47 protein-coding genes (1 of these 47 only partly in view) are annotated in these 57,671 nt (G+C 62.7%); 29 read left to right on the top strand and 18 right to left on the bottom strand.

Annotated elements, in window-relative coordinates; translation table 11 throughout:
* Window positions 1-126 precede the first annotated feature (126 nt).
* The 3 genes from GRI89_RS15390 to GRI89_RS15385 all read left to right on the top strand — a co-directional run bounded on the left by GRI89_RS15390 (window position 127) and on the right by GRI89_RS15385 (window position 2,000).
* Window positions 127-726, top strand: a complete 600-nt coding sequence (locus GRI89_RS15390) for a thermonuclease family protein (RefSeq protein WP_235913448.1) — start codon at window positions 127-129, stop codon at window positions 724-726.
* A 124-nt stretch (window positions 727-850) separates the two neighbouring features.
* Entirely contained in the window at window positions 851-1,048 is a 198-nt protein-coding gene (locus GRI89_RS17845; RefSeq protein WP_407924986.1) for a DUF6961 family protein, read from the top strand.
* Window positions 1,049-1,364: 316 nt separating this feature from the next.
* Window positions 1,365-2,000 (top strand): S24 family peptidase, encoded by a 636-nt coding sequence (locus GRI89_RS15385; RefSeq protein WP_159797525.1) that lies wholly within the window; start codon window positions 1,365-1,367, stop codon window positions 1,998-2,000.
* A gap of 24 nt (window positions 2,001-2,024) precedes the next feature.
* Here GRI89_RS15385 and GRI89_RS15380 read toward each other — a convergent pair whose 3' ends face one another.
* The 3 genes from GRI89_RS15380 to GRI89_RS15370 are packed head-to-tail and all read right to left on the bottom strand — an operon-like array spanning window position 2,025 to window position 5,556.
* Window positions 2,025-3,689 (bottom strand): VRR-NUC domain-containing protein, encoded by a 1,665-nt coding sequence (locus GRI89_RS15380; protein WP_159797523.1) that lies wholly within the window; start codon window positions 3,687-3,689, stop codon window positions 2,025-2,027.
* On the bottom strand, window positions 3,686-4,732 hold the full coding sequence (locus GRI89_RS15375) for a nucleotidyl transferase AbiEii/AbiGii toxin family protein (protein WP_328598298.1): 1,047 nt from the start codon (window positions 4,730-4,732) through the stop codon (window positions 3,686-3,688). Before GRI89_RS15375 ends, GRI89_RS15380 begins: the two co-directional genes overlap by 4 nt.
* Entirely contained in the window at window positions 4,729-5,556 is an 828-nt protein-coding gene (locus GRI89_RS15370) for a DUF6088 family protein (RefSeq protein ID WP_235913446.1), read from the bottom strand. The genes GRI89_RS15375 and GRI89_RS15370 overlap by 4 nt, the downstream gene beginning before the upstream one ends.
* Window positions 5,557-5,764: 208 nt before the next feature.
* Here GRI89_RS15370 and GRI89_RS15365 point away from each other — a divergent pair, with 208 nt between their 5' ends.
* Window positions 5,765-6,505 (top strand): hypothetical protein, encoded by a 741-nt coding sequence (locus GRI89_RS15365; protein ID WP_159797521.1) that lies wholly within the window; start codon window positions 5,765-5,767, stop codon window positions 6,503-6,505.
* 125 nt (window positions 6,506-6,630) lie between these two features.
* A complete protein-coding gene (locus GRI89_RS15360; protein WP_159797519.1) occupies window positions 6,631-8,055 on the top strand; it encodes a phospholipase effector Tle1 domain-containing protein in 1,425 nt (474 codons plus the stop codon).
* Window positions 8,056-8,145: 90 nt separating this feature from the next.
* Here the strand turns inward: GRI89_RS15360 and GRI89_RS15355 are convergent, their stop codons facing one another.
* Window positions 8,146-9,030 (bottom strand): helix-turn-helix transcriptional regulator, encoded by an 885-nt coding sequence (locus GRI89_RS15355; protein ID WP_159797517.1) that lies wholly within the window; start codon window positions 9,028-9,030, stop codon window positions 8,146-8,148.
* 205 nt (window positions 9,031-9,235) lie between these two features.
* Here GRI89_RS15355 and GRI89_RS15350 point away from each other — a divergent pair, with 205 nt between their 5' ends.
* From GRI89_RS15350 to GRI89_RS15340, 3 genes are read left to right on the top strand one after another with little or no spacing between them, the layout of a single operon-like run.
* On the top strand, window positions 9,236-10,381 hold the full coding sequence (locus GRI89_RS15350) for a ComEC/Rec2 family competence protein (protein ID WP_235913444.1): 1,146 nt from the start codon (window positions 9,236-9,238) through the stop codon (window positions 10,379-10,381).
* Window positions 10,368-12,644, top strand: a complete 2,277-nt coding sequence (locus GRI89_RS15345) for a Mov34/MPN/PAD-1 family protein (RefSeq protein WP_159797513.1) — start codon at window positions 10,368-10,370, stop codon at window positions 12,642-12,644. Before GRI89_RS15350 ends, GRI89_RS15345 begins: the two co-directional genes overlap by 14 nt.
* Window positions 12,644-13,294: a hypothetical protein gene (locus tag GRI89_RS15340; protein ID WP_159797511.1), complete on the top strand. Its 651-nt coding sequence runs from the start codon at window positions 12,644-12,646 to the stop codon at window positions 13,292-13,294. The genes GRI89_RS15345 and GRI89_RS15340 overlap by 1 nt, the downstream gene beginning before the upstream one ends.
* A 144-nt stretch (window positions 13,295-13,438) precedes the next feature.
* Here GRI89_RS15340 and mobF read toward each other — a convergent pair whose 3' ends face one another.
* The 4 genes from mobF to GRI89_RS15320 form a co-directional block, all read right to left on the bottom strand.
* On the bottom strand, window positions 13,439-16,348 hold the full coding sequence (gene mobF / locus GRI89_RS15335; protein ID WP_159797509.1) for a MobF family relaxase: 2,910 nt from the start codon (window positions 16,346-16,348) through the stop codon (window positions 13,439-13,441).
* A gap of 45 nt (window positions 16,349-16,393) precedes the next feature.
* Window positions 16,394-18,715, bottom strand: a complete 2,322-nt coding sequence (locus GRI89_RS15330; protein ID WP_159797507.1) for a type IV secretion system DNA-binding domain-containing protein — start codon at window positions 18,713-18,715, stop codon at window positions 16,394-16,396.
* Window positions 18,705-19,034 (bottom strand): hypothetical protein, encoded by a 330-nt coding sequence (locus tag GRI89_RS15325; protein ID WP_159797505.1) that lies wholly within the window; start codon window positions 19,032-19,034, stop codon window positions 18,705-18,707. The genes GRI89_RS15330 and GRI89_RS15325 overlap by 11 nt, the downstream gene beginning before the upstream one ends.
* A 683-nt stretch (window positions 19,035-19,717) precedes the next feature.
* On the bottom strand, window positions 19,718-19,939 hold the full coding sequence (locus GRI89_RS15320) for a hypothetical protein (RefSeq protein WP_159797503.1): 222 nt from the start codon (window positions 19,937-19,939) through the stop codon (window positions 19,718-19,720).
* Between the two features lie 336 nt (window positions 19,940-20,275).
* Here GRI89_RS15320 and GRI89_RS15315 point away from each other — a divergent pair, with 336 nt between their 5' ends.
* Window positions 20,276-20,542, top strand: coding sequence for a DUF6437 family protein (locus GRI89_RS15315; RefSeq protein WP_159797501.1), 267 nt, complete (start codon window positions 20,276-20,278; stop codon window positions 20,540-20,542).
* Window positions 20,543-20,608: 66 nt separating this feature from the next.
* On the opposite strand, the gene GRI89_RS15310 is transcribed toward GRI89_RS15315, so the two are convergent.
* Together GRI89_RS15310 and GRI89_RS15305 are read right to left on the bottom strand one after the other, a co-directional pair.
* Window positions 20,609-21,007: a single-stranded DNA-binding protein gene (locus GRI89_RS15310; protein WP_159797499.1), complete on the bottom strand. Its 399-nt coding sequence runs from the start codon at window positions 21,005-21,007 to the stop codon at window positions 20,609-20,611.
* A gap of 267 nt (window positions 21,008-21,274) precedes the next feature.
* Window positions 21,275-21,544, bottom strand: a complete 270-nt coding sequence (locus GRI89_RS15305; RefSeq protein WP_159797497.1) for a hypothetical protein — start codon at window positions 21,542-21,544, stop codon at window positions 21,275-21,277.
* A 150-nt stretch (window positions 21,545-21,694) separates the two neighbouring features.
* On the opposite strand from GRI89_RS15305, the gene GRI89_RS15300 reads away from it, so the two are divergent.
* The gene (locus GRI89_RS15300) at window positions 21,695-21,907 is read left to right on the top strand and encodes a DUF3892 domain-containing protein (RefSeq protein ID WP_159797495.1); all 213 of its coding nucleotides are present in this window, start codon (window positions 21,695-21,697) and stop codon (window positions 21,905-21,907) included.
* 6 nt (window positions 21,908-21,913) lie between these two features.
* Here GRI89_RS15300 and GRI89_RS15295 read toward each other — a convergent pair whose 3' ends face one another.
* The 3 genes from GRI89_RS15295 to GRI89_RS15285 all read right to left on the bottom strand — a co-directional run bounded on the left by GRI89_RS15295 (window position 21,914) and on the right by GRI89_RS15285 (window position 24,453).
* Window positions 21,914-22,852 (bottom strand): DUF2493 domain-containing protein, encoded by a 939-nt coding sequence (locus tag GRI89_RS15295; protein ID WP_159797493.1) that lies wholly within the window; start codon window positions 22,850-22,852, stop codon window positions 21,914-21,916.
* A 219-nt stretch (window positions 22,853-23,071) separates the two neighbouring features.
* The gene (locus GRI89_RS15290; RefSeq protein ID WP_159797491.1) at window positions 23,072-23,512 is read right to left on the bottom strand and encodes a hypothetical protein; all 441 of its coding nucleotides are present in this window, start codon (window positions 23,510-23,512) and stop codon (window positions 23,072-23,074) included.
* Between the two features lie 11 nt (window positions 23,513-23,523).
* On the bottom strand, window positions 23,524-24,453 hold the full coding sequence (locus tag GRI89_RS15285) for an ArdC family protein (protein ID WP_159797489.1): 930 nt from the start codon (window positions 24,451-24,453) through the stop codon (window positions 23,524-23,526).
* Window positions 24,454-24,825: 372 nt separating this feature from the next.
* Between GRI89_RS15285 and GRI89_RS15280 the strand changes: the two genes are divergently transcribed.
* Together GRI89_RS15280 and GRI89_RS15275 are read left to right on the top strand one after the other, a co-directional pair.
* Window positions 24,826-27,003 carry a TonB-dependent receptor gene (locus tag GRI89_RS15280; protein ID WP_159797487.1) on the top strand — a complete coding sequence of 726 codons (2,178 nt, stop codon included), beginning with the start codon at window positions 24,826-24,828 and terminating at the stop codon, window positions 27,001-27,003.
* A 9-nt stretch (window positions 27,004-27,012) separates the two neighbouring features.
* Window positions 27,013-28,458, top strand: a complete 1,446-nt coding sequence (locus GRI89_RS15275; protein WP_328598297.1) for a PepSY domain-containing protein — start codon at window positions 27,013-27,015, stop codon at window positions 28,456-28,458.
* Between the two features lie 180 nt (window positions 28,459-28,638).
* Here GRI89_RS15275 and GRI89_RS15270 read toward each other — a convergent pair whose 3' ends face one another.
* From GRI89_RS15270 to GRI89_RS15260, 3 genes are all read right to left on the bottom strand, one after another.
* Window positions 28,639-30,630, bottom strand: coding sequence for a ParB/RepB/Spo0J family partition protein (locus GRI89_RS15270; protein ID WP_159797485.1), 1,992 nt, complete (start codon window positions 30,628-30,630; stop codon window positions 28,639-28,641).
* Between the two features lie 104 nt (window positions 30,631-30,734).
* On the bottom strand, window positions 30,735-34,982 hold the full coding sequence (locus tag GRI89_RS15265; protein WP_159797483.1) for a strawberry notch family protein: 4,248 nt from the start codon (window positions 34,980-34,982) through the stop codon (window positions 30,735-30,737).
* Between the two features lie 75 nt (window positions 34,983-35,057).
* Window positions 35,058-35,690: a DUF7146 domain-containing protein gene (locus GRI89_RS15260; RefSeq protein WP_456236780.1), complete on the bottom strand. Its 633-nt coding sequence runs from the start codon at window positions 35,688-35,690 to the stop codon at window positions 35,058-35,060.
* Window positions 35,691-36,091: 401 nt separating this feature from the next.
* Here GRI89_RS15260 and GRI89_RS15255 point away from each other — a divergent pair, with 401 nt between their 5' ends.
* The gene (locus GRI89_RS15255; protein WP_235913442.1) at window positions 36,092-36,661 is read left to right on the top strand and encodes a lytic transglycosylase domain-containing protein; all 570 of its coding nucleotides are present in this window, start codon (window positions 36,092-36,094) and stop codon (window positions 36,659-36,661) included.
* A gap of 200 nt (window positions 36,662-36,861) precedes the next feature.
* Here GRI89_RS15255 and GRI89_RS15250 read toward each other — a convergent pair whose 3' ends face one another.
* Window positions 36,862-38,031: a tyrosine-type recombinase/integrase gene (locus tag GRI89_RS15250; RefSeq protein WP_159797481.1), complete on the bottom strand. Its 1,170-nt coding sequence runs from the start codon at window positions 38,029-38,031 to the stop codon at window positions 36,862-36,864.
* Between the two features lie 374 nt (window positions 38,032-38,405).
* On the opposite strand from GRI89_RS15250, the gene serS reads away from it, so the two are divergent.
* Genes serS through GRI89_RS15230 form a run of 4 tightly spaced genes read left to right on the top strand, consistent with a single transcriptional unit; the run spans window position 38,406 to window position 42,284 of the window.
* The gene (gene serS, locus GRI89_RS15245; protein WP_159797479.1) at window positions 38,406-39,683 is read left to right on the top strand and encodes a serine--tRNA ligase; all 1,278 of its coding nucleotides are present in this window, start codon (window positions 38,406-38,408) and stop codon (window positions 39,681-39,683) included.
* A complete protein-coding gene (surE, locus tag GRI89_RS15240) occupies window positions 39,683-40,438 on the top strand; it encodes a 5'/3'-nucleotidase SurE (protein WP_159797477.1) in 756 nt (251 codons plus the stop codon). Before serS ends, surE begins: the two co-directional genes overlap by 1 nt.
* Entirely contained in the window at window positions 40,435-41,211 is a 777-nt protein-coding gene (locus tag GRI89_RS15235) for a LysM peptidoglycan-binding domain-containing protein (protein ID WP_159797475.1), read from the top strand. The genes surE and GRI89_RS15235 overlap by 4 nt, the downstream gene beginning before the upstream one ends.
* Window positions 41,211-42,284, top strand: coding sequence for a potassium channel family protein (locus tag GRI89_RS15230; RefSeq protein ID WP_159797472.1), 1,074 nt, complete (start codon window positions 41,211-41,213; stop codon window positions 42,282-42,284). The genes GRI89_RS15235 and GRI89_RS15230 overlap by 1 nt, the downstream gene beginning before the upstream one ends.
* Here the strand turns inward: GRI89_RS15230 and GRI89_RS15225 are convergent.
* The gene (locus GRI89_RS15225; protein ID WP_159797470.1) at window positions 42,281-42,691 is read right to left on the bottom strand and encodes a DUF1761 domain-containing protein; all 411 of its coding nucleotides are present in this window, start codon (window positions 42,689-42,691) and stop codon (window positions 42,281-42,283) included. The genes GRI89_RS15230 and GRI89_RS15225 overlap by 4 nt on opposite strands.
* 73 nt (window positions 42,692-42,764) lie before the next feature.
* Between GRI89_RS15225 and rimO the strand changes: the two genes are divergently transcribed.
* From rimO to GRI89_RS15165, 12 genes are all read left to right on the top strand, one after another.
* On the top strand, window positions 42,765-44,129 hold the full coding sequence (gene rimO, locus GRI89_RS15220) for a 30S ribosomal protein S12 methylthiotransferase RimO (RefSeq protein ID WP_159797468.1): 1,365 nt from the start codon (window positions 42,765-42,767) through the stop codon (window positions 44,127-44,129).
* Between the two features lie 90 nt (window positions 44,130-44,219).
* Window positions 44,220-45,743: a CHAT domain-containing protein gene (locus GRI89_RS15215; protein WP_159797466.1), complete on the top strand. Its 1,524-nt coding sequence runs from the start codon at window positions 44,220-44,222 to the stop codon at window positions 45,741-45,743.
* Between the two features lie 28 nt (window positions 45,744-45,771).
* Entirely contained in the window at window positions 45,772-47,706 is a 1,935-nt protein-coding gene (locus GRI89_RS18305; RefSeq protein ID WP_159797463.1) for a TIR domain-containing protein, read from the top strand.
* Window positions 47,707-47,746: 40 nt separating this feature from the next.
* Window positions 47,747-47,998, top strand: coding sequence for a hypothetical protein (locus tag GRI89_RS15205; protein WP_159797461.1), 252 nt, complete (start codon window positions 47,747-47,749; stop codon window positions 47,996-47,998).
* 85 nt (window positions 47,999-48,083) lie between these two features.
* A complete protein-coding gene (locus tag GRI89_RS15200) occupies window positions 48,084-49,001 on the top strand; it encodes an aldo/keto reductase (RefSeq protein WP_159797459.1) in 918 nt (305 codons plus the stop codon).
* The gene (locus GRI89_RS15195) at window positions 48,991-50,292 is read left to right on the top strand and encodes an NTP/NDP exchange transporter (RefSeq protein WP_159797457.1); all 1,302 of its coding nucleotides are present in this window, start codon (window positions 48,991-48,993) and stop codon (window positions 50,290-50,292) included. Before GRI89_RS15200 ends, GRI89_RS15195 begins: the two co-directional genes overlap by 11 nt.
* 7 nt (window positions 50,293-50,299) lie before the next feature.
* Entirely contained in the window at window positions 50,300-50,716 is a 417-nt protein-coding gene (locus tag GRI89_RS15190; protein WP_159797455.1) for a secondary thiamine-phosphate synthase enzyme YjbQ, read from the top strand.
* Between the two features lie 51 nt (window positions 50,717-50,767).
* Window positions 50,768-51,565 carry a transglutaminase-like domain-containing protein gene (locus GRI89_RS15185; protein ID WP_159797453.1) on the top strand — a complete coding sequence of 266 codons (798 nt, stop codon included), beginning with the start codon at window positions 50,768-50,770 and terminating at the stop codon, window positions 51,563-51,565.
* 106 nt (window positions 51,566-51,671) lie between these two features.
* Window positions 51,672-53,102 carry a glucose-6-phosphate dehydrogenase gene (zwf, locus tag GRI89_RS15180; RefSeq protein ID WP_159797451.1) on the top strand — a complete coding sequence of 477 codons (1,431 nt, stop codon included), beginning with the start codon at window positions 51,672-51,674 and terminating at the stop codon, window positions 53,100-53,102.
* The gene (edd, locus tag GRI89_RS15175) at window positions 53,095-54,900 is read left to right on the top strand and encodes a phosphogluconate dehydratase (RefSeq protein WP_159797449.1); all 1,806 of its coding nucleotides are present in this window, start codon (window positions 53,095-53,097) and stop codon (window positions 54,898-54,900) included. Before zwf ends, edd begins: the two co-directional genes overlap by 8 nt.
* Window positions 54,897-55,877 carry a glucokinase gene (gene glk / locus GRI89_RS15170; protein ID WP_328598296.1) on the top strand — a complete coding sequence of 327 codons (981 nt, stop codon included), beginning with the start codon at window positions 54,897-54,899 and terminating at the stop codon, window positions 55,875-55,877. Before edd ends, glk begins: the two co-directional genes overlap by 4 nt.
* Window positions 55,874-57,671, top strand: the 5' portion of a protein-coding gene (locus tag GRI89_RS15165) for a phosphoenolpyruvate carboxylase (RefSeq protein WP_159797447.1). It continues 971 nt past the right edge of the window; only the first 1,798 of its 2,769 coding nucleotides appear in the window; the start codon lies at window positions 55,874-55,876; its stop codon lies beyond the right edge, outside the window. The genes glk and GRI89_RS15165 overlap by 4 nt, the downstream gene beginning before the upstream one ends.

Raw genomic sequence — 57,671 nt, 5'->3', positions numbered from 1 at the left:
TGCTTGTCTCTTTTCACTCAGGCCACAATCTCACCTCTTCTCTCACCAATTGGAGAGGACCGACCACATTTATAGCCGAAAATCAGTGTGATTGCGAGGCTGCCCGCTTGGCGCGAAGTTGCAGTGATGGCAGAAGGACCGCATGACTTGGCGAATATTCCACCTGGGCTGCTGGTGAGCGAAAACTTCTCCGACCGGGCGCAACCTGGGACATCTGACGGTGCGAAGGTGTTCGATTTCCGTGAGGAACTTCGGCGCCAGAAGCGCAAACGGTTGTCGACCGTGTCCATGCTCGCTGCAGGCGGCATGCTGCTAGGAACGGCAATCGGCATCGTCAGCATTAACTGGTCGTCATTTGCGGCTAGCGCACAGCAAGCTCCGCGCCACACCTTCGCGGTCTGCGGCCTCGTTCGCCGCACCTGCGTCGTCGATGGCGACACAATCTGGCTTGAAGGCGTGAAGATCCGCATCGCCGATATCGACACGCCCGAGATTTCCCAGCCGCAATGCGATGCCGAATACGCGCTGGGTATCCGGGCGCGTGATCGGCTCGTCATCTTGCTCAACGAAGGCGAGTTCTCGCTCGCGGCAATCGGGAGTCGGGACGAAGACCAGTATGGGCGCAAGCTCCGCGTCATAATGCGCGGCGGACGCTCACTGGGCGACCAGCTCGTGTCCGAAGGGCTGGCGCGCACATGGACGGGTCGCAGGGAGCCGTGGTGCTGATGCGTGATAGGGGCACATCCGAGCGTGCTGAGAAAATCAAGGTCGGCTGGCTCTTCAGGCTAGAGGCACTCTTCGTAGGCACCCTCGTGATCTTCGGAATGCTCGCCGCCTTGGGTGGCCCGCTGTGGCCCTGACCAGGGACGAGGAACTCTGGGGAATGGCGCTGTGGGTTGAGAAACATCACGGCGACAGCGGCCAGGAATTTATCGCAGAGCGCATTGCTGACCTGGAGAGCTCGGGCGAGCATGGCGGCGTGCAGTTGTGGCGCCAGGTTGCCGAGCGCTTCTCGCAGCTTGGGGATCGCGGCAACCTGAAACAGTAACGCGGTCATCGCTGTCTGGTCTCCTTTGTGCTTCATGTTCCGAGAGGTAGTCTTCCAGCTTGCGGATAGTCCGCTTGCGCGGCTTCCGCCCTGCCCTGAGATCGAGGACGAAGCGGGGATCGCCCACTGCCGCGCGCCCAAAGGTGGTCGCGGAAATGTCGTTATCTGTCAGATAGATTTCGATCCGTTCCAGTAAGGTCATCGACAACTCGCATCGCTTTCCAAGAATCACTTGTGTTCTTGTTATGTTCTTAGTAGGAATGCATCCTCGGGTCTAGGAAGAATCCTACGATCCAGTACGAAGGACGCGAAAGAAATGGAACATGTCCGCGAGGAGCTCGACCGGCTGCTCCGCAAAGGGAATTACGGCTATGCCGCGATTTCGCGGATGCTCGGTCGTAACCCCAGCTACATCCAGCAGTTCATCAAGCGCGGCTCGCCCCGCACGCTCGATTCCGAAGATCGCCGCATTCTGGCAAGCTTCCTCGGCGTCGATGAGCAGGTCCTGGGCGGCCCGGCAAACACTGAAGTCGATGGCCTCATCGAGATCCCGGTTCTCGAGGTGGAAGCTTCTGCAGGTTTCGGGGCGATCGCCTCCAGCGAGAATGCACAGACGCGCTTTGGCTTTGATGAGCGTTGGCTACGGGGCCTGACCTCAGCCAAGAGCGCCAGCCTGTCGATCGTCCGCGTCGCAGGCGATTCCATGGAACCCACTTTGAGCGATGGCGACGAAGTCCTGGTCGATGCTTCCGACCATGCTTCGCGTCTTCGCGACGGTATCTATGTCCTTCGTGCCGATGACGCGCTGGTGGTCAAGCGGATCGCCATCAAGCCGGGCGGCCGGCAGATCACAATTGCCAGCGACAATCCGGCCTACCCGACATGGAACGACATGGACCGGACCGAAGTGCATATCGTCGGGCGGGTCATCTGGTTTGGGCGGTCGCTTTAGGCCTGTGACGAAGACACCGATTTTTCATGACCTCGGTCTAACTTCGCCTAGTCCAACGTCGAAACCGAGGGGCAGGAGCAATTTCGATATCAGTCGTGCCTGACTTGCATGAAAGCTATCCGAAGGCGCCTTCACTTCGACAAAGCGGACTGATTTGCCCTTCCACAGGGTTAGGTCGGGCCAGCCTGAGCGGAGATCATAGGGCGCGGCAGCAAAGACATTGGCAATCTCTACAAGACGATCGCTCCCCAATGCCTCGAAGAGGCCGAAAACATGCTCTGCACGAACGTTGGGATAGAATGCGGGAGTATTGCCAGCGCTCGCGGAGATAATCTTCCAGTTGTCTTCGATCTGGGACCGCGTCGCTCGGGAAACCGAAGCGAGGAGTTGGTCTTTGGTAAATTTGTCCTGCGCGAAGGCGACGTTCTGGGCATAGAACGCTTCGACAAAGGTATCGGCGTGGCGCGGATCAAGCCTTGGGAATGATGCGGCCTTTATCAACGTGAGGATTAAGCCGCCTTCGGAGGCGGCACCTGACCATCCCTGTTCAAGATAGTGTTCGAGCGCAGCGAATTCGACCAATGACCAGTCGTGGACCGTGTGAAGTCTCCAGTCCTTGCCGGTGCCCTTTTCGAGCATGATCACATCGTGCCCGATACCAAGACGTTCGGCCTGCTTTTCAAACCGACTTTGTCTCCCACTCCCGCGTTTGATCTCCTGCTGCCCCGTTTCCTTGCGAAGCTTTTCTACCCTCCGGGCAACGCCGACCTTTGGATCGAGCCTCAGCGCATCGTCATAGGCCTTGACCGCCTTTTCCAGCTCGCCTTCTGTTTCATGCAATTCGCCCAGAAGCCGAAACGCGCGGGCCTGGCTCCAAATCTCTCCCTCGCGCGCTGCACGCCTCAGTCCAGCTGCGATGTCATGCCGCATTTCGCGGTCTAGGGACGCTTGCGATGACAGGACATCTTTGATCACGCCCAGGTCACCAGCAGCGATACGGCGGCGGCGCCAGCCCTCTCGATCGACCATGGCGCCGGCAAAGTCGTAGATCGCTTGCTCACCGTCCTTCAAGCAAATGATTACCCTGCCGGCATCACAATCCCACTTATAGCCCTCGGCCCAACCGGTCTCGACTTCCCATCGCGCAATTTCCCGACCAGCTTCGAGGTCGAAAAGCATGTATCGACAACTGTCGTCGCTCCCTGGGGCATTGGCTGTCTGGCAGATTGCGTAACGACCGTCGGGAGACAGGCCGTTACTCATGAGATTGGCAGAAAACTGCTGCGCGATGAGCGTTTGACCTTGGGAATCGCAGGCTACAAATCGACCGTGCAAGCCATGTCCGAACATCCAGTCGTGAAGGATGAAGGTGCCATTGTCGGCGACCTTCCCCTCCTGCGGTCGCTCAAGCTTGCCCGAACTCACGATGCGGTCGTCGAGAAGCAGCGACCAGGAGCCGTGCCCGCTCTCGCGGTTCCCGCCGCGCAAACCGTCAGGCGTTCGGTCGGCCCAGATCAGACGGAAGCGGCGATTGGGCGATCTGGCTTGATGGCCAACAAAATCGAGTTGCGGAATGCTGACGAGGCCATGACCGAACTCGTCGATCTCCAGCCTTTCCTGTGACCGCGCGACCTGCTCTTCCTGGTCTGGAGCACGCTTTTCGAACAGACGTTTGAAGAAGCCCGTCATGACTGATCGTTAAGACGGTGCTGCAGGTCGGCCACCGCCTCTATCACTTCATCGAAGGGTGGCGGTTCGCCGAAGATCATGACACTCATTGCGCGATAGTCCTGGCGCAAATCATCGATCATCCCCTTCTCGGGACACAAAGCAAATGACGGGGCATGTGCCGATGCCAGGTCAAAGGGCGGCCTGTTGAAGAACATGCGAGCATGGGCGACGCAGTCTTCGCCCAGCGGCTGGTCTGCCAGCGCTGCCTGGCCAGCGTCGGACTGGAGCAAACGGAACACATCATAGTAATGGCGAGAAACACGTTGTCCGTTGCCGCGCAGTTGTCCCCGAATGTCATACCAGCGCCGCAGTCCATGCAAGATGACGACCTTGTCCCAGAAGGTACGCTCGGCATCGACAACCGTGACGTTCGGCACGGCGATGTCGATATCCGGCACGTCGGCATCGACATAGGGCGTGATGGTTCGCAGCGAATTTGGGTCGAGCGCAGATTTTGCCCCTGACTCGATTTTCACCGCCTTGGCGATATAGGCGTCGGTCGGAGTTGCACTGGGATAAACCAACAATAGTGTCTGTCGGTCATGTGAGTCGGGCTTTACCTGTAGTGCGTCGGCTTCGATCCCCGTGCGCGCGCACGTTTCGTTGCAGATTGCCGCAAGCCCTTCCAGCAATGACCCGTTGATAAAGGCCTCACAGGCTTCGCGGATTTCATCGAGCGCGGCTTGCCGTTTCTTGCCACTGAGCGCTGCGAGTTCCTCGACCGAAGCCGGATGTCCCAGATCATCGCGGAAGACAGTCACATCGATGTCTTCGGAAAAGCGCTCGATCAAACCGAAAGCCTTCGACAGCGAAGTGCCTCCCTTGAACAGCAGCCGCGGCCCCTGTCCAAGCCCGTTGAACAGCGCATCGAGCGTCCAGCAGACCCAGAGATCCTTTTCTACGTTCTGCGGCGTCGTACCGAGCCTCTGCGCGGTCGCTGTGTATAGCCCGCTGCGTGTGTCTGCATCGGCACGCAGGATTTCATCGAATGCAGGGGTCACGAGAACGATGCCTGATCGCGCAGCAGAGGGCGCAGGAGATCCTGCATCCAGGCGGGAAGCGTAGCGAAGCCATCCGTCAGATCGGCTCGCAACTTTTCGCCGTGCAAAGGATCGGCGAGGAGGCTGATCAGGCGATCTTGCCAATCTGCAACATCGTCACCAGGCATCGTATCGCGCAGCCAATGCAGGGCCTGAACGATCCGCATCGCCGGGCGACCGGCCCAATAGAGTTTACTCGCAGCCGTCTGCTTGAAGTCGATGGTGAGATTGCCAAGCTTGATCGACTTAGGCCTTGCCTCGCTGTGGACGACAATTTTCGCTGGCACCGCATTTGTGAGACCGAGGTCGTTTGCGGCCGTCATACCGTCAACCAGAACGCGTATCTGATCGCGGCGCGCAACTGCCTCGACAATGGCACGAGGATCCGGTGCGCTTCTTTCCTTGGTCAGGCTGTTGACGCCCGGCCTGTCGTACAATCCACGGTCAATCCTGCGCAGGTCTCCTGTCTTCACGAGACGTTGTAGTGTCTTGTCGACAGCATCCCGGCTCGCGAGATCGAGGAAATCCGATGGCGTCCAGACAGCATTCTTCGCCCCCCTTCCGATACGCTCGAGGATTTGCGACTTCAGCGGAGAGATTTCGACGCCCATGTCCGAAATATGTAGCATGATTTCGGACAAAGTCGAGCCGGAAACTGTCCGAAAAATGTAGGTGGATTTCGGACAAGGGCCGGAGGTCAAACCTTCCCACGTCTTATCACCTTCAACAACTACCGAAGGCGGAAAATCGGCGTCGGATCGGGCTCGATCGGACGGTCCGATCATGACAAGCGAGGAGGCGACAGAGACATTCGAGAAGTTGTGTGTAGTAACACACTTGCGTCATTCTTCGGCTCACTGAAACGAAAGGCTAGTCTGGCTCTATATGGAAGGCTCTCCAGAGGACCAGTCAGCAAGTGGTCGCTGTGCGTACTGCCGCCGCGACAAGAAACTTGTCTTGTCCCATGCAATCCCAAAAGCGGCATTTCGGCCGTTGCTCGCTGCAGGAAGTGGCAGCGCAATCGGAATACCGGATCGCGAAGGTGTAGTGCATCGCACGACCGACACCGGGGAATTTCCAATGTTGTGCGCGGAGTGTGAATGCGAATTCAATCGTAGATTCGATGGTCCGCTTTCCAACGCACTCAAGCGACTGGAGAAAGCTGTTCTGTCAGGATCTACCGCCCCGATTCTCGCATTCTCCGCAAATCAGCTGGCGCATGCAATTGTTGCTGTTGCCTGGCGAATCTCCCGTTCACCGGCGAACATGTATCTGAAGGTGAATTTGGCAGCAGGCCACCTAAGTGAGCTTGAAGCGGTCCTGCGCCTTCCAACAGACCAGGTCTTGCGATCTTGCACCGTTCGCGTTGCCCGTTTGACAGATCCGTTCGAACGGACCGGAGGAGGATTCGATCAGTCCGTGATGGGGCAACTCATAAAAACACCAGAGGCTTTTACGATAAAGAGCAAGAAGGGACTACCTTGCGGATTTGCAATGGATTGGACAATGTTTGGCTTTCTGATCCATCTCATCGTCCCACGCCTGCCCTTTGCTACTAACAGGAAATTCGGCGGTTTGAAGCGTGGAGCGATGAAGGTGAGGGCCGCACCGGTCAACGTCCTCGACTATGCGCCATTGCGCGATGCCCTGGTGGCTGGCGTTGCAGCACATGAAGAAGGCCGAATGACAGCTTCTATAAAAGACCGAGCATTGCGTAAGCGACGCTCAAGTTAGTAACACATTGAAAAACAGCCAAGGGTCGGCAGCGGAATGGCAGCTTTCCGGATGTAGTTCGATAAAGCTGACTGATAAATTTATGATAGGATTATTGGCCACAGACTACGCGGTGGAGGGGCATTTTGGCGAAGAACATACTTATATTTGCAGACGGCACCGGACAGATTGGCGGCCTGCGTCCTGACCAGCGACTATCTAACGTTTACAAAATGTATCGCGCAATGCGGCCCGGTCCATCTTCGCCGATCTCCTACCACGATCAGGTCGCCTATTACGACCCGGGCCTCGGAGCTGGTGAAATCGATGGAGTGACCGCTTCGAAGATCAAGAGCGGTCTTGAGGCAGCTGTGGGCGCTGGCATCGAGGACAATATGATCGATTGTTATGCCAAGATCATTTCCTACTATCAGCCAGGCGACCGCATCATCCTGATCGGCTTTTCCCGTGGCGCATACACGGTCCGCGCGCTTGCCAATATGATGAATCTATGTGGGGTGCCGACCCGGCTTCCCGACGGGTCGCCAATCCCACGATACGGTTCGGCGCTTCGCGCGGTTGCAACCGAAGCGGTAAAATCGGTGTACAGCCACGGTACGGGGAAACCACGCGACCAACAGCCCTATTTTACACAACGGGAGGAAAAGGGGCGGCGGTTCCGCGTAGCTTATGGATGCACAGCCTGCGACGGTTCCGATAATCTGCGTGGCAATGTCGAGCCTGATTTCATTGGCGTCTTCGATACGGTCGCTGCACTTCAGAATGTGGCGGTAGCCTGGCTGGTACGTGGCGCGGTTGCAATTGCTGCGCTGCTACTCACAGTCAGCATTTTGTCCGGCTGGCACTGGGGCTGGAGCTTGGTTTTTGGCCTGCTGACCGGAGCAGCACTGACCGGCTACATCCGAACTGTCACAAAACAGATACGCTATTTTGAAGAATCTCCGGATTCACCGCTAAGCCTCTGGAATCCGCTTAATTGGCTGAAGATCTATCGCAACACGCACCGCGCCTATTGGAGGAAGGAGAATTACGACCGTTGGCTTTCCCCCAAGGTTGGTTTTGCGCGCCACGCCCTATCCATCGATGAAAATCGAGCTGACTTTCCACGCGTGGAATGGGGAACGCAGGCCGGTGTCCAGGAGAACGATGGCAAAAATCCTATATGGCTCGACCAGATATGGTTCGCCGGCTGCCACAGCGATGTTGGCGGCAGCTATCCCGAGGACGAATCCCGATTGAGCGATATCGCGCTCGAGTGGATGGTTGGGGAACTGAAAGCCTGCATTCCCTCTATCCTCGTCAGGGAAGAGCTTCTCGCTACCACGCCGGACCCTCTTGGACTTCAGCACGATGAAGTGTGGATGTCGGATCGATGGTATTTCAAGAAAAGGTGGAAACGCGGCCCTCGCGTTGTCGAAGCCCAGTTTCGTCTGCATCCAACCGTTGTCGAGCGACTTGAAGCGCCTGCAGTACCTCACCCGGAATGCTCGCAATGCTATCGTCCGCCGCAGCTCGCTGGGCACCCCCAAGCAAGCGAGTTCTTCACTTAGTTGCCCCTGTCTCTGTGATCGAGTTCGCAGGCAGGCAGTTGGAAGACTTGCGAATCAATTCAGGAAGGCCGACGCGCCTTCTGTAGTCCGTTAAAGCGCAAGTCGCCGCTTGGTCTCAGCACGGGCTTTCTCAATTTGCTCTTTCACCTCGGAAAGATTTTCCAGAGAGACTTGAGCGCGTTGAGGCGGAAGATCCGCAAGATCGAGGTTCATGCGCATAATAAAGTAATAGGCGAGCGAAAGGCGCACCTCTATGGAGCGGCAGTTCCCCTTCATGCCGTAGTCGCGCCGGATCGCGGCAGCCTGTTCGTCACTGAGGCCGGGGTGGGGACAGAGACGTAACGTGGTGATAGTGTTCCACTCGATATCATCAGCAACATCATAGCTCGCCGCTTCCGACTTCCCGATTTTCTGCACCCGACTTATTACGAAGTCTCGAAAATCTCCTCGGTCGCAGGCCCAAGCGCGCATGTGCCAACGATAACCGTCGAATGCTAATGCGTGGGGCGCGACCATCCGCCATCGGGTATTCGTCAGTGATTGATAGAGGACGTTGATAGCCTCTTTACGCTGGATTGCGCGCAAGATCGCCCTCAGCATTTTCGGTTCGACATGCCGGACAATGTCCGGCGCGATTGCGACAGGTGGAAGTGTCTTGAACCATAAGTCTTCACGTGGAAGGGCCCCGGTCATCCATGCACGAAGTTGTAGCAGAAGCCGATCAGCTGAAGCCTTGAGAAACCTTGGCTTTAGGTCTGGTGCTGGGACAAAGGACTTTACCGTCGCGTCGTATGTTATGTTCTCACCCGCCTCCTCCCGATAATTCCGCAGGTCGACCGAAGCCTGTGGCGTGGAGATATCAAACTGGTCTTCAAGGTCGCTGCGGTTGAGCAAACCTTCCCAGAAGAGTTTCCATTCGATGAATTCAAAGCGCCGGATCTGGGTCCACGATCGGCGGTTCTCGTCGTCTGCCATTTTAACCCCTTGCGAAACTTGACGGGTAAAGTCACGATACCCATATAGTCCCGCGACTCATCGGTCCACACCCTTGCTACGCTGGAGCGTGCTCGATTGACAGGCGGAAAGCGATCCTTCTGCCGCGAATGGACCATCGCTGGGCGCAACGGAAGGTTAGAAGATGACTGCTTCAATCGTGTTTTTCCCCGTCGGCAACGGCGACATGACCTTGGTGACGCTGGATAACGATCAAAAGCTCTTGATCGACCTTCACGTGCGCAAGGCCGCTGACAACGATGGCGACGACACACCGGACGTCATGGCCGATCTGCGCGAGCGGCTGAACCGGGACACCGAGGGCCGACTATATGTGGACGGGTTCTTGCTCAGCCACCCTGACAAGGACCACATTACTGGGCTCGAGACTCACTTCCACCTTGGTCCACCCGAGGACTGGAGCAAGGATGATGACAAGATCCTCATCCACGAGATGTGGTCGTCCCCCGTGATTTTTCGCAGAGCAAGTAAGAGCCACACGCTCTGCCCAGACGCGAAAGCGTGGGCGAAGGAGGCACGACGCCGCGTCGCGCTGTTCCGCGAGAACGGCACTACAGCGGACGAAGGCGACCGCATTCAGATCATGGGGGAGGACGAGGACGGCAAGACCGATGATATCCTCGAGATCGTCGTGAAGACAAACGAGACGGTCACCAAGCTCAACGAAAATAGCTCCAGCGCGTTTGAGGGCCGACTGCTTGCCCCGCTCCCCAAAGGGGACGACGAAGACACCGAGGAATTGCTCACCAAGAACTGCTCGTCGGTCATTATCCGGTTCTCGATCCGTGGCGGCGGAATCCTTGACAAGTGCCGCTTCCTCTCCGGTGGCGATGCCGAGGTGGCGATCTGGGAGCGGCTTTGGGACGATCTGAGCGACAACAATGCCGACTGGCTCAACTACGATATCCTGCAGGCTCCCCATCATTGCTCTTGGCACAGCCTCAGCTACGACAGCTGGTCCGAAATGGGCGAGGACGCGAAGGTCTGCGAGGCGGCACGCAACGCGCTCGGACAAATCCGCAAGGGCGCTATCGTGGTAGCGAGTTCGAAGAAGATCGATCCCAACGACTCGGACCCGCCCTGCGATCGCGCCAAGCGCGAATACATCGCCATCGTTGACGGCAAAAATGATCGGTTCATCTGCGTCGCCGATGTCTGGGAAGATGAGGAACGCTCGCTCGAGTACGAGATCACTGCCAGCGGAATCACAAAGACAGTGAAGAGCGCCGCCAAGGCCGCCGCGGCAGCGATGGGCATAGGTGCCACCGCGAGCCAGGCTCGCGCTCACGGACGCGCCGATGGCAGCCGATGATGAGGCCAGCGCTGCCGATCATGTTCTGCGGGTAGCGCTTCAGCACTCGCAGTGCGTGGGCGGCGAAGTTCTCGAAGAAGAACACGGGCTCGAACGTGTCCGCATCGATATGAACGTAGAAATGCCACTCGACATGAAGGCGGATGGCGTAAGTTCGAGTGGCGTTCGCACTTGCGAGCCAGTGGTACTCAAACTGCCGGCTAGTTGGCCGTGGCAGTCGCCACGCTTTTATTTGCGTGAAGACTTCCCCCGCCACTTCCCGCATCTGATGCCATTCTCGACGCCACCGCGCCCGTGCCTCATCGACGGCAATCAGGATGAGTTTTTCCTACAGTTCGGGCTCGTCGATTACGGCGTGTTTCACCTTGTCGACCAGCTAGCAGTTTGGCTCCGCAAAGCGGCAATCAACGGTCTGATCGATCCCGACCAAGGGTGGGAGCCCATGTTGCGGCGCGGCTATCGTGACATAGTCGAGCTAGATGCCGAGAATGCGCGATCTCTCGTCGATCGGAAAGGCGGGTGGGCCGTCTGGAAGAGCAAGTACTACCGCAGAGGCGATGCTAGCGGGCGGCTCGGCGTCGACGCAGAGGCGTGGATGTCGAGCGATGGCGAACGAACGCCGCTCAAAACGAGCGAGGGGGATGACACATTCACCGCGAGCCCTATGCGTGGCGGCATCCGCATGGGAAGTACGGTTGTCGCGATCATCTGGCCGGACAAGAATCCTGACGGCAGCGCATTCGTTCATTCGACCTACATGCCGGAGGACTTGGAAACACTAGGCAAGCTTCGCGCCCGAGCCGAGGAGATCGGATGCGCCAGGGGGCTGAATGCCTTCCTGAGCAATCTCGAACGCAGCTTTGACGGTTTTGTGCTTCCCGCCCCAATTCCGGTTGCCATAGTTCTCTGCGCCCGCCGACCGGTCCACCTTATCGGTACTGAATCAAACATCGAGCTTTTGCCCTACGTTGTGGATATTCGTGCAGAACCCGAACGGAGATCGCTCTTCGCCCAAGGGGACGACGAACCAGTTTCGCCTGCCGCGCATTACCAATCGATCAGTGCGCCACTTTTGCGCTCGCTCTCTGGTTCACCGGATCAATCACCCCTCGTTATGCTCGGTTGCGGAAGCGTCGGTTCTAAACTTGCACTCCACGCCGCCCGTAGCGGACAGAACATCTTGTGCGTCAGCGATCAATCGAGCCTCCGCCCACATAATATGGCCCGGCACGCGCTTGGTCCCTCGCACGTCACCGAAAACAAGGCCGATGCACTTGCCAAGGAGCTTGAGGGGTTCAATTTGCGGCCTGAGGTGCACAAGGGCGATCTGGGTAGTGACTTGCGTGATCCAAAGATAGCCGAGGCGCTCTTACCGAAACATGCTGGCGCGATCATCAACTCGACCGCATCGCTGTCGGTGCGCGAGGCGCTAGTCGATGCCGCAACGCCACGCTACCGGCCGCGGCTCTTCGAAGCCGCGTTGTTTGGCAGCGGGCGTGGAGCTTTCCTTTTGGCCGACGGACCGAAGCACAATCCGAACCACGCCGATCTCATGGCCGAAATGTACGCAACGATCGGTGGCACGCGAGCAGGCAAATTACTATTCGATAAGGACGAAGGACTTGAAGAGATCCGGATCGGACAGGGCTGCGGATCACTGACAATGAAGATGAGCGATGCGCGGCTTTCGGCAATGACCGCTAGCCTTGCAGTGGAGATCGATGCACTGCTGGCGGCGCCTGCAACAGACGGTACAATCGTGATGGGCACAATGGGCGATGACACTCCCGCCACCAGGTGGGTCCGGTACCAGGTTCCCGCATTTGAGACCGTCACTATCGCCGGAACCGATGGCTGGGAGCTTAGAATATCGAAGCGCGTGGCTGACCGCATTCGTGCGGAAGCAGCATCCTACTCGGCAGTCGAAACGGGAGGGGTAATGATCGGTTGCACAAGCGCGCGCCTGAAGTCAGTTACCGTCGTAGATTTACTGGACGCTCCGCCAGACAGTACGCGGAGCGCTACACTGTTTATGCTGGGCACTCAGGGACTCCATGCAGCCATTGAGGCACGACACGAAGCGAGTGGAAGGACGCTATTCGACGTGGGGACCTGGCACAGTCACCTTCAGGATACCGGTCCATCCGGGACTGACTGGAATACCGCGGCTGAGTTGGCGGCAGAGCGTACGCCTCCGTCTATCTTACTCATCGCCACGCCTAAGCGATTTCATGCTCTCATGCACACTAAGGGACAGGATTGATGGCTGAAGGCAGATCGTTGAAGGAGCAGAATGCCTGGCTGATCAGAGCCGCGATGGTCGGTCACTTTCTCGCCTTCGTCTGGGTAACGACAGAGCCAATAGGGCTCCTGTCCGCAGACCGAGCCACATTAACGAACCAGTTGGAGGCGTTTGCCGCGCCGGGTACGGCCGCTCTCGGGCTCATCGTGATTGCTTCGCTACTACTGCTGGGCTTCATTCCGCCCATATGGCGCGACCGAATTATGCATTGGCGTTGGAAAGACCCGTTGCCTGGATCGCGCGCATTTTCAAAGATCGGTCCCGCCGCCGCTAACGTCGATATGCGTAAACTGCGAACAGAGCACGGAGCATTTCCTCGAGCGGGCGATAAGCAGAATGCACTCTTCTACAGCATCTATCGTAGCCACCGAGAAGACGTTGGGGTGCTCGATGCGCACGGTCGCTATTTGGCCGCGCGAGACATCGGAACAATCACGGCGCTGTTGTCGGTAACCCTTCCTTGGCTGGCTTGGTGGGCGACTGAGGAATTGGTCAAGAGTGCTATATACGGTGCAAGCTTGTTAGTGATCTATGCGCTCTGCGTTGTTGCATCGAAAAATTACAGCCTGCGAATGGTGCAGAACGTTCTCGCAGCAGCAAGCTCAGCCTGAGGTTCGATCAAGAGTTCTCGCTAACGCTGCCGAAATGTGAATTGGTGGATAGGCTATCTGAATGGGAGGATATAGGATCGCCTCGCGAGGGGCCGAATGACCGAACTGAAGGAAGTCGGCGATTTGATGGTTATGCAAAACACTCTACAAACCCAGGTCCAGCGACCGGCTACGTTCCTTGACCAGTTCCTGCTCGACCCGCCTTTCCGGCTTGTTCGGCATTGTTTTGCCCGAACCAACCTCCGCCGCTGACCGAAGTCGTTCGGTCACTTCGATCGCCGAGGCCTTCTCTCCCTTGTTGCGCGACACCGCTCCACCAAGGCGTGTGGCATTGTCGACCACCAAGGTCAGATGATCGCGTAATCGCGTCACGGTTACTAGAAACGTTTTCTGGTTCGCCAGATTGCGCTCACGGCTGTCCATCACCGCAATTCCGCGATCCGAGGTTAGGCCCTGCGCCATATTGGCGTTAAGCGCGTATGCGAGATCAATCCGCTTGAGCATGGGATTGTCCTTGCGCAGCTCGACCTGCTGCCCCTTCGAGGTTTCTACGGTGACACGGCCACCTTCGATCGCCAAAACCTTTGCCCGATCCGCGTTGTACAACTCTCGCTGGTGGTCGTTGCGCGTCCAGCGAATGCGGTCGCCCTCATGCACCTCCAGCTTGCGGGGTTCGAGCAAGGCGAGATTGTCGCGATCCTCGGTCACCTTGATCCGCGAGGGATCGAGCCTTGCCTGCTTGCCGTCCTTGTCTTCAAGCAGGACCTGGCGCCCCTTCCGTTCCCATCCCCTGATGCGATAGAGGCCGGGCCTCAGATTGAGCGCCTTTTCTCTTCGGAGGACCTCAAGCACCCTGCCGGTGCGATAGGCAGACATATGCCGGAGCTCTTCCCGCGTGACATTGACCCGGTCGAGAACCTCGAGCTGCAATTTGCCCGGACCAATCTCGCCATTGGCGAGGAGACCTGCCTGAACGGCCTCATTGACCGCAGAACGGATCTTGCGGCCAGAAGCATAGATCGCGGTCTTTTCGCGATCCTCGGGACCGAGCGATAGCCAGCGTTCGGCCGCTACGATGGCGCCATCGCCCTTCGCTTCGACTGTGTGCTCCTGCAGGCGCTCAAGGGCCTTGCGAACGTGCCCTGCCTGGGCGGCCGCCTGCGCATCCCTGACGACCGGATCGCGTGCGCGCAGGTTCGTTGTCATGTCGGCCCGGGCAATACCGGCCTTCTGAAGCAAGGCAAAGGGCTTGCCAGCATCTACCGCGCCCAATTGCTTGCGATCCCCAATCAAGACAAGGCGATGCACCTCGGCAAGATTGGCGAGACGGACGAGCTTTTCTTTATCGTCGTTGGAGACCATCGAAGCTTCGTCGAGGACAAGGACCTGACCGCGAAGGTCTGCTCTGGCGTCAGCCAGCAATGCTGCTTGTGATGGATTGTCGAGCAGTTCCCGATAGCGGCCAAGGAACCGCGCGAGGGTCTGAGACTGTATGCCGGTATCGCGTTCGAGCATCTGCACCAGCGTGTTCTGGATCGCGAGCCCGGTGACCTCTCGCCCTTCCTCGCGAAGCACCTCGGCAACGGGTTTGAGGACGCTGCTCTTGCCTGCCCCGGCAACACCCTGGACCGCAACAATGCGGTCACGCGCGGTGAGGATCAGCCGCGCGGCCCCGACCTGGCCACCATTCAGTCGGAAGCCGTGACCAATCTCGGCCGACGCCTGCACGCGTGTCTCTGCTTCCTTCTCGGACAGATCGGGTTCGATAGTCTCCTTGCCGCTGGCAACTTCGCCCAGGATGCGTTGCTCAATCTCAACCGCCTCGCGTGATGCCAGCCATTCCTTGTGTTCGCCCTTGCCCTTGATGAGGTGGCCCGCAACCACCAGGGCAGCAGTGCGCTTCTCGATTGCGGCGATGTTGGTCGGTAAACCGAAGTCGAGTGCAGCCTTGTAGAGCGCAGTGCGCTCGAACGCCGCTTCGCGCTGCGAAAGATGCCGCACGGCAGACGCCACCGCCTTGGCCGCAGCGATTGTCTCGCGATCCTGCTTGAGTACACTTTTCGGGACCAGTGGATCGGCGGGATCGGCCCGCAGATAGACCGCGAACTTATCCAGTAACGCCTTCCCCCGCTCGATCAGCGAGGTCGGCGACGAACCTTCGCGTTCACGCTTGTCAGCGACCTGCCGCGCCGTCGTAACCATGGGCGCCAGGTCAAGCCCGACCGACTGAGCCGTTTCCGACCAGAGCTTTCCGAGCACGCCCCGGTCCTCGACGCTGTCCTTGGGTGCGCGGGTCGCCAGCGCGGCAATCCAGCCTGCCTCAAGCCCCTCGCCCCGGCGTGCTTCGAGCACTTCCTTGCGGCGCGATGAGAAGGCCATGACCTCGCCGCGCGAGATCTCTTTCGCCTCAAAATTGCCGTGCTTGAGCACAGGGCCGGTCTCGTATCCGAGCTTCTCCACGCTCGTGCGAAAGCGCGCCATGGCGATCGAGTTGAGGAGCGTCTGGAACTGCCAGAGCTTGTCATTCTTGAGCGTGCGCCACTTGCCATCCTCGCCTTGCGTTACATTGGCGACGACCGCGTGAAAGTGCAGGTTTGGTTCCTGGTTCCGGTTGGTGTCGTGCTGAAAGAGCCCGATCGCAAGATTGCCGGTCGCGACGGTTTTCACCTTGCCGCCTTCGACGAGACGGGTTTCAGCTGCATTCTTTTCGGCCCATTGCAGCGCCTCGATCACTGCCTCGCGATAGGCGGCAATGATCCGTTCGTCTTTCCCGATCAGGGCCAACAACGACCAGCTCTTGGGGAGCGAGAAGGTAAGGTCGGTGCCCGGTCGATGCGCCTGACCGGGATTGCCGACCTGGACACCATCGGGCAGTTCGCCGCGCAACAGAGCGTCAAACTGCTTGGCGTCAACGCGCCCAACAAGGCCAAGGCGCTCCGCTCCCTCGCCGATCCATTGGCCAGAGCGGTCAGCATCGGCGCGGGCGTAGTAATTATCGGAAGCAAAGTAGCTGGCAGCCGCAGAGGGGGAACGGACATTGGCCATCGAGAGCATTGTCTATTTCCTGTTCCTTCTCCCCCTCTGCTGACGTTCAACTGGTCACATTTCGAAGTCGCCGAGATCGTGATCGGACTGGTCGCGCGCTGCACCGCCAAGGAGCCCGCGCTGCTGCTCCTCCTGCAAGCGTCGGTCGCCCTGGTTGTGGTCCCTATCGGATCGTTGCTGTGCCTCGGGATCGGGCGCATCGCTGCGCTTGGGTCCCTGGTCAGCAGGCATGGACTGATCCTTGTCGCTCGCGTGATCGGGGAGCGTAAGGCTACCTTGGGCTGGACGGTCCGAGGAACCGGTCTTGTCCGGGTCTCCTTGCGTATTCGCCTTCGCGGGGTCTGTCACTCTGGCAGGGTTCTTGTCGCGCTGGCTCCGTCTGTCCGACCGCCGCGTCCCTTTCCCTGGCGATTTCTGCGCCTTGCGATCATCGAGTGAGGTCGAGGCAGGGCGTGCCTTGACGCCCCGCTCCCTGCCACCGGCTTCACCGGCCTCGGATGCGCCATCGCGTCCTCCGGACCCGCCGTTGCCGTCAGGTTCATCCGGCTCGTCGGTATCGGCTGGAGGTGGTTTGCGCGAAGCGTCACGAGCAACAAATCCCTCGGCGATGCGCGGCCAGTTGCGCGGCGTCAGCGCAACCGGCGCGGCCGCAAATCCGTCGGGAAACTTGATGTAACCTTCGAGGCTCGGCAGTCCCATGAACTCGTCGGGCAGGAGCAGCGGCACGACCTGTCGCCGGGGCGTCAGGCTGACCGCATCGCGGGCATTGTTGTAGCCGTAGCTATAGCCCTCCTCCATCTCGCGAACCTCTCGGTGGCCGACGATGTCGGAGCACCAGGTAGCGGTCTCGCGGTCAGCGGTGGCGAGTATCAGCTTGGTCCGGGCGAGCGATGACAGGGTCATCGCCAAGTTTTCGCCGTAGACCTCCTTGAGCTTGGCATAGGCATGCACACCGGTGACGATCGCGCCCCCGAAATTGCGCGCCGTTTGTAGGCCTTTCTCGAGCGAGGGGAGGCGGTGAAGCGCACCCAGTTCGTCAATCAGGAACCACAGCTTGAGGTCGCGCGTACGCCGACCGGTCATCAGCGTGTTGATCGCCGTATCAAGCCAGAGCGTGAGCATCTGCGAGAGCACGCTCATGTCGACATAGCGCGAGGAGAGGAACAGCAAGGAGCCTTCCTTGCACTCGCCCTTGATCCATTTGCGGATCGAGAACGGATCGCCTTCGGACGGCAGCATCTGCATCGCCTTGGCGTTCACGTTGAACACCGCACGCACCGATTCTGCCATCTTGGCGGCGCTTGGCGTGGTGATGGGGCCAGCCATCGTGTCCTCCAGCAGCTTATGCAGATCGGAGAGATCGGCGTTCATCAGGTCGCTAGCGAGCGCTTCGTTGGTTCCGCGACCTTCCTCAACCAGCTTGAGGCAAGTCTCGACGAACATGGTGCGCGCGGCGAGCACCCAGAACTGCTCGGCGCCGCCGCCATCCTGCGGCACGAGCGATTCTGCCGCGGCATGGAATTCTGCCCGCGAGGAACAGTCATTGAAGACGCTCCAGGCCGGACAGCGTGCGTCGAGCGGGTTCAGGATCACATCGCGCTCGGGCTCGTAGAAGGTTTCGATGAAGGCCCCGGTGAGATCGAAAATCACCGCGCGCTCTTTCCTCTCGCGGATCTCCTTGACCAGCTCTGTCAGCGCCACGGTCTTGCCGGTGCCGGTGGTGCCGACAAGCATGGTGTGGCTCTGCTCACGCCGCCACGGCCAGCTGACACCGGCGAGATGCGCCGGCGAATAGAGCCCTGCATCCTGCAACGCGGATGACCCGGCGAGCCGCCACTTCCAGCCCAGCTCGCGGCCATACTCGCGGGCGCGTTCGCGCTTGTTGTGGTGCGCAAGATCGGCCTCGAGTTCACCCAACGTGACAAGGGAAGCACCGCGCACATGGCGCTTGCGCTTGGAGCGTTCGCCGAAGTGTTCGGCGACCCACCAGAAGGCCGTAAACAGCGGCGCGAGAATGAGAGCGGAGAGCAGCAGCGCATGCTTCACCGCCCCGGCAAACAGGGCCCATGCTTCGCGCATCGGGGGGAAGTCGGTGACGACAGCCACGGGAAAGCCGATCACGCTGCCGTCGGGCAGTCGCAGGTTCACCAGCTTGGCCGGATCGAACTCCATGAAGGCGTAGCCGGAAGCATAGATATGCATCCACAAGAGGTAGGTCTGGTAGTCGTCGAGGGCGGAACTGACCTCCCACCAGGTGAGGCCAAGAACGACCAGTAGGCCAATGATCAGCGGCCCCTTGAGACCTGCTGCAAACATGAAGCCAAAGTGGCCAAGCAGCTGACTGCCGCGGGTGAAGTTGACGAGATTAGTCTTCATGATCGCCTCCCACCGGACGGGGTGCAACAAGCCCGAGACGCTCGAGCTTGCGATGGTAGGCTGCGACCGTTCGCTCGCGCAAAGTGGGATCGGGATGGTGCGTGAGCAGTGCATCAAGCGCGACGGTGATGAAGACGTTCTGGCGTACCGGATCGGTCGCCGGGTGACGCAGTTGCGCATCCATGTGGCGCTGCCAGAAATCAAACAAGCAGTCGCTGATGACGATGCTGCAGCTGACCCGGCGATCCTGCGCCTCAGCCCTGATCCAGTCCGCGACAGGCGCGGTAACATATGTCTGAAATCGATAATTTCTTTGCATTTTTCCAAGCTCCTTAACTTCAAGAAGCCTGGTTCGACCTGCGGAAGGCGAGCATCACTCTAAGTCGGTGGCACGCTTGTAGGAAAGCGATAAGTTCGCACCCGATTTCAAAAAGTTAGCAGTGTCTGAGCCAAATCAACTCGGTTCCGAAGGACACCACGGCGGTACTGGCTCAGAAATTCCAATCCGCGGAAATCACACGCATCCGCCTGAATAACATCGGGAAATTTGCAGCACCCGCTGCGTCCGGTGTGCTTCTCGTACCCAATTGCGCGGGTGGCGACCAGTGACCCTGGCCGTTCTGTCTCAAAGGTGATTGACCACCCTTGCCAGGGGAGCGTGAGCAACCCATCGAGCCGGCCCACATTCACGAACGATGTGTCCCAGTCTCCATTCCCAACAAGAGGTCGCACCTGCGCGAGAGGGACCGGCCAAGGACCACGTGTGGAGCGGCAGGAACGGGGCGAAGTCGGTCCTGCCGCGCGCGCTGGTCCGACCCGGTTCCGGTGCGCAAGTGCGTGCGGGGCCCAGAAACAAATCAGGTCGCGCCCTCAGGAGCGCATCGCAAGATGCGCGGGACAGAGCGCGTCCACAGCCCCGCTCAATATCTCGCACCGTCTCCAACGCAGGCGAGCATGAAGAAAAGGGCGGGAACCGTTATCAGCCCCGCCCTCTTCGGCGCTTTAATATTCGTCAAGCAGTCCCCCGTGGACCGTGTGCACCACCCGGCGTGCCAGGTGTGCCGGCAGCGCGTTGTAGTCACCCTCGTCGAGTGCGAAGTAACCCAGATCATCGTCCTCGATAACGTGCTGGTCGAAGAAGCTGTGCAGTGCCCGCCGTTCGGCGGTGGCAAGTGCCTCGAAGTAGCTGTTCGAATTGGTCTGAACCGTTGCAAGTGTAGCCATGATATCCTCCTGATTTTGTCGGGAAGCCGACAGGAGGTTGGCGGACGGGGATGCGGCCGCCGGGTCACAGGATCGCCCGCATGGGCGACCGCGCCAGCGGCGGTGGGGGTAACGGTTTTGTCGGACCGTAGCGCCAGCGAAGGGGAGGCAAAATCGTGGGGCCCCGCCGTCCTTGACGCGGTGGTTGCATTCCCGTCAGCATGGGAGTTCCGTGAGCCAGGACCCTCTCACCTTTCCGCTTGGCGCGAGGTCAGATTTCGTTTTCCTACATGCCTGGATCCGGGGCAGGGTGCGTGCGGGCTGCCGCCACAAGGGGAAACATGAAAGGACCCCCATATGCCATCGCAACGAAGCGCGATTGCCGCATTGAAGAAACTGGAAGCCGACCGGGAAGCACTCGACCAGCGTCAGCGCGAACTGGAAGAGAAGGCTGCAATTGAACTGGGCCAGATGCTGCTCGGCACAGGTATCGAGACCTTCTCGAAGAAGGGCATCAGGAAGACCGGTGAACTGCTCGGCAAGCTCGGCGAAGAAGAGTGCCTGCGGCGGCTGGAAGCAGCCCGCCCTGCTCCCGCTCGCGAACCACAGGTATCGTCCGGTTAGAACAGTAGGAGGGGCGCTGTCCGTTCTGGACAGCGCCCCTCTGGGCCGGATCGATGATGGTGGATATCAGTCGATCTCGGGAGCGTCGGTGTTGTCGTTCTCGTCACCCGAGCCGTTGCCGCGGGCGAGGAAGTCGACCTTGTCCGCGAGGATCTCGGTGCCGTAGCGCGTGACCCCGTCCTTGTCCTCCCACTGGGTGTAGTGGATGCGGCCCTGCACGCTGACCAGCTGGCCCTTGGAGCAGTACTGGCCGACGGTCTTGGCGAGGCCGTTGAAGCAGGTCACCCGGTGGAACTCGCTTTCCTTGGCAGTGTAGCCGTTCTCGTCCTTGTAGGTCTTGCCGTCCTTGTCGCGGGCGGGGCGATCGGTGACGACGGTGATCCCGGTGACGTTGGTGCCGCCCTTGGTCTCGCGGGTATCGGGATCGCGAGCGATGCGGCCGGTGAGGATTGCGATATTGGTCATGATGAAAGTTCCTTCAGTTCCTCAAACCGGAGACCATCTCCGGCTTGCGAACATCCAGAAGAAGCAGGGCATGGGAGGACTGCACCGCAGGAGCAAAGCTCCAAGGGAAACCTGTTCATGACGGGCGGTGCGGGCAGGCAGCGCAGCTGCCAACACGGCCGGAAAGGAACGGGTTGACGTCCTCAGCTGACCTGATTCAGGACTGTTCGCGAAGAAAGCCGGATGGGTATCGGGTGCGGGCCTGAAGGTGCCAAGACCTTGCTGCAATCAGCCTGCCCCATCACCCTCCGATACTGCCAGGATATCCATGAAGTTGCGGGCCGCGTCCCGGTCTTCCTCGTTCTCGAACGCCACATCGAGATCGGGGGCGGACCCGAACATGTGCAGAAACGACCACAGTGCAAAGCGCTTGCCCCGGTCCTCCTCGAGGCCGAGATCGACCCGGCAGTGCTCGATGCCGGCTGACAACGTATCGGGGGCAACCCCGGAGAGGTCGGTGGTGGCAAAGTAGCGCTGCAGCAGATCGTCAAGTTGCATTCCCACAAGATAGTACGGCGACGTGCAAATGCACATGTGCTTGAGGAGCAACACACAATCTCTTCAACAATTCAGGGAATTGATCCTTTTCCAACGAGACCCATCTTGAAGAATACACCCTCAAGGGTGGGCCGCTGAAGGAAGATTGGGATGACAAAAATCAAGGGAAAGAACGACGGTCCGGGAGGCCGGAACGAGCACTATGATGTCGGTTCGCGTAAGAATGTGCCACGCCGAAATATCGTCGCCGAAATCAAGCGTGGCGAGCACCCCGGCGCTCATGTCGTAAAGGTCAACGGCAGGGAATATGCCCGCGACAATCCCGACCCGTCCAAGAGCGACAACGTCAATCGCGGCAAGTAAGGAGCGTTAGCCGCCCCTTGGTGAGCTCCCCAAGGGGCCGCGACGATCGACCACGGTGATCCGACGCGCCTTGGCATCGATCACAAGCCGTTCAGTTACGCCATTGCCCGGGAAGGCGACAACGTATCGCGGATTGAGCGAGAGCATTTGCTCGTTGCGCTTGAACCCGGCGCGGGCACCAAGACGACGATCGAGAGAATAAGTCAGCTGCTGCACTTCGCGGCGCTCGGCCCAACTCGCTGCCAGACGATCGGCACCCTTGCCGTCGCCGCCATGGGCCAAGAAGAGATCGGGAACCGCATCGCGAACCTTGTCCAGCGTCGCCCAGATATTGTCTGCGTAACGCTTCGCATCCTCGGCGCTCTCGAAGCTCTGGCGCCCACCTGCAAAGACGACCGGAGTTCCTTCCGGGATCAGGGCGTGACGCCGGTTCTCGGCGCGTGCGCGGAGGAAGTCGCGGGCATCGATCACAGCCGAGGTAAGGTGGCGCGAATGGCTCGTGCGCGAGCCGGAAACGGGCTTCCACGAGGAACCGGTCTCGTCGCGGTACAGTGCTGCCGCCGCCTCACGCATCTGCTCGAAGGCCAGCATGCTGGCTTCGGCACCCTGCGCGCGTTCGACCTGCTCTTCGAGATTGCTCGAATGCACTTCGGAGCCATCGGCTGATGCGAGGAGGGCCCGGATCTCGTCGCTGGCCCTATCAAGTTGAGCCGACTTGCGGCTAGCTGCGCGGTGGAACAGATTGACCATGCCCCAGGCAATATCCTCGGCATCGGCTTCCAGGGCCGTGTCGGAAAACATCGCGAAGAGGTCGGACCATACGGCGCCAAGCGTCTGTTCGATCGCATCCTCGCAGGGAAAATCTGTTTCGTTGAAGGGAGCTGGCCTGATGCTGAGGCCTGAGAGGTCGAGGCCGCTCAACTGGTCGATGAAGCTGTCGTACATGGGGTGTCTCCTGATCGCGAGGACAAGGAGAGGAGGCACCATTGCCTCGGCCCTGTCCGCCGGAGCCCGATCAGGGCCGGGGAAAGGGGCGTGACGCACCGCGTAGCGGGAAACCTGCGGCCCTAGGCTGGCGCGGGCAACACGGGCCGACGGGCCGCAGGTTGCGGGTCGACCTGACCGGCCCAAAGGCCTCTCCCGGCGGACTGGGATGAGGCAGGATCAGGATCCGGTGGCACAAGCGGATCGGGAGCGCTCGAAGATCGCTTCGCCGTTCGAGAACCGCCCGACCAGGCGCAGCTCACCGAACAGGTCGATGAACCGTCCCGACACCTGGCCGAGCCAGTGCCGCGCCCTCGCCGTTCGTGGGTTGTAGAAGTCGGCCTCCCAGTACCGCGCATCGTCGCGTTCGGCGAGCCAGATCGCGGCAAGGCCGCAGTAGGTCGATATGCCGCAATCGGCGAAGGCGTTGCGCAGGAGGATACGATCTTCGCGGCCGCGCCATCCTTCGAAGCGCTCGAAGGAAGGAAAGGCCGCCTTCGCAGTAACGATGACCTCGTCGACGAGGCATTCGTAGGCCCAGTCGACATCGTCGTCTTCGCCGTTATCAAGCAGGCGAAAGGCTACTACGGAGCCGATCGGATAACTGACAGGACGTCCCATCTCACTGCTCCTCAAGCTGCATCAGCGAGATCGATGTCGGGCTCGCTTTCGCAGGATTGGTGACCCCCAAGTTCGAGCAACAGGCTGGCCGCTTTCTCGGCCTTGGCCGCAGCGGTCAGGATCGCGCGCTCGTCCGATTTGAGGATCTTGAGCCAGGACGCGATGTAGCTGGCGTGATGGTCGAGGTGGGTGACCGGAAGACCCAGTTCTGCCCCAAGAATGGCTGAGGACAGTTCGGCGATCAGTTCTTCGGCGGCATAAGCGTCGCTTCCGAAGCGGTTCTTGAGATCGCGGTCGAGCCGCGAAGAATGCCCGGTCCAGTGCGACAGCTCGTGTGCGAGTGTCGCGTAATAGTGGTCATAGGCTTCGAAGAGTTCAGCTGGCGGCATGGTGACCCGGTCTCGCAGCGGCTCGTAATAGGCCTGCGCGCCATGGTGGCGAAGGTCTGCGCCAATATGGGCAAAGAAGGCATCGAGCCGGTCTTCGCGTCCTTCGGGCTCAAGTGCGGCAACCAGCGGCTTGGGATGGTAAAATTCAGGGAGGCCATCGCACTGGTCAGCGTTGAACACGGCATAGGCCTTGAGCACGCGCCGGTTCTCGGTGTCAGCTTCGCCTTGGGCGTTCTCGACCTCCTTGGTGTAGCTCTTGTAGAAGATCGCGATGGTCGATTTTTCGCCTTTGCGGACCTGCCCCCCGAACGCCTGACACTGACGATAGGTCATCCAGTAAGGAGAGGCGTAGCCACAGCCATCGGCCACCATCCAAAGCCAGAAGGTGTTCATGCCGCGATAGGGCGTTCCGCAGGAGCGCAGGGGCCGTGAAACCGGCACACCGCGCCACGGCTTGACCCAGGGCTTGGTGCCTTGCTCGAGCTTTTCGATGATGGCAGCGGTGATGCGCTGGGCAGGCGAAGTTGAAGCAGTGCGGCGGGATCTGGTCATGGGAGTTCTCCTGATCGCCGGGACGGACATGCCCCGGCTCAGGAAGAGCAAAGCTCCCTCCTCTCTCGTGTAATGATAGCGGCGACGCGCCTCTATTGCGGTCGCTCACGTCAGCTAGGCTTAACGTCTTTAACTGGGAGGAAAGCAGACGTTTGCAGATGTCCCAATTACGTTAGTCCTCGTGAAGCAGCTGAGGCACCCGGTCGTCATCATAACCCGCCGGGAGAGGAGTCATGAAAGCGATGTAACGGCCTGTTACAGACCGGTTACGGTAATTTACCTTACAATGGCGTGCGCGGTCCGTATTGAGCGCCGGCAATGTTGGGCCGGACAAATCGGCCTGTTTGCTCAAAGGCTGGCCTACCGATGTATATGAAACGCGTATCCTTGTGTTCAACCTCTCTGATTGTTCTGGCGATGGCACTGCCATCCGTGGCTTTTGCGCAGGAGAGTGATGAAGAAAACCGGATTATCGTTACCGGCGAGCGCGAGCAGGCGCTGACCCAGGAAAGCCCAACTGGCAGCAGGCTGGACATGTCAATTCTCGAAACTCCAGCCACCGTCAACGTGGTTACTGGTGACGACATTCGCGCGCGAGGCGATTTGGCGATTGTCGATGCCGTGTCTCGCGCTCCAGGTGTGACCAATTCGGGCAACCCTGGCAATGCCGGGCTAACGTTCGCTGTGCGCGGATTCAGCGGCCAGGGTTCGGTCCTGCAGCTCTATGATGGCGTACGCCTCTTCCCCAATAATGGCTCGATCTCCTTTCCCTCCGACCCCTGGAATGTCGAACGGATCGAAGTCTTGAGCGGACCAGCATCGGTACTCTTTGGTCAGGGCGCGCTTGGCGGTGTCGTGAACGTCATTCCCAGGGGCCCGAATTCCGAAGCATTCGAACTGGATGCTGAGGTCGGCTACGGATCGCAAAACACCTGGCATGCAGCTGCGGGTGTTGGCGGACCATTGAGCGACATGTTCGCTTTCCGCGCCGATGTTTCCTATCGCGAATCCGACGGTTTTGTTGATCGTGGGGAAAGCGAAAATCTCGCGATATCGGGTGCCCTGGAGTTTGCCCCGACTGACGACTTCACCCTCACGCTGCGCAATGATTTTGGCAACAACAAGCCGACCAGATATTTCGGAACACCGCTGATCGATGGCGAACTCGACAAATCAATCCGCCACGAGAATTACAACGTCGGCGATTCCACCATGCGCTATCGCGACAACAGAACTGCCCTCACTATGGATTGGCAGGTGAGCGACAAGGTCAGCCTTGCCAACACCGCCTACTACCTCACCTCCAACCGTATCTGGCGCAATCTGGAAACCTATTGCTGGATCGCCGATGACGGCAATTGCCCCAATGGTGTTGGTTTTGGCACGCCGGGCAACATCTATCGTGCCGACAATTACGGCATCATTCACGACGTCGATCAGTATGGCAGCCAGGGCTACGTCACAATCGCGAGCGACCTGGCAGACATCGCCAGCAATGACTTGCTCATCGGCTACGACGTCAACTACTTCAAACTGAACTATTCCCACCAGTTCGCATCGGACTATCAGGAAGACGAGGTGGCGATCACCGGGTTTGATCCGGGCCAGTTCCTCGACACCGTCGGCCTGATCCCGCGCTATCATACCGATACCAGGACCTGGGCAATCTACGCCGAGGATCGCATTGCGATTACCGAACAGATTTCGTTCGTCGCAGGCATCCGGCATGAAGAAAACAAGGTCGGACGCTGGAACTGGGTCTACGATGCAACCGGAACCACCATCGTCGGCGATACGCCTGCACTTAACGGCGGGACGGCAGCCTACAAGAAGCTCTCCAGCACGACATGGCGCGTAGGCGCGGTCTACCAGCCTTCCGAGAACCTCTCGCTCTATGCGCAATATTCGACCGCGGTCGATCCACTCGGCACATTGACCACCTTTTCGGGTTCGTCCAGCCAGTTCCAACTCACCTATGCCGATGGCTACCAGTATGAGGCGGGCGTGAAGGGTCTGTTCCTTGACGGCAATGGCAGCTTCACCCTCGCAGCTTACAGGCTGGTGAAGCAGAACCTCTTTACCCAGACCGTGCCGGGTGGTGCGATCGACCAGGTCGGGCAACGGTCTTCACAAGGAATTGAAGCGAGCGTCGATGTGCAATTGCCTGCGGGCTTTGGCATTTCGGCCAATGGCACAATCCTCGATGCGAACTTTGACGAGTTTGCCGGGTTCGAAGGCAACACTCCCGCTGGCGTGCCTGAAGCATCCGCGAACCTCGAACTGCGCTGGGCGAGCGGGGATCGTCTCTCGACGCACGCAAACCTTCGCTATGTCGGGCGTCGCTTCACTGACAACGGCAACAATTTCCGTGTCCCCGCCTTCACAGTCGTAGATTTGGGCGCATCCTATGCGCTGACGCCCAGTCTGGCGCTCAGTGTAAACCTGCAAAACGTGCTCAATAAGGATTACGCATTCACCACCTATGGCAACGAGCAATGGATTCTGGGCCGACCACGTTCAGTGGACGTCGCTTTGCGTGCCAGCTTCTGATCGCCAAACGTGAACTGGCGGACAATCAAGTACTGGCTCTATTTCGTCCATCGCTGGATAGGGATCGCGACCTGTCTGTTGTTCGTGCTGTGGTTCGTATCCGGGTTGGTCATGCTTTACGTGCCGTTTCCTTCGCTCGATGCGGAGGAGCAGCTCGAAGGGCTGCCACCAATTGGATTGGAGCAAGTCGAGTACGGTCCCTATTCCTCAGAAGGCGCAACTTCCGATCTGCGTGAGATCAAACTGGAAATGCGTGGCGATCGGCCCATCTGGAGGCTCTCGCCATGGGATGGCGTGCCCTCTTCCATTTGGGCAGATACCGGTGAGATTGCCGCGGGTGCGGGTAAGGAAGAGGCGCGCGAGATCGCTGAAGGATTTGGCCAAGCCAATGTCTCCGACATTCGCCTCATCCATAACGACCAATGGAGCGTCCCGGGCGGATATGATGCCCACCGTCCGCTCTGGAAGGCGGAACTGGCGGGCGACGCAGGTCAGGTGCTCTACATATCGTCCACCGATGGATCGGTCGTGCTCGACACCGATGCACGTGAGCGTTTCTGGAACTGGCTCGGATCGATCCCGCACTGGCTCTACCCCAGAGCCCTGCGCGAAGACCAGCCGCTCTGGCGACAGGTCGTCATGTGGGTGTCCGGCCCCTGCATCATAGTAGCCTTTACGGGCATCTGGATCGGCCTGACGCGTGTACGGATGGGCAGGAGACGTTTCAGCGGCGGCAAGATGACGCCCTATCGCGGATGGATGAAATGGCACCACGTGTCCGGCCTGTTAGGCAGCGCTTTCCTACTGCTTTGGATATTCTCGGGATGGCTGTCGGTGGACCCATGGCGGCTGTTTGCCAGCGAAGGCGTGTCTCCCGAAGCGGTCCGTGCCTATAGCGGGGCTGAGCAACTGCCCAATCCTGACTTGGCTGCTCTGAAACCACTTGCGGGCAGCGCTCGCAGGGTGATTGTCACCTCGGCTGCGGGGCAAGCGCTGCTTCGCATCCAGCAGCCAGGAATAAGCGATCTTGTTTTGGATGCGTCCTCATTCAAGCCACTAGATTTGAATTATCAGCAGCTACACCAGGCTGCGTCAAAGTTGGTGCCGGGATCGCAGATTCTATCCGCAGAGACTCTGATTGAGCCCGACGCATACTGGTATGCGGTGGATGGCAATGTGCAGTTACCTGTTCTGCGGTTCCGCTTCGACGATCCAGACGAGAACTGGGTGCATATTGCGCACGAAACCGGCGAACTGCTCTCGCAATCCGATTCTCGCCGTCGGACCTATCGTTGGCTTTTTGACCTCTTCCACCGTTGGGATTTGAACCTCTTGCTAAGCACATCGCCCGCGCGAGAGCTTCTTATCTGGCTGATGTCCCTCTTCGGGCTGATCAGCTCTGTGACCGCAGTCTACATCGGCTGGAAACGCCTAAGGCGACCGAGCGGAGCTTGAGCACGGAAGTAAAGTGACTCCTTTATCGCCCTGATCCAACGTCCGCTTTTGGGTCTCAGGCGGACATTCGCAATTGAGGATTGGAAGGTCCGTTTACGAACCAAGACTTGAAATAGAAAAGGCGGCCCGTCCCGATTGGGACGGACCGCCCGCCGAGTGACCTGGACCTGTCAGGAGGGGTCAGGCAGCCTGCTCGGCAATCTCATCGGTCACCTCGTCGCTGACCGTTTCGTCGGCTTCGTCATCAATCGACGCAGCTTCCTCGAGATCGGCTGGAACGCCCTCATCAGTGAACCGCATGATCGAAGGAACCCATGCCTGCGCCCGTTCCTTGACCTCGGCCTCGCCGATGAAGTTGCCCGAGAAAATGCGCTCGGCAGCGCTCGCCAGTTCGGCCTTCTTCGAGGCAGCATAGCGACTGACCAATTCCGGACCGCCGGCGGCATCGAGTGCTTCGAGCGTGCGGGCCTTGGCCACGCGGTCGAAGTAGTTGGCTGCCGTGGGACGCCACCAATGCGCGGTCTCGATTTCGAGCAGTGAGCCTAGCGCCTCGTGCAGCGGCACCGAGCGCTCGCCTTCGCAGGCAAGACTGGCAATTAAAGTGCGCGAAACGACATGGCCAAGCCAGGCTGAACGTGCCTCGTCGGAAAGCGCCCGGAACCTTGCGAACCGCTCGACATCGCTCTCGCCCAAGCGCCAGCTTTCATCGAGCGATCCTGCGAACTCGGCCAGGGCAGCACTTGCCGGAGCATCCTTGGCCTCAAATCCGGCAACCGGGCCGGATGCGATCGAGCCGACAAGTGTCGATGCTTTCTTGGCGCGCCAGTCGTGTCCATCGGCATCGGCGAGTGTGAAGACCATGAAGTCGAGCGCCAAAGCCGGATCGTTGGCGAGATGGATCGCCAGGATATCGCGGCGCTGCATCGCGAGTTCGTCGAGGAGGCGCTGGGAGAGCGAGCTCCCCTTTGCCTTCGTCGCTCCGCTCTCTTCAATGGCCTCGACCACGCCTTCATCAGCGATGACTTCGGTCTCGATATAGAACTGCGGGACCAAGGTCGGTTCGCCATTGCGCGAAAGGACGAGGAAGGCACCGGCCTCGGCTTTCAGCTCGTCGGCAAGCACGGGGGGACGATCATTGAGCGCGCGCATGGCGCGGTCGATCACCACCAGTTCCTTCTCGGCCTTGGCGACCTCATCTTCGTCGCTGTCTTCATCTTCGAGCACAGCGGCGACGCGGTCATAGTCGGCCTCGAGCTCGCCGAGTTCCTGCACTTCCTGTTCGGTCATTGGCGCAGGCTCGCAGGGCAAGCGACCGAGACCTTCAACAAGGTCATGGCTGACGTAGTTGCCAAGGGTCGGACGAACCCAGGCAAGGCCATATTCAAGCGCGGTCTTTTCTGCTGCCTCTTCCATGGCCTTGTGCGCGAGGTCCTCAAGCAGCGCGACATCGATCCAGCTCTCGCTGGCATCATCGTCGAACAGTTCGCGCTCGATCCGGCCACCTGCGGCGAGGTAGGCGTCGCGTCCGACGAGGACAGCTCGCGGATCGGAACCGCGCACCGTGGCGTCGAGCACCATGCGGCGGATCGTGTCGGGCGTGATCTGGTACCAGGCGTCTTGCAACTCTGCATAGACATGCGCCTGGCGCTCCACGTCGGAAATCGCGCCGTAGGCCTTGGCCATGTCGAGCGTGATCGTGCCTTCGGCGAGCGCTTCGAAGACGCAGGGTGCGAGACTTGCCAAACGCAAACGCCCTTCGACGAACCGGACGGTGAGGCCGAAGCGACGCGCCACGTCTTCAGGGGTAACTCCCGCCTCGATGATGGAAGCGAAGGCCTGCGCCTCGTCGGCCGGATTCATTGCGAGACGCTGGAAGTTCTCGGCAAGGCTGGCTTCGCGCACTTCGCTTTCCTCGCCTTCAATGACGAGACAGGTGACCTCGTGGTTTGCGGGCAAGGTGCTTTCTTCTGCCAGTGCCTGCAGCGCGGCGAGCCGGCGACCGCCGGCCTCGACTTCGAACTTGCCGCGCTTTCCTTTGCGCACGACAAGGTTCTGCAGCAGGCCGCGCGCAGCAATGTCTGCCCGCAGCTGGAGGTCGGCCAGCACGTCGCTCGACTTGCGAACGTTGCGCGGGCTCGGGACGAGCTTCTTCAAGGGAATCGACTGGATCATGGGTGTTCTCCTGATGGAATGAAGGCGCAGGTGAGGATCACGAGGCCCACAAGCCCAAAGGGCTCCCTCCACTCTCATTCTGAGATTGGGGTCAGTCTGAGAGATCAGGCGGCAAGCGCGGGGAGGACCGACGAGGCTCTCGACACCGGGACGAACAGGCGCGTGCGATAGCGGATGATCTCGGTGAAGCAGCCCTTGTTCTTGTACCAGTCGAGCCGATCAGGCGAGAACCCGGTCAGTTCAAGGCGCTGTTCGCCGCCGACCAGCGAGCGCTTCACGGTGAGTGGATCGTGGCTAGCGAGGCCCAGCGGCTTGCCACTGACTAGGACGAGGTCGCCGATCTGCTCCGGTGATGGTCCGGTAACTCCGGAGAGGCCAAAGGTATCGGCGATTGCAGCGAGATCGATATCGAGCACCTCGCGGCCGATGATCGACTGGCCGTCATCGGCAACGAGCCGGGTGACGCGGACATGATCGCCGGGCAGGCGCTTCCAGACCGGAAGCAGCAGCCCGGTGGCGAGATGGACGCGCTCAGTTACCGGTGACTTGGCCGCCTCTTCTTCCTCGGTCCGCCATGCGCTGGTGAACGCAGCAACGCCAATTTCTTCCCAGTGGCTTTCACCGAGTGCCTCAAGCGTCCAGTTCGCGGACTTGAGCGGTCGCAGCAGGCGGCGGCGTTCGATCACGGCCCCGTCGTCGGCGATGAGGCGCCGGGCAGGAACCGACAGCGCAACCTTGCCCGAGCGCGCATTGCGCATCGGTATCGCGTGCGGGCTGCCAATCTCGTGCATCCGCACCAGGCGTTGCAAGCTTAGAGGCCGAAGGTGCCTCGACACTTCGAGCGAGACTAGCCGGGTCTCCGCTCCGGTTACGGGGTCGGTGCGCAGGAGTTCATCTGCAAGGACCGTGAAGTGATCGACCTTGACGGTCTCCAGTCCCTGGTCGAGCGTTCCGGCTTCACGCGCAGCTTCGATCCGCGCTTCGACGAGGTCGAGATATTCATCGAAGATTGCGTTCTGGAGCGCGATCGGCAGCGCAAGAATGCGGTTCAGCCAGCGCTGGATGGTGGGGAGATTGTCGGTCAGCCCGCCATCAGGATTTTCAAGCCGGAGGCCGGTGCGCTCGACAAAATTACCGAAGGTCGTGGCTTCGAGCTTGCCGTCATAGAGCAGCTGGAACCAGCGGCTGAGCGCGTCGCGCGCATAGTCGCTTTCGAGATTGTCGGCCGGGTCGAACAGGTTCTGTCCGCCGGTCTGGCGCTGGCCGCGCGTCAGCGCGCCCAAAGCGTCGAGCCTTCGCGCAATAGTCGAGATGAACCGGCGCTCGCCCTTCACGTCGGTGGTTACCGGCCGGAAGAGCGGGGCCGAGGCCTGATTGGTGCGGTTCGTGCGACCAAGACCCTGGATGGCGTTGTCGGCGCGCCATCCCGGTTCAAGCAGGAAGTGAACCCGGCGCTGCTGGTTCCTGGCGCCCGAGTCGGCATGATAGGAACGCCCCGTCCCGCCCGCATCCGAGAAGACGAGGATGCGTTTGCTCCCTTCCATGAAGCTTTGCGCTTCGGCGACATTGGCGCTCGGGGTTCGCCGTTCGAGGCGTTGCTGACCATCGCGGCCCGATACCAGCCTGCGGGTCCGGCCAGTGACCTCGGCCACGGACTCGGTTCCGAAGTGCTCGATGATCGCGTCAAGCGCAGTGGCGATGGGCGGCAGTGCGCAGAGCTGCTCGATCAACGCGTCACGCGCGGCAATGGCGCGCGGGCAGAAAACCGGATTGCCCTCCTCGTCGCTCATCGCCTCGGAGCGAAGATTGCCATCCTCGTCTGCGAAGACCTGCATCAATCGCACCGGAAAGCTCTTGGCGAGGTAGTCGATGACGTATTCACGCGGGGACAGATCGATATCGAGCGCTTCGCGTTCCTCATCGGATAGGTCGGCAAGGCGCCGGTCGAGCATGGCCTCGGCGGTCGAAACCAGCTGCACGACAACCGAATGGTTTTCGCCAAGAGCTGCTTCCATCGCGGGGATCAGGCTCGGCAATTTTATCGAAAGCAGGAGCTGGGCAAAGAAGCGCTGCTTGGTGCCTTCGAAGATCGACAGCGCCGCAGCCTTGGCGTTGCGGTTGAGCGTGTCGCCGCTGTCCTCGTCGACCACGCGGGTTGCTTCGAGCGCAGCTTCGAGGTTGCGGTGAATGATCGCCCAGGCATCGGCATAGGCATCGTAAATCCGAACCTGCGCTTCAGTCAGGCAGTGCTCGAGGATCTCGTATTCGACCCCGGCGAAGGACAGGGCACGGGCAAGGTAGAGTCCCTGGGCCTTGAGGTCGCGGGCGACGAGCTCCATCGCCGCGACGCCGCCAGCGCGGATCTCGGTCATGAACGCCTCGTGGGTCGGAAAGGCGGTCTCGGGTCCCCATAGGCCAAGCCGGGAAGTATAGCCGAGATTGGCGATGTCTGAGGCACCTGTGGCGGACGCGTAGAGTACGCGGGCGCGCGGGAGATGGTTCTGCAACCTGAGGCCCGCCATCCCTTGTTCGGAGCCCTTGACCTTGCCGCGGGTTGAAGAGCCCCCGAGCGCATTGGCCATTGCGTGGGCTTCGTCGAAAGCGATCACGCCATCGAAATCCTCGCCCGCCCAGGCAAGGATCTGGTCGAGCCGCGTATCCTCAGCGCGCCCCGAGCGCAGCGTTGGGTAGGTGACGAAGAGGATGCCTTCGGACATCGTTACAGGGTGGCCGAGTTTCCAGCGGGATAGTGGCTGGAGATCGAGCGGCAGCCCGCCAAGCGCCTCCCAGTCGCGGCGCGCATCTTCAAGCAGCGCCTCGTTCTTGGTGATCCACACATGGCGGCGCTCGCCTGCGAGCCAGCGGTCCATGATGACCGCCGCGATCTGCCGTCCCTTGCCCGCTCCGGTTCCGTCGCCAAGAAAAAAGCCTTGGCGGAATGCGTGCCCGTCTTCGGACAGTTCGAGCGAGGTGCCTTCCTGGCTGATCTTGAACTGACCCGGAAGATCGCGCGCAAATGCCTGGGCGGCGTAGACCAGTGTCTCGCATTGTGCTTCGGACAGCAGGCCATCGGCTTGCCAGCCTGCAGGGAGAAGCGGCCGCACTTCGGGCTGCGGTGCCGTGACCGAACCCATGGCAACCGATTCCACGAGCGGGGTGGGATGGACCGGCGCATCTTCGAAGGCGATGCGGCTGGGCCGGTAAGGCAGGTAGATGCCGGTCTGTTCGGGTACCGGCGCGGGGTCGGCGAGGACCGAATAGGCAAGGTCGATCGCATTCGCCCTAGCTGCTGGTGTCGCAGCGAATGGTGCTACCGGCCGGACTGGCGCGCGATGCGTTGAGGTCTTGCCCACAAGGCGCACAGGTTTGCCGACTGGAAGACGATGAATGTTGCCCGATGTCTGCGCACGGGGCTGAAGCGCAGTGATAAGCTCGTGGAGTCCGATCAGGTCGGCGGTATCTCCGGTGATCGCTGACTCAGGCGCTGTCGGCGTCTTGTCGAACACGACCAAGCGAACGGCGATCCCCGTCCCCGTCCTGCGAAACATCTGCTGCAGCCGGACATCGAGGAGCAGCGACGCTTCGTCCTGTGCCTTGGCGAACGTGGAAGCATTGAATCCTTCGGGCATGATGGCGACAATCCTCGCCACAGCGGCTGATGCCCGGTTTGCACTGCGCAGATGGCGCTGCGCCGTCTCGCCGTCGTTGCCGCGCTCCTGACTGCGGGCGAATGGCGGGTTCATCAACACGACCGACGGAACAGGGTCACGATGCAGGTCGGCGATCAGTTCCCCGTCATGCGCGGTGATCGCGGCCGAAGGGAAGATGTGGCTTAGGCCGTCTCGTCTTGCCGGATCGATCTCGTTGAGCAGCAGCGAAGCGTTCTGGACGCTGCCCCAAAGCGCAAGTGCGCCATTGCCTGCGGACGGTTCGAGTAGCGTGTCGTGCGAAGCGATAGCTGCGGCCTTTGCCATAAGCCAGGCCAGCATCGGCGGGGTCGAGAACTGCTGGAGCTGGATCTGCGCCTCGCTGCGCACGTGCCGGGTCGGCAAGGCTGCTTCGAGCCAGTCGAACCGCGCGTCGGCTTCGTGCACGCTTGTCGCCAAATCGATGCGTGAGGACTTCCGAAGCCAGAGTAGCGCGCCGATCTCGACCGCGTTGTTGTAGTCATCGATTGTCCAGGCGCTTCCCCAGTCCAGCACGCCGGTCTCATCGGCGAACAGCCCGGAAATGTCGGCACGGGAAAGATGACGTCCCGAAGCAAGAAGCGCGGCAATCCTGGCGCCGACAGCGTAAGCCAATGGCACTGACGACATTTGCTCGCCGGCGGGAAACAGGTCTGATTGAAACATGGCAATTCGTCCTCCTGATGAGGGCATCGGGACACGCCCTCTGCCGGATCAGGAATCCGAGAAGCCCTCTCTCCTTTACCGCGCCGCTTTGCGGCGCAGCCATGCCGTGAGTTCGTCGTTCCAATCGGTATCGCGGGAGGATGGCTTGCGGACCTGGATCGTCCGCCCATCGCGTGCATAAGCCGCCAGGCCACGCGACGCAGCCAGCTCGCCGCCAGCATCGTGATCGACGAAGAGATGAAGCTCGGTCACACTCTCGGGCACGCTGACGAGGCCGAAGCGTTCATTGCCCAAGGTCGCCCAGACGGGAATGCCGGTGAGAGCATAGGCCGACATCGCGCTCTCGATGCCCTCGGCGAGGCCGAGCGTGCCGGAAACCGGAGCGAAGAGACGAACAGCGGCTTCACCGAGCGCACCGAGCGCGCGCTTCGGCTTGTCGAAGCCAGCCTTGGCAATGTCCGAAAGGAACGTGCGATGGATGGCGATCGGCCCCTCGTCGAGGCTAACCGCCGCAATCATGGCTGGCAAGAAGCGGGTTCGTCCCTTCGGTCCAAGCGGCGTTCGTGGATGAAAGCGCAGCGCCGGAGATGCGGCGAGGATGCCACGGCCTTCAAGATATACCTTTGCCGGACTGGCACGCAGTGGCTGTGCATCGCGCCAGATGCGCAAGGCAGCGGCCGAAGGCTTCGCTACAGCACCAGTGTCCATCGTGGGCTCGATTGCACCTCCCGAGAACAAGGCGGACACCGGTACGCCTTCACGCGCTAGCGCTGCGAGCACGGACTCCTGATTGCATCCGGCAAAGCAATGAAGGAGGATCGCTCCTCGCCCAATCGATACACTGAGTGATGGCGTCCGGTCGTCATGTGCGGGGCAACGAGCCATGCCCTTCGTGCCCGACCATTTGCCGCCACGGCTTTCACAGATGCGTCTCGCCTTCTCGGCTAGCGGATGTCTGGTCGTAGAAACGGGCATAAGGGCTCCTTCGCAGGCTCGAGTCCCCCATGACCGCTATCCTCCCCTCTCACTGCTGGGTCGGACGATCTGTTTTCCTACATGTTCTATTTATGTTCTATTTCGATTCGCGACAAGCGACAGGAGTATGAAGGATGAGATTTGCATTGATGATCGGGGCGATTGTGAGCGTCGTCGGTCCCTTGACACCTTGCGCACAAGCGCAGGAGTTCGCACTGCTGGAACATCGCTACGAGCAGCCTGCACCCGCTGGTGATCATGGTCTCTGGACCAGTGACCAAGCGCCATCAAGGGTGCTGCTCCACGCATCCTATCGCGAAACACTTTACGAGCCGCTGATAAGGGAAGCAGAGGTTCGGTATCGCCTTCCGCCTGGACTGATGCAGGCACTGGTTTGGGCCGAGTCCCGTTTCAATCCGATGGCAATTAGCCCGGCTGGCGCCGCAGGACTTGCCCAGCTGATGCCGACAACGGCTCGTGAGCTTGGCGTCAGCAACCGGCATGATCCCGCTCAGAACATCGACGGTGGAGCACGCTATCTGCGCCAGATGCTGGACCGCTTCGGCCAGATTCATCTGGCACTCGCGGCTTACAATGCCGGTCCCGGTGCGGTCACCCGTGCGGGAGGCATCCCGAGAAATCGGGAAACACCCGGATATGTCAGGAGCGTTTTGCAGCGATGGATGACATACAGACCCTCATGAATACGAATCGGAAACGTGTCAGCGGACGGCTTGAACATCTGCCCAGAGGCTTTGTTCGTCACCGACGCCGGCGACCATTAGGTGCTGGAGGACATCGAGCCCGCGAACAACCATTTCGGCAACGAGGTGACAGTGGAAGGCGAGGGTATCATTCTCGATCGCTTGCGCGTCGATTGGCTAGGCGAGATCTCGAAACTAGCTCACAGCGCTAATTGAGCCAATGCATGCTCTGCATCGTTCCTCACCAAGTGACCATAGTGCTTTTCGATCATAGCGACACTCGTATCCGACAATTGCGCAACGGTAAGAATCGGCAGTCCGGCGCGCACCAAATCAGTTATTACGCTGTGGCGAAGAGTGTAAGCAGAAGTACCCTGCGGAAGACGGACAACCTTCACCGCGTCCTTGATCGGACCTTTCCATTTGTCCTTGGACCAAGGCACCCCATCAGCGCGCACGAACATCGACGCAGAGGGTAACTTGCTCTTGCACTGCTCTGCCAAAAATCCGGCGATGGTTTCAGGAACACTGATTTGTCGGGGAATGCCATTCTTGTCGGCACCAATCGTCAGCGTCCTAGTCCTCTTGTCAAAGTTGCTCACCTTCAGTGCTGCAAGAGCTCCGGGTCTCAGTGGCAATAGGCAAAGGCCGCGGACAAAGGGCTCGATATCCTCAGGAAGCGCGGCAAGAAGTTTCTTTCGCTCTGGTCGGTCCAGATAGACATCGCGCCGTCGGTCCGCTCCCTTTATCGGCTTCAAAGCTTCTTGCCATGCAGCGTCAGTATTCGGCGTGCCCGGAGAGAGGACACGCCAAAGCGCCGCGCGAAGTGGGACCATGTCACGATTAACTGTGGAGGCCGCTCTGGTCTTGAAGCGAGGCTCCCCATCCTTGCTTCGAGTGATGAGCGCAGGCGCATTTTCTAGCCGCTTTCTCCAGGCACGCAGATGATGCTTTCGGAGTTTGTCTAACTTAACCTTGGCAATTGCGTCATCGTATACATGACGGCGAAACACGCCTTCAGCGATTGGCCCAGGTTTGTCGCTGAGATAGGCCCGACAGGCATCTTCAACCGTATCCAGCTTCTCTGTTCGCAGCCCTCCCGCTTCTACCAACTCGGCGAATGCCTCCGCATCCCTCTTAGCTGTGGCGAACACATCATGTCCGGACAACGTCCCATAAGGTCCTAGGTTCTTGCGGCGGTACTTGCGCGCGTCTTCATCATAGGCGCGAGCGAACCATGACCCCTTTCCGCCCCTGCGGGACGGTCGATATCCAACATACCAACCAGCCTGGAGGCGCTGCCAATGAGGTTCCTTGTCGCTTCGCGGCTTCAGATTTTCGCGCTTACCAATCTTGCTTAGGTCCGGCATCTAGGCATCGCCTTTGTATGAAACGTATGAAACGAGTATGAAAAACTTGGGTGAACTGTCTGAGACGAGTTTAGACAAATGTATCTGTTTTTCAAGGCTTTTTATCGTCCCGGAAAATCCCAGACTGTCCGTAACCCCATCCTTCACACGGGTGGGGTCGCAGGTTCAATCCCTGCCGCGCCCACCAGTTTTCCGTGACTCAAGGGAGGCCGGGGGACTGTCTTGGCCGGAAAACTCCGAAGCGCCAGCGCGGGAGGAGACAAGCGCGGACAGCTTTGAGTCGAAACTCCCGAGCGAATGCGATGGGCGGGAAGCAGCACGCTCTCTCCACAGCCACTGGACAACCTCCCCGCCCTGCGTGATAGGCCGCGCCCATGCACGACCTGCGCTCCATTCGCGAAAACCCCGAAGGCTTCGACGCCGGCCTTGCCGCGCGCGGGGCCGAACCGGTCGCCGGCCGCATCCTCGAGATCGACGAGAAGCGCCGGGCCGTCACCACCCGCGGACAGGAGGCACAGGCGCGGCGCAACGATGCTTCGAAGGCCATCGGCGCAGCAATGGGCCGGGGCGAGATCGAGCTGGCCGAAGAGCTGAAGGCCGAAGTCGCCGAGATCAAGCACACCCTTCCCGCGCTGGAAGAGGAAGGCAAGGCGTTGGGCGAAGAGCTCGACGCGCTGCTCGCCGCGCTGCCCAACCTTCCCGCGTCCGATGTGCCCAAGGGCGCCGACGAGGCCGGGAACGTCGAAACGGCGCGCTGGGGCCAACAGCGCAACTTCGAGTTCGATCCCAAGGAGCACGCCGACCTCGGCCCGCCGCTCGGCCTCGAATTCGAAACCGCCGCGGAAATGTCCGGCGCACGCTTCGCCTTCCTGCGCGGCCAGATGGCGCGGCTCGAACGCGCGCTCGGCCAGTTCATGCTCGACCTGCAGACGGGCCAGCGTGGCTACACCGAATGCATCGTGCCGTTGCTGGTTCGCGAGGAAGCCCTTTACGGCACGGGCCAGTTGCCCAAGTTCGCCGAGGACAATTTCCGGACCACCGACGATCGCTGGCTCATCCCCACCGCCGAAGTGAGCCTGACCAACTCGGTTCGCGAGCAGATCCTCGACGATCTCTCCAACCCGATCCGCCTCACCGCCCTCACCCCATGCTTTCGCTCCGAAGCCGGTGCGGCGGGCAAGGACACGCGAGGCTACATTCGCCAGCACCAGTTCTACAAGGTCGAGCTGGTGGCGATCTGCCGCGACGAGGACCACGAAACGGAACACGAACACATGGTTCGGTCCGCGGAACAGGTGCTTGAAGCGCTTGATCTGCCCTATCGCCGCATGCTGCTGTGCACCGGCGACATGGGCTTCGGCGCACGCAAGACCTTCGACCTCGAGGTCTGGCTGCCGGGCCAGGGCGCCTACCGCGAGATCAGCTCGGTCTCGTGGTGCGGCGAGTTCCAGGCGCGGCGGATGAACGCCCGCTACCGCGGCGAAAACGGCAAACCCGCCTTCGTCCATACGCTCAACGGCTCGGGCCTCGCTGTCGGGCGCACACTGGTGGCGGTTCTCGAGAACTATCAACAGGCGGACGGATCGGTCCTCGTTCCCGAGGCGCTGAAGCCGTATATGGGCGGTATCGAAAGGCTGACACCGCAAGGCTGATGCGCATTCTGCTGACCAACGACGACGGCATCCACGCGCCGGGGCTGGCGCTGCTGGAGCGGATCGCCGCCGAGCTGTCCGACGACGTCTGGGTCTGCGCCCCGGCCGAAGAGCAATCGGGCGCCGGGCACTCGCTCACGCTGCACATGCCGGTGCGGCTCCAGCAGCATGGCGAGCGGCGCTTCGCGGTCACCGGCACGCCGACCGACGCAGTCAACCTCGCGCTGCGCAAGCTGTTCACCGACCGTCGCCCCGACCTGATCATCTCAGGGATAAACAACGGCGAGAACCTGGCCGACGACGTCACGTATTCGGGCACCATCTCGGCGGCTATGGAAGGTGCGCTGGCGGGCATGAAGGCCGTGGCGCTGAGCCAGGCGACGCGCGATGGCGGGCATGGCTTTGCAGCCGCCGAGGTATGGGCGGAGCGCGTGCTGCGCCCGCTGCTCGACCTGCCGCTAGCCCGCCGCACGCTCGTCAACGTCAACTTCCCGGCGGTCGCGGCCGACACCGTGCGCGGAATCCGCGTGGCACGGCAGGGCTTCCACGACTACGCCCGGGGTTCGCTGGTCGAAGGCACCGACCCGCGCGGGCGGCCCTATTTCTGGTTCGGCCTCGACGACGTCGAGCACACGCTCGACCACGGCACCGACCTTGAAGCGGTCGACGATGGCTTCATCGCCGTGACCCCGCTCCAGCTCGACCTGACGCACCACGCCTCGATCGGGCAACTGGCCGAGAGCTACGCGGCGTGATCCGAACGGCCGTCCTCCCTCTGGCGGCCCTCCTGCTTGTCGCGGCCAGCGACCCGGCGACCGAGACCGAGCACGTGGTCGAGGAAGGCGAGACGCTGAAGGGCATCGCCAACCGCGCCGGGGTGCCCGACAGCGTCATCGCCGAAGCCAACGGCATCGCCGCACCCTACGTCGTCAAGCTCGGCCAGAAGCTGGTCATCCCGCGCCAGCGCTCGCACGCGGTCAAGTCGGGAGAGACGCTCGGCGGGATCGCCCAAAGGTATTCCGTCCCGGCGAGCGACATAGCGCTGGCCAACGGGCTCGACTCCAAGGGAACGGTCAAGGTCGGGCAGAAACTGATAATCCCGGCGGTGCTGCCCGCGCGCGACCCGGTCGAGACCCCGGCCGAACCATATTTCAACCGCCCGCACGACGGGAAAGTCATCCTCGGCTGGAAGCGCCGGCCCGACGGCGGCGGCCATGCCGGGCTAGACGTTGCGGTGGGCACGGGCGACATGATCCGCGCTTCGGCGAGCGGCATCGTCATTTCCGTCGGCGACGACAAGGACCACTGGGGCAAGCTGGTGGTGATCGACCACGGTAACGGCTGGCAGAGCCTCTACGGCGAACTGGCGAGGGCCACGGTGGCGGTAGGCGATGCGGTCAAGACCGGCGAACGCGTCGGCATCGGCGGACGGGACGGCGAGGCGGCCGCGTCCGAATTCCACTTCGAGATCCGCCGGGGCGGGCAGCCGGTCGATCCGACCCCTCTGCTGCGCCTCGACAAACGCTGATGGCCGGGGAAACGGGCAGCGGAGACAGCGGCAGGCGCGCCCGCCTGACCCGGCAGTTCACGCCGCTTCGCCGCAAACTCAAGGTCCCGGTCTGGGCCGACATCGGCTTGCGCGTGGCGGCGGCATTCGCGCTGGTCATGTTCGTCGCGCTGATCCACTGGTTCGATCGCGAAGGGCTGGTCGACAACCACGACGGGCAGGTCAGCTTCCTCGACGTATTCTATTTCACGATGATCTCGATCACCACGACCGGATTCGGCGACATCGCCCCGGTTTCCGACCGCGCGCGCTTCATCGAGGCGGTCATCGTCACCCCGATCCGTTTCGCGGTGATCTTCATTTTCGTTGGCGCAGCCTACAACTTCGTCATCAAGCACAGTTGGGAGAAATGGCGCATGGCACGCATCCAGGCCAAGCTGGCCGACCATTACGTGGTCCTCGGCTACGGCATCTCGGGGTCCGAGGCGGTGGCCGAACTCATCGCCCGCGGCACCGCCCCCTCGAGGATCGTGGTGATGGACCCCGACAAGGAACGGCTCGAACAGGCCGAAGCGATCGGCTGCAACGTGATCGAGGGCGACGCGACCCGTGACGAGAGCCTAATTTCGGTCCGCATCGCCGAAGCGCGCGCGGTGCTCGTTTCCGCGGGACGCGACGACGCCTCGATCCTCATCGTCCTCACCGTGCGCCACCTCGCGCCCAACGTGCCGATCAGCGTCGTGGTGCGCGCGGCGGACAACGAACTGCTGGCCAAGCAGGCAGGGGCCGACAACGTCATCAACCCGGTGCGCTTCACTGGGCTGCTGCTCGCCGGGAGTGCGCAGGGTGCACACGTTGCCGACTATCTCACCGATCTCGCCTCGATCTCGGGCCGCGTGCACCTCGTCGAGCGACCGGTGCTGCCCGAGGAGATCGGCAAGTCGCTCGACCAGCTCGACACCGGCGGGCGCGGCCTAAGGGTCTATCGCAACGGCGGCATCACCGGCTTCTGGGAAGACGAGGCCGGCGCCTTGCAGGAAGGCGACGTAATCGTCGAAATCCGCCCGACGAGGCCGAGCGACATTGCCGCTTAGCTGAAGAGTACGAAGACTCCGCCCATCGCCGCCATGCCGACGATGAAGTAGCCGGCGTCGATCGCGAACAGCTTCCCGGGGCGCTGCTGGAACATGTAGTTGATGCCCAGCGCCGGGGCCATGATCGTCGCCCCGAAGCCGACTGCCATCATCATGATAACGTGCGGGCTCGTGGTCGTCCGGGCGATGAGGTGAGCCAGCATCACCGCGATCAGCAGCTCGAACAAGAAGGCCACGCCCATCACCACCGGCACCGGGTTGTTCGATACCGGGTGCGGCATCTTCTCGCCGTCGTAGCCGACGAGGTCCTTCCACGCCTTGCCGAACAGCGGCCCGTACCACAGCGCACCGATGACGAAGAACGCCACCGCACCGAGGAATACCGCCAGGATGTTTATCTCGCCCATTCCCTGTCTCCCTCAAGAGCCCTGCACTCCTATCTAGCCCAATTGCCGCGCCGGGTGTAGGGGCGCGCCCATCATGGCAACCCGAATCCCCGAACAGCGCCGTATCGGCATGGTCAGCCTCGGCTGTCCGAAGGCGCTGGTCGATTCCGAACGTATCCTCACCAAGCTGCGCGCCGACGGCTACGCGATGAGCCCCGATTACGAGGGCGCCGACGTTGTCGTCGTCAACACCTGCGGCTTTCTCGACTCCGCCAAGGAGGAGAGCCTCGAGGCGATCGGCGAGGCCATCGCCGAGAACGGCCGGGTCATCGTCACCGGCTGCATGGGCGAGGAGGCCGAGACCATCCGCGCCCGCTTCCCGCAAGTCCTCGCGGTGACCGGCGCGCACCAGTACGAGCAGGTCGTCGAGGCGGTCCACGAAGCCGCTCCGCCGACGCAGGGCCCGTTCGTCGACCTCGTCCCCCAGCCCGACGTCAAGCTCACTCCAAGGCACTACAGCTACCTGAAGATCAGCGAGGGCTGTAACCACTCCTGCGCCTTCTGCATCATCCCGCACCTGCGCGGGAAGCTTGCCAGCCGCCGCATCGACGCGGTGCTGCGCGAGGCCGAAAAGCTCGTCGCCGCCGGGACGAAAGAGCTGCTGGTCATCAGCCAGGACACCTCCGCCTACGGCGTCGATATCCGGCACGAGCCCCGGCAATGGCACGGCCACGAAGTCCGCGCCCACATGACCGACCTCGCCCGCGAACTCGGCCAGCTCCGCACGCCAGAGGGCGAAGTGCCGTGGACCCGGCTGCACTACGTCTACCCCTACCCGCACGTCGACGCGGTGATCCCGCTGATGGCGGAGGGCCTGCTGACCCCCTACCTCGACATCCCGTTCCAGCACGCCAGCCCCAAAGTGCTCAAGGCAATGAAGCGCCCGGCCAACGAGGCCAAGGTGCTCGAACGGCTGCGCTCATGGCGCGAGATCGTCCCCGACATAACCGTGCGCTCCAGCTTCGTGGTCGGCTTCCCCGGCGAGACCGAGGATGACTTCCGCCACCTCCTCGACTGGCTCGAAGAGGCCCGGATCGACCGCGTCGGCGCCTTCCGCTTCGAGCCGGTCGAAGGCGCCGCGGCCAATGCCCTGCCCGACCCCGTGCCCGAGGAACTCAAGGAAGAGCGCTACGCCCGCCTGATGGAACTGACCGCCGGGATCAGCGCCGACAAGCTCGCCGCCAAGGTCGGCCGCACCCTCCCCGTCATCATCGACGAGGTCGGCGAACCCGACGAGGATGGCGACATCGGCGCCACCGCCCGCAGCCAGGCCGACGCCCCCGAGATCGACGGCAACGTCTTCCTGCGCAATGTGCCCGCCACCCTCAAGCCCGGCGACTTCGCCCAGGCCGTGATCGAGGAATCGGACGAACACGACCTGTTCGGCGTAATCGCCTGAACAACCCAGGGTCCGCCGTCACCGGACTGTTTTGCCGAAGTGCGCGAACAGGTTATGCTGTCCGCCTCGGTCAGGCAATACGAGGACGGCATGAGAGCGCTTATCTCAGCATCGGCGATCGTCAGTCTGCTGGCCGCATGCGACCAAGCGGCTTCAGACGACGGCACAAAGTCCGCTCCGCAGGCCCTGCTCGGCGAACCATCGCCGCAGGCAGTGTTACCGCCCGTCGACCCGCTTTTGGCGCCGCTGCGGAACGATCTCGAACCGGGTGACGAGGAAGTCCTGCTCGAGGCCATTGCTGGCCAGCAGCTGTTCTCGCGGCAGATGCGGCGCAAGGACGAAACTGGAGAAGTCGTCGCGCTGGGTCGCGAGCGAGATGTCGCCCGAGCCCGGGCGACGCTGGCGGCGATCCCCGAGAAGCTGCGCAGCCTCTCAGCCGGGGGCGTTCCGACCTATGCGTTGTTGCACTGGATCGACGAGGACAACTTGGTCCACGCTTGGTTGTTCGGTCCGGAAGGCGGGCCCGCGTATTCGGTTTCGGTCGATCCATACGAGGGGCTCGGCGCGATGGCGGAGGGGCTCGGGGTCACCACACTGGCGGCCTCGCGCGGGCCGCGCCCGGAAGGCGCGCCGGAGATGTCCGAGGACGAGGTTAGGGCGCTGCAGGCCCGCGACCAGTCGCCAGCGTCAGTGGCGCAGCGCAAGAAGACGATCGAACACACTGCCGAGACGCTAATCCCGGGCGCCATTCACGCCGCGCTCGCCGAGCGCCACGGACGCCTGCTGGTGGTACCAGTGAAGGATACCGGATCAGCCCCGTACGGAGCCTTTCCGCTGGGCAAGGGCGTCGCCGCCGCCAGCTGGTCGTTCGTCGTTGTCAAGGACATCGAGGCGTTGGCCGACCCGAGGGAGGTGCTCGACTACCGCTCGCTCGACCTTGACCGTGCGGTGATTGTCGGCAACCCCGACCTGAGCGAGGATCCGTACTACGACTGGAAGGACCTCGCCGGTGCGGAGAAGGAGGCGCACCAGGTCCACGCCATGCTGGCACGACCGGACAATCCGCTACTCATCGGCAAGGCTGCGACGCGCGGCGCTGTAACCAAGGCGATCGACGCCGATCCCAAAGCCGGTCTGATTTACATGGCGACACACGCCATCGCCGACCCCAAGAACCCACGGACTCGTGGCTTCGTCGCGCTCGCCGGGCGCGACGGTCGTTTCTATGGCAGCTGGATTAGCGAATCGAAATTCAAGGGGTGGAACGACCGCCACCAGCCGCTGGTGGTGATGAGCGCGTGCCAGACCGCGCTCGGCCGCGTCCTCGACGGAGGCACCTTCGGCATCGCCCGCAGCTGGGAGGCGGCTGGGGCCGGACAGGTCGTTGCCAGCCTGTGGAACGTTAGCGATAGCGCCACCCAACGGCTCATGAAGGCGTTCATCTCCCGGCTGAAAGCAGGTGACGCGCCGGAAATTGCAATGCAGAAAGCGCAAATCGCGACGATGAATTACGCCGACGACAAAGGACGGCAGCCCTATAGGGACGATCCAAAGATGTGGGCGGGCTTCATGGTCTATGGGAAACCGGCCATGATCTCGCGCCCACAGGGCTAAAGGGGCGGGGACCTGTGCCGGAGTGAGCGTGCGGAATCAAACCGACGAAGCGAAGCGCACCGTTTTCGTCAGCTATTCGCGTGACGACCGGGAGCGGGTGCTGCCGGTCATCCACGCGCTCGAGGCCAGCGGTGTCGGCGTGTGGTGGGACGGGCTGCTGGTCGGCGGCGACCGCTTCGCCAAGACCACCGAGACGGCGCTCGAAACCGCCGATGCGGTGGTCGTGGTGTGGAGCCGGCGTTCGGTGGAATCGCACTGGGTCCGCGACGAGGCCACTCGGGGGCGCGACCGGGGGTGCATGATCTCTCTGGCGCTCGACGGGGTCGAACCGCCGCTCGGCTTCCGCCAGATCCAATACATCGACATGGGCAAGTGGCACGGCAAGGCCGATTCAGCGCCGTTCCGCGAGCTGCTGGCGGCGATCGAGAACGCGAGTTGTTCGCCCGACAGCGGACTGAACTATGCCGGCGCGCGGACGAAGGCGAAGGGCGTCAGCCGCCGCTCCGCCCTGCTGCTCGGCGGAGCGGGCGTGGTGCTGGCCGGGGGCGCGCTGGTGGCCTGGCGCAGCGGCATGTTCGGTGGTGGGGCGGCGTCCAATTCGATTGCCGTGCTTGCCTTCAAGAACCTCAGCGGCGACGCCTCGCAGGACTATTTCTCCGACGGCCTGTCGGAAGAACTGCGCGCCACGCTGAGCATGAATCCCGCGCTGACGGTCGCCGCGCAGGCCTCCTCGGCGCTCGCCCGCGCCGACGATGCCTCGATGGAGGATATCGCCCGGCGGCTCGACGTCGCCTTTATCCTCGACGGCAGCGTTCGGCGGGCGGGCGACCAGTTGCGCGTTATCGCCCGACTGATCGACGGCAAGACCGGGTACGAGCGCTGGTCGGAAACCTTCGACCGGACGATGGCCGATGTCCTTGCGGTGCAGGAGGATATCTCCACCAACGTGGTCGATGCCCTGCTGGCGAACTTCGCACTCCAGGACGGCAAGGGCATCCACCGCCTCGGCGGGACGAGCAACGACAAGGCGCTCGACGCCTACCTGCGCGGGCGCTCGCGCTACGACCACGCCGCCAACGAAGAGAGCGACCGCGCCGCGCTGGCCGCCTTCAACGAGGCGATCCGGCTCGATCCCGGTTACGCCGCCGCCCATGCCGCCGCCTCGCGCGCGGCGACCGCGGTCGGCAGCAGCTATGCCAGCGGCGGCGAGGTGGCGGCCTTCTACGAAACCGCGATGGCCGAGGCGCGCCGGGCGGTGGAGCTGGCCCCGGACCTCGCCGAAGGGCACTCCGCCCTCGGCTTCGTGCTGATGAACGGCAAGCTCGACCTCGCCGCCGCGCGCGAGCCCTACGAGCGCAGTTTCGAGCTCGGCTACGGCAACGCGCCGATCCTGACTATGTACGCCGGCTACGCCAACAACGTGAAGCAGGCCGACAAGGCGCGCGAGGCGATCGCCCGGGCGATCCGGCTCGATCCGCTCAACCCGCTGGTCTTCCGCATGTCGGCGGTGATCGAGTTCACCGCCGGCGACGACGACGCCGCGGCCAAGGCCGCGCGCACCGCCCTTACGCTCGATCCCGAGGCCAGTATCGTCCACCGCATCCTCGGCGACATCGCGCTGAAGGGGGGCGACCTGCAAGCCGCGCGCGCCGAGTACATGGAGGAGCCGAGCGAGATGTCGCGGCTGGTCTCGCTTGCCGTGGTCGATTCCCGCCTTTCGGGCGAGGCGGCCGGGCAGGCGCACTTCGACGAACTGCTTTCGCGCTTCGGCAACAACGGGCTCTACCAGCAGGCCGAGGTGCTCGCGCAGTGGGGCCGCAAGGACGCCGCGCTCGATGCGCTGGAGCAGGGACTCGCGGCGGGGGATTCGGGCCTGGTGCTCGCCCCGACCGACCCGCTGCTAGACCCGATTCGACACGAACCGCGATTTGCGGCAATTCTTGAGCGGCTCGATTACGAATGATGCTGAGTCGACTGATGGGCCACCTGACGGGAGATATCGTATGAAGAAGCTTGGACCGATTGCCCTGCTCGGAATCGCTGCGCTGGGCCTTTCCGCCTGCCAGGAACAGGCAGCAGAAGAAGCCGCAACCACCGACGCGGCGCCCGTAGCCGAAGAAACCGCCGCGCCAGTGGATACGATGTCCGAAGCGGACATGGATGCAATGTCCGGCGCGGCGAGCGACGCGACTTCGGGTGCGACCTCGGCAGCGACCGACGAAGTTGATGATCGCGGCAATCCGATCAACCACTAGGCCGATCAACCACTAGGCGGATTGCCGACGCCTGATCCATAACGGGCAGTCGTGGTCGCCGGCTGCCCCGCCAAGGGCAGACAGAATGCCAATCGACCGCCGCGGCCTGATCGCCGCACTCGCCATTGCGCCCATCGCAGCGTCGCTGCCCGGTTGCCTGCGGGCGGCCGAAGCGGGGCCGCTGGTGACCCGCCCGCTCGGCGCCATGGGCGAAGTCCCGCTGGTCGGCATCGGCACGGCGCGCAATTACGCCAATCCGCAGACCGACGCCGAATGGGGCGAGCTGCGCGCCACGCTGGCGCGCTTCGCCGAACTCGGCGGGAAGGTCATCGACACCGCGCCGAGCTATGGCCGGGCCGAGGAAGTGATAGGCCGGCTGGTCGAGGAACTCGGCGTGCGCGACAAGCTGTTCCTCGCCACCAAGGTCGGGGCCGACAGCCTCGATCAGGGCAAGGCGCAGATCGAGGATTCCTTCGCCAAGCTGCGCACCGGCTACATCGACCTGATCGCGGTCCACAACCTGCGCGACGTCGCCAACGAGCTCGCTTACCTGCGCGACCTCAAGGCCGCGGACCGCATTGGCGCGATCGGCGTGACGACCAGCTTCGACCCGCAGTACGAGGACTTCGAAAAGGTGCTGGCGAGCGAGGCGATGGACGTGATCCAGGTCGACTACGCGCTCGACAACCGCAACGCCGGTGAGCGCATCCTGCCGCTGGCGGCGGATCGCGGCATCCCGGCGCTGATCAACCTGCCGTTCGGCCGCGGGCGGCTGTTCAGCGCGACGCAGGGCATGGAGCTGCCCGGCTGGGCGGCGGAGATCGGCGCGGCGAGCTGGGCGCAGGTGTTCCTCAAGTACATCGTCGGCCACCCGGCGCGCCCGATCGCGATCCCCGGCACCGACAAGGTCAAGTACGTCGACGACAACCTCGGCGCTTCGCACCCGCCCCTGCCCGACGAGGCGATGCGGCGGCGGATGGAAACGTTCATCGATGGCCTCTGACGCAGGCGCGCCGCGGCGCGGCGTCCTCGCCCGGATCTTCGCCGCGCAGCCGCACGAAATGCCCGCGGTGGGAGGCGGTTTCGCGCTCTTCTTCCTGCTCTTCACCAGCTACTTCATGCTGCGCCCGGTGCGAGAGACGTTCGGCATCGCCGGCGGGGTCGACAACCTGCAGTGGCTGTTCACCGGGACCTTCGTCGGCATGCTGGTGGTCGTACCGCTTTACGGCTGGCTCAGCCGCAAGCTGCCGCGGCGCCTGCTGCTCTACGCCACCTACGGCTTTTCCGCCGCGGTCATGACCGGGTTCGCCTTCAGCCTCTGGGCCGATCCCGACAACGTCTGGGTGGCGCGGGCGTTCTATATCTGGCTGTCGGTGTTCAACCAGTTCGTCATCTCGATCGCGTGGAGCTTCCTGGCCGACGTGTTCGACCCGGCGCAGGCGAAGCGGCTGTTCGGACAGGTCGCCGCCGGGGCGAGCCTCGGCGGGCTGACCGGCCCGCTCCTCTCGGCAGCGCTGGTCGCACCGCTCGGCCATGCCGGGCTGCTGCTGCTGTCGACCGCGCTGCTGCTCGCGACGCTCGGCTGCGTCGCCTACCTGCAGCGCTGGGCCGGGGCGCGTTACGGCGAGACCGGCGAGGCGGCGCAGCCGATCGGCGGCTCGATCTTCGCCGGGCTGACGCTGATCGCGCGCACCCCCTACCTGCAGCTGGTTTCGGTCTTCGTCCTGCTGCTGACGATGGTCACGACCTTCCTCTACATGGAGCAGGCGCGGATCGTTGAGGCGACTTTCCCCGATCCGGTGCGCCAGACGCAAGTCTTCGGCACGATCGACGCCGTGGTGCAGGCGCTGACCATCGGGTTGCAACTCCTCGCCACCGGGCGACTGGCGAAGAAGCTGGGGGTCACCGTCCTGCTCGTCTCGGTGCCGCTGATGATGGTTGCGGGTTTCGGCGTGCTGACCTTCGCCGCGACCTTCCCTGTCTTCGTCGCGGTGATGATCGTGCGGCGCGTGGGGGAATATGCCTTCGCCCGTCCGGGCCGCGAAATGGTCTTCGCCTCGGTCGGGGTGGAGGAGAAATACAAGGCCAAGAACGTGATCGACACCGTGGTCTACCGCACCGGCGACCTCGTTGGCGCCTGGTCGAGCGCGGCGATCACCGCCCTCGCCAGCAGCGCCGCGGCGGCCGTGGCGGGCGCCGTCACCGCCGCCCTCTGGGCGCTGGTCGGCTGGACCGTCGGCCGCCGAACCGACCGCGGAGCTGCTGGAGCATCCGTTAACTCTTCGCCGCTATAGGATTCCGATGCGCCAGGCACACGCCATCCTCACGTTCCAGACCGACGGGCAGGGCCTGCTCGACGTCACGCCGGATATCCACTCCTGGCTGCGCGCCTGCGACATCCAGATGGGCACAGTGACGCTGTTCTGCCAGCACACCAGCGCCAGCCTGCTGATAAACGAAAACGCCGCCCCCGCGGTGCGCCGCGACATCCTGCGCTGGCTCGACATGGCCGCGCCCGAGGGCGACTATTACGAGCACGACAGCGAGGGCAGCGACGACATGCCGGCGCACATCAAGTCGATGCTGACGGGCAATTCGCTGACGGTCCCGTTCGCCGATGGAAAGATGCTGCTCGGCACCTGGCAGGGCGTCTATCTCGCGGAACACCGCGCCGATGCGCACCGCCGTTACGTGGTCTGCCACGCAATGGGCGATTGACGCCGAAATTCCGCTAGGAACGGGCGGCCCCCGCGTTCATTGGGGCAGCATATGCCCATCTCAGTACAAGCGAGTTTCTCCTTCGACCTTGCCGAAGCGAGCGACGTCCTCCTTCATTTCGAAGCGGCGGCGATCCCCGAACAGCAAATCCTCTCCAGCAGCTGCCAGATGAGCGACGCCGATGACCTCGCGCGCGTTCCGGCCCACGATTCCATCGGCGAGCGGCTGTGGATGCGCGCGCATGGAACGTTCCTCGTCGACTATTCGGCCACCGTCGAAGTCGACCGGCTGCTGCCCGAGATCGAGTCGCTCACCCCGCTCGAACCGCACGACCTACCGGGCGAGGCGGTCGAGTACCTACTCGCCTCGCGCTATTGCCAGGCCGAAAGGTTCCAGTCGTTCGTCCACACGCGGTTCGAGGGTACGAGCGGCGGCGCGCGTATCGCGACGATCCGCGACTGGATCGCGGAGAACTTCACCTATGCCCTCGGCTCGAGCAATAGCGGGACCACCGCGCTCGACAGCTTTGTCGAACGGCGCGGAGTGTGCCGCGACTACGCCCACGTGCTGATCGCGCTGGCCCGCGCATCGGCTATTCCCGCGCGCTACGTCAGCGCCTATGCGCCGGGTGTGAAACCGCAGGATTTCCATGCTTTGGCCGAAGTCTTCCTTGCCGACCCGACGATCGAGCACGGTGGCGCCTGGCACCTGATCGACGCCACCGGGATGGCCGATCCGGCCGCGACGGTTAAGATCGGCGTCGGCCGCGACGCCGCCGACGTCAGCTTCATGACCGTGTTCGGGGAAGCGAAGTTCGGGAACAAGAAAGTTGCGGTCGAAATAGTTTGAGAACGTTCACAAGCATGCTAACGCGCCGCCCGCAATCGGGATATTACCCCTTGCGGGATGCGATGGTGCGGTGCAGCATGGTGGGGCAGGGAAAAGAAGGGCAGCGATGACGTTTACCGCCGACACTCTGGTACTTTTCGGTGCCACGGGCGACCTCGCCCGACGCATGCTGCTTCCCTCGCTCGCCGCGCTCGATCACGACAAGCTGCTCGACGAGGACCTGCGGATCGTCGGCACCGCCCGCTCCGAGATGAGCGACCACGACTTTCGAAGCTTTGCGCGCGAGGCTCTCGAGAAGTTCTTGCCCCCGCAACGCCGTGGGTCGATGGCCGACTTCCTCAACCGCTTGTCCTACCAGCCGCTCGACGTGACCGCGGACAAGGGGTTCGACGATCTCGCCGCCAAGGTCGGGAAGGACCGCAAGCTGGCGATCTTCCTGTCGACCGCGCCGAGCCTGTTCGAGACCACCATCGCCGGGCTGAGCCGCGTCGGGCTGACCAGCGGCGACACCCGCATCGGGCTCGAAAAGCCGCTCGGCACCGATCTCGCCTCTAGCTGCGAGATCAACGACGCGGTCGCCGCGGCCTTTCCCGAAGACCGCATCTTCCGCATCGACCACTACCTCGGCAAGGAGACGGTGCAGAACCTCATCGCGCTGCGCTTCGCCAACGTGCTGTTCGAACCGCTGTGGAACGCACGCCATATCGAGGACGTGCAGATCACCGTGGCCGAGACCGTGGGGCTGGAGGACCGGGCCGGGTACTACGACGGTTCGGGCGCGCTGCGCGACATGGTCCAGAACCACATGCTCCAGCTCCTCGCGCTGGTGGCGATGGAGCCGCCCAGCGGCCTCAGCCCCGACGAGGTGCGCGACGAGAAGGTCAAGGTGCTGCGCGCCATGCGCCCGGTCGAGTCCGGCGAATCCGTCACCGGCCAGTATCGCGGCGGCGCCTCGTCCGGCGAGATCGTGCCCGGCTACGACGAGGAACTGGGCAAGCCGTCGGACACCGAGACCTTCGTCGCGCTCAAGGCCCACGTCGACAACTGGCGCTGGCGCGGCACGCCGTTCTACCTGCGCACGGGCAAGCGCCTGCCCAAGCGCGTCACCGAGATCGTGGTGCAGTTCAAGTGCGTGCCGCATTCGATCTTCGCCGGAGCCAAGATGCAGCCCAACCGGCTGGTCATCGGCATCCAGCCCGAAGAGAATATCACCCTGTCGCTGATGGCCAAGGTCCCCGGTCTCGACCGCGACGGGATGACGCTGCGCTCGGTACCGCTCAACATCGCCATGCCCGACGCCTTTTCCGGCAAGGAGCGGCGCATCGCCTACGAACGCCTGCTGCTCGACCTGATCGAGGGCGACCAGACGCTGTTCGTCCGCCGCGACGAGGTCGAGGCGCAGTGGCGCTGGATCGATGCGATCCGCGCGCTGTGGGCCAGCGAGAAGCTCGAGCCCAAGACCTATTCCGCCGGTTCGTGGGGTCCGAGCGCCGCGATCGCCCTGGCCGAGCGCGACGGGGTGACGTGGAATGAGTAACCTCCACCCCGTCCTCCAGCGCGTCACCGACCGGATCATCGAGCGCTCGAAGGGTTCGCGCGGCCGCTATCTCTCGCTGATGGACCGCGAGGCCGAACGCCAGCCAGATCGCGGATCGCTGTCGTGCTCGAACCTCGCGCACGGTTTCGCCGCGGCGGAAGAGGACAAGGCGGCGATCGCCGCCGGGCGCGGGCCGAACCTCGCCATCGTCACCGCCTACAACGACATGCTTTCGGCCCACCAGCCCTATGGCCGCTATCCCGAGCGGATGAAGATCTGGGCGCGCGAGGTCGGCGCCACCGCGCAGGTCGCCGGCGGCGTCCCGGCGATGTGCGACGGCGTCACCCAAGGCCAGGACGGCATGGAGCTGAGCCTGTTCAGCCGCGACGTCATCGCCCTCTCCACCGCGGTCGCGATGAGCCACGCGATGTTCGACGGCATGGCGCTGCTCGGCATCTGCGACAAGATCGTGCCCGGCCTGCTGATCGGCGCGCTGCGCTTCGGCCACCTGCCCTGCGTCTTCGTGCCGAGCGGGCCGATGCCGAGCGGCATCGCCAACAAGGAAAAGCAGCGCGTCCGCCAGCTCTATGCCGAGGGCAAGGCCGACCGCGCCATGCTGCTCGAGAGCGAGAGCAGGTCCTACCACTCGCCCGGCACCTGCACGTTCTACGGCACCGCCAACTCCAACCAGATGATGATGGAGATGATGGGCCTGCACGTGCCCGGTGCGGCCTTCGTGCCGCCGGGCGCGAAGCTGCGGCAGGAACTGAGCCGCACCGCGGTCCACCGCCTCGCCAAGTTGGCCGGGGATCCCTCGCGCACGCTGGCGAAGTGCGTCGACGAGAAGGCGATCGTCAACGCCGCGGTCGGCCTGCTTGCCACCGGCGGTTCGACCAACCATGCAATCCACATCCCGGCCATGGCGCGCGCCGCTGGCATCGTCATCGACTGGGACGACCTCAGCGAACTCTCGCACGTCGTCCCGCTGCTGGCGCGGGTCTATCCCAACGGATCGGGCGACGTGAACGCATTCCACGACGCCGGCGGCATGGGCTACGTGATCCGCGAACTGCTCGGCGCGGGCCTCGCGCACGAGGACATCCTCACGGTCGGCGCGGCCAGCCTCGCCGCCTATGGCGAGGAACCGTTCATGGACGACGAGACGCTGGCCTGGCGCAATTCCGGCGACAGCAGGGACGACACCATGCTGCGCCCCGTCGCCGCTCCGTTCCAGCCCGACGGCGGCATGCGGCTGGTCGAAGGCAACCTCGGCCGCGCCTGCTTCAAGACCAGCGCGGTCGATGCCGAACGCTGGACCATCGAGGCGCCGTGCCGGGTGTTCGAAACCCAGCACGCGGTCGCCGAGGCTTTCGCAAAGGGCGAACTCGACCGCGACGTGGTGGTGGTCGTGCGCTTCCAGGGCCCGCGCGCCAACGGCATGCCCGAACTGCACAAGCTGACCCCGCCATTGGGCGTGCTGCAGGACCGCGGTTACCGCGTCGCGCTCGTCACCGACGGACGCATGTCAGGCGCCAGCGGCAAGGTCCCGGCGGCGATCCACTGTTCGCCCGAGGCACACGGCGGCGGCCCGCTGGCCAAGCTGCGCGACGGCGACATGGTCCGGCTGTGCGCCACCGACGGCACGCTCTCGACCGACGCCGACCTCGACGCCCGCGAACCGGCAACCTTCACCGAAGACGAAACCGGCATGGGCCGCGAACTCTTCGCCATGTTCCGCCGCTTCGCCGACGAGGCCGAGAAGGGCGGCAGCGCGATGCTGGCCGAGGCGGGGCTGTGACGGAACTCGTTGTCGTCGACATCGGCGGGACCCACGCGCGCTTCGCCATCGCCACCATCGCCGCCGACGGCACGATAACGCTTGGCGAACCCGAGACGCTGCACACCGAGGACCACGCCAGCTTCCAGACCGCGTGGGAGGATTTCCGCGAGCGCAGGGGCGGCTCCTTGCCGCCGAACGTCGCGATGGCCATCGCCGGGCCGGTCGGGGGCGAGGTCATCCGCTTCACCAACAATCCGTGGATCATCCGCCCGGCGCAAATCGAGCCCAAGCTCGGCGCGACGCGGCACACGCTGGTCAACGATTTCGAGGCCGTCGCGCACGCCGTGGCCCGCGCCGACGAAAGCCAGTTCATCCACCTCACCGGTCCCGACCAGCCGCTCGGCCCCAGAGGCACGATCAGCGTGCTCGGCCCCGGCACCGGGCTCGGCGTCGCCCACCTGTGGCGCGATGTCGCGGCGGGCAAGTACCACGTGCAGGCGACCGAAGGCGGGCACACAGATTTCCCCCCGCTCGACAGCATCGAGGACGCGATCCTCGCCCGGCTGCGCAAGCGCCACAACCGTGTCTCAGTTGAACGCGTGGTCTCCGGCCCGGCGATCGTCGACATCTACGAAACGCTCGCCGCGATGGAGGGCCGCGCGGTCACCTCGGACGACGACGTGGCGATCTGGACCCGCGGGCTCGACGGCAGCGACAGCCTCGCGGCCGCGGCGGTCGACCGCTTCTGCCTCGCGCTCGGCGCCACCGCGGGCGACGTCGCGCTGGCGCAAGGCGGGTTTGCGGGCGTCGTCATTGCCGGGGGGCTCGGCTTCCGCATTCGCGAGACCCTGCTGACCTCGGGCTTCGCCGAGCGCTTCATCGCCAAGGGCCGCTTTGCCGGGCTGATGGCGACCATACCCGTCAAGCTCATCGTCCACCCGCAGCCGGGGCTCTACGGAGCGGCGGCCGCCTTTGCCAACGAGCATATGCCATGACATCAGTCGGTGCTCTCCTCGACCGCTTGCAGGCCCTGCACTCACGCACCGAGGAGACACCGCTGTTCAACCCGGTGTTCCAGCTCTCGCTCGACCTGTCGCGCGACCTGGAAAGCGGAAGGCTGACGCTGGGCGACTGCGCCGCGCTGATCGGCGAGCTCGAATGCGCGGCGCTCGAACGTCGCGCCGACCGGCTCCACCGCCTGGTCGAACCGAGCGAGCCCGAAGCCAACCTCGCCGCGCTCGCCCAATGCACCCACGCCGACGAGTTCGCCCGCTTCCGCGCGGCGTGGGAAGTGCCGCAGCTCCACGCGGTGTTCACCGCCCACCCGACGTTCCTGCTCGCCCCGGAGGAGACCGAGGCGGTGGCGGCGCGCGCCGCCGACGGCTCCGGCAACGCCTGCGTCACCTGCCCCGAGCGCCCGAAGATCACCCTCGCCTACGAACATGCCGAGGCGATGAAGGCGATCGCCAACGCGCAGGGCGCGCGCGACCGGATCGTCGGCCGCCTGCTCGAAATCGCCCGCGAGCGCTGGCCCGGCGAGTGGCACGAGCTCGCCCCGCTGCCGTTCCGCTTCGCCACCTGGGTCGGCTACGACATGGACGGGCGGACCGACATCAAGTGGTTCCACTCGATCGGCTTCCGCCTCGCCGAAAAGGCCGAGCGGTTGCAGCGCTACGTCGCCTCGCTCAGGGACATCGATGCCGCGCACCCGCTGCTCGGCGAACTCGGCCCGGCGGCCGACTATGCCGCCGACCGCGCCGCCGATTTCGCCGCCGACCTGACCGACCCCGCGGCGCTGTCGGTCGCGGCCAACCGGCTGACCGCCAACGATCCGCGAAAGTGCCTGAGCCTCGCGCCGTTCATCGACGAGCTCGAGGCCGAGGCGCGCGAAGCCGAACCGGAGCGCGCCATCGCGCTCAAGACCCTCGCCGCGGCGATGCGCGCAGACGGACTCGGGATGGGCTGGATCCACTTCCGGGTGAACGCCAAGCAATTGCACAACGCGATCCGCCGCCGGCTCGACCCCAAGGGCGAGCTCGACCTCGCCAGCAAGGGCGCGATCGTCCACCTGCGCCGCGCCATCGCCAGCGTGAAGCCGCTGCGCAGCAACTTCGCCGCGCTCGCCATCGAGAGCTCGACCGCGATCCGCCAGTTCCTCGCCATGGCGCAGATCCTCCAGCACATCGACGGCGACGCGCCGATCCGCATGCTCGTGGCCGAGTGCGAAGACCCGGCGACGATGCTCGCCGCGCTGTACTTCGCCCGGCTGTTCGGGATCGAGGACAAGGTCGACATCTCGCCGCTGTTCGAGACCGAGAGCGCACTCGAACACGGCGGCCGTTTCCTCGACGAGCTGCTCGCCGAGACCGAGTACCAGGACTACGCCAAGGTACGCGGCCGCGTGGCGATCCAGACCGGCTTTTCTGATGCCGGGCGCTTCGTCGGGCAGATCCCCGCGAGCCTCGCCATCGAACGACTGCAGGGACGGCTGAGCAAGGCGATGGCCGACAACGGCCTGAGCGACGTGGCCGCGCTGATATTCGACACCCACGGAGAGTCGATGGGCCGCGGGGCGCACCCGAACGGGATGCAGGACCGGCTCGAATGGGCGCTCAGCCCATGGGCGCGGCGGCGCTTCGCCCGCGCCGGGATCAGGCTCGAACCCGAAGTCAGCTTCCAGGGCGGCGACGGTTACCTGTGGTTCGCCACTCCCGACCTCGCGCTCGCGACGCTGACCCGCATAGCCGAACTGCACCCGGCGGAGACCGACAAGGACGTCCCCGCAGACC

The sequence above is a fragment of the Croceibacterium salegens genome, assembly GCF_009827435.1.
Taxonomy (GTDB): Bacteria; Pseudomonadota; Alphaproteobacteria; order Sphingomonadales; family Sphingomonadaceae; genus Croceibacterium_B; species Croceibacterium_B salegens.
The sequence above is the reverse complement of the archived record's forward strand: the minus strand, read 5'-3'. Positions and strand labels throughout refer to the sequence as shown.

Excerpts from the sequence above, each read along its gene's own strand:
- GRI89_RS15390 (WP_235913448.1), top strand. The coding sequence starts at position 127 with ATGGCAGAAGGACCGCATGACTTGGCGAATATTCCACCTGGGCTGCTG.
- GRI89_RS15385 (WP_159797525.1), top strand. The coding sequence starts at position 1,365 with ATGGAACATGTCCGCGAGGAGCTCGACCGGCTGCTCCGCAAAGGGAAT.
- GRI89_RS15380 (WP_159797523.1), bottom strand. The coding sequence starts at position 3,689 with ATGACGGGCTTCTTCAAACGTCTGTTCGAAAAGCGTGCTCCAGACCAG.
- GRI89_RS15370 (WP_235913446.1), bottom strand. The coding sequence starts at position 5,556 with ATGATCGGACCGTCCGATCGAGCCCGATCCGACGCCGATTTTCCGCCT.
- GRI89_RS15355 (WP_159797517.1), bottom strand. The coding sequence starts at position 9,030 with ATGGCAGACGACGAGAACCGCCGATCGTGGACCCAGATCCGGCGCTTT.
- GRI89_RS15350 (WP_235913444.1), top strand. The coding sequence starts at position 9,236 with ATGACCTTGGTGACGCTGGATAACGATCAAAAGCTCTTGATCGACCTT.
- GRI89_RS15345 (WP_159797513.1), top strand. The coding sequence starts at position 10,368 with ATGGCAGCCGATGATGAGGCCAGCGCTGCCGATCATGTTCTGCGGGTA.
- GRI89_RS15340 (WP_159797511.1), top strand. The coding sequence starts at position 12,644 with ATGGCTGAAGGCAGATCGTTGAAGGAGCAGAATGCCTGGCTGATCAGA.
- mobF (WP_159797509.1), bottom strand. The coding sequence starts at position 16,348 with ATGCTCTCGATGGCCAATGTCCGTTCCCCCTCTGCGGCTGCCAGCTAC.
- GRI89_RS15330 (WP_159797507.1), bottom strand. The coding sequence starts at position 18,715 with ATGAAGACTAATCTCGTCAACTTCACCCGCGGCAGTCAGCTGCTTGGC.
- GRI89_RS15325 (WP_159797505.1), bottom strand. The coding sequence starts at position 19,034 with ATGCAAAGAAATTATCGATTTCAGACATATGTTACCGCGCCTGTCGCG.
- GRI89_RS15320 (WP_159797503.1), bottom strand. The coding sequence starts at position 19,939 with ATGGCTACACTTGCAACGGTTCAGACCAATTCGAACAGCTACTTCGAG.
- GRI89_RS15315 (WP_159797501.1), top strand. The coding sequence starts at position 20,276 with ATGCCATCGCAACGAAGCGCGATTGCCGCATTGAAGAAACTGGAAGCC.
- GRI89_RS15310 (WP_159797499.1), bottom strand. The coding sequence starts at position 21,007 with ATGACCAATATCGCAATCCTCACCGGCCGCATCGCTCGCGATCCCGAT.
- GRI89_RS15305 (WP_159797497.1), bottom strand. The coding sequence starts at position 21,544 with ATGCAACTTGACGATCTGCTGCAGCGCTACTTTGCCACCACCGACCTC.
- GRI89_RS15300 (WP_159797495.1), top strand. The coding sequence starts at position 21,695 with ATGACAAAAATCAAGGGAAAGAACGACGGTCCGGGAGGCCGGAACGAG.
- GRI89_RS15295 (WP_159797493.1), bottom strand. The coding sequence starts at position 22,852 with ATGTACGACAGCTTCATCGACCAGTTGAGCGGCCTCGACCTCTCAGGC.
- GRI89_RS15290 (WP_159797491.1), bottom strand. The coding sequence starts at position 23,512 with ATGGGACGTCCTGTCAGTTATCCGATCGGCTCCGTAGTAGCCTTTCGC.
- GRI89_RS15285 (WP_159797489.1), bottom strand. The coding sequence starts at position 24,453 with ATGACCAGATCCCGCCGCACTGCTTCAACTTCGCCTGCCCAGCGCATC.
- GRI89_RS15280 (WP_159797487.1), top strand. The coding sequence starts at position 24,826 with ATGAAACGCGTATCCTTGTGTTCAACCTCTCTGATTGTTCTGGCGATG.
- GRI89_RS15270 (WP_159797485.1), bottom strand. The coding sequence starts at position 30,630 with ATGATCCAGTCGATTCCCTTGAAGAAGCTCGTCCCGAGCCCGCGCAAC.
- GRI89_RS15265 (WP_159797483.1), bottom strand. The coding sequence starts at position 34,982 with ATGTTTCAATCAGACCTGTTTCCCGCCGGCGAGCAAATGTCGTCAGTG.
- GRI89_RS15260 (WP_456236780.1), bottom strand. The coding sequence starts at position 35,690 with ATGGACACTGGTGCTGTAGCGAAGCCTTCGGCCGCTGCCTTGCGCATC.
- GRI89_RS15255 (WP_235913442.1), top strand. The coding sequence starts at position 36,092 with ATGAGATTTGCATTGATGATCGGGGCGATTGTGAGCGTCGTCGGTCCC.
- GRI89_RS15250 (WP_159797481.1), bottom strand. The coding sequence starts at position 38,031 with ATGCCGGACCTAAGCAAGATTGGTAAGCGCGAAAATCTGAAGCCGCGA.
- serS (WP_159797479.1), top strand. The coding sequence starts at position 38,406 with ATGCACGACCTGCGCTCCATTCGCGAAAACCCCGAAGGCTTCGACGCC.
- surE (WP_159797477.1), top strand. The coding sequence starts at position 39,683 with ATGCGCATTCTGCTGACCAACGACGACGGCATCCACGCGCCGGGGCTG.
- GRI89_RS15230 (WP_159797472.1), top strand. The coding sequence starts at position 41,211 with ATGGCCGGGGAAACGGGCAGCGGAGACAGCGGCAGGCGCGCCCGCCTG.
- GRI89_RS15225 (WP_159797470.1), bottom strand. The coding sequence starts at position 42,691 with ATGGGCGAGATAAACATCCTGGCGGTATTCCTCGGTGCGGTGGCGTTC.
- rimO (WP_159797468.1), top strand. The coding sequence starts at position 42,765 with ATGGCAACCCGAATCCCCGAACAGCGCCGTATCGGCATGGTCAGCCTC.
- GRI89_RS15215 (WP_159797466.1), top strand. The coding sequence starts at position 44,220 with ATGAGAGCGCTTATCTCAGCATCGGCGATCGTCAGTCTGCTGGCCGCA.
- GRI89_RS15205 (WP_159797461.1), top strand. The coding sequence starts at position 47,747 with ATGAAGAAGCTTGGACCGATTGCCCTGCTCGGAATCGCTGCGCTGGGC.
- GRI89_RS15200 (WP_159797459.1), top strand. The coding sequence starts at position 48,084 with ATGCCAATCGACCGCCGCGGCCTGATCGCCGCACTCGCCATTGCGCCC.
- GRI89_RS15195 (WP_159797457.1), top strand. The coding sequence starts at position 48,991 with ATGGCCTCTGACGCAGGCGCGCCGCGGCGCGGCGTCCTCGCCCGGATC.
- GRI89_RS15190 (WP_159797455.1), top strand. The coding sequence starts at position 50,300 with ATGCGCCAGGCACACGCCATCCTCACGTTCCAGACCGACGGGCAGGGC.
- GRI89_RS15185 (WP_159797453.1), top strand. The coding sequence starts at position 50,768 with ATGCCCATCTCAGTACAAGCGAGTTTCTCCTTCGACCTTGCCGAAGCG.
- zwf (WP_159797451.1), top strand. The coding sequence starts at position 51,672 with ATGACGTTTACCGCCGACACTCTGGTACTTTTCGGTGCCACGGGCGAC.
- edd (WP_159797449.1), top strand. The coding sequence starts at position 53,095 with ATGAGTAACCTCCACCCCGTCCTCCAGCGCGTCACCGACCGGATCATC.